The sequence below is a fragment of the Mesobacillus thioparans genome (genome assembly GCF_965138835.1).
GTDB lineage: Bacteria > Bacillota > Bacilli > Bacillales > Cytobacillaceae > Mesobacillus > Mesobacillus thioparans.
This window is the reverse complement of sequence record NZ_CBCSFH010000014.1, coordinates 1-57,671: the sequence shown is the minus strand read 5'-3', so window position 1 is coordinate 57,671 and position 57,671 is coordinate 1. Positions and strand designations below refer to the sequence as shown.

The 57,671-nt window shown below is 45.3% G+C and carries 53 protein-coding genes, 2 pseudogenes and 1 riboswitch (1 of these 56 running past the window's edge); of the genes and pseudogenes, 17 read left to right on the top strand and 38 right to left on the bottom strand.

Annotation, left to right across the window (positions count from 1 at the left end; translation table 11 throughout):
• The 4 genes from ACNAZ4_RS19295 to ACNAZ4_RS19280 all read right to left on the bottom strand — a co-directional run.
• Nucleotides 1–1,270, bottom strand: partial view of a sigma 54-interacting transcriptional regulator gene (locus ACNAZ4_RS19295; RefSeq protein WP_415817156.1) — the 5' portion only. 779 nt of this gene lie to the left of the window's left edge; 1,270 of the gene's 2,049 nt are visible here — the first part of the coding sequence; it begins with the start codon at nucleotides 1,268–1,270; its stop codon lies beyond the left edge, outside the window.
• Nucleotides 1,271–1,395: 125 nt separating this feature from the next.
• A complete protein-coding gene (locus ACNAZ4_RS19290; protein WP_415817155.1) occupies nucleotides 1,396–3,225 on the bottom strand; it encodes a LysM peptidoglycan-binding domain-containing protein in 1,830 nt (609 codons plus the stop codon).
• Between the two features lie 129 nt (nucleotides 3,226–3,354).
• The gene (locus ACNAZ4_RS19285) at nucleotides 3,355–4,122 is read right to left on the bottom strand and encodes a 3-hydroxyacyl-CoA dehydrogenase (RefSeq protein ID WP_415817154.1); all 768 of its coding nucleotides are present in this window, start codon (nucleotides 4,120–4,122) and stop codon (nucleotides 3,355–3,357) included.
• Between the two features lie 377 nt (nucleotides 4,123–4,499).
• Complete coding sequence (locus ACNAZ4_RS19280) at nucleotides 4,500–5,417, bottom strand: DMT family transporter (protein ID WP_415817152.1); 918 nt, start codon at nucleotides 5,415–5,417, stop codon at nucleotides 4,500–4,502.
• Between the two features lie 262 nt (nucleotides 5,418–5,679).
• Here ACNAZ4_RS19280 and ACNAZ4_RS19275 point away from each other — a divergent pair, with 262 nt between their 5' ends.
• Together ACNAZ4_RS19275 and ACNAZ4_RS19270 are read left to right on the top strand one after the other, a co-directional pair.
• Nucleotides 5,680–6,585 carry a hypothetical protein gene (locus ACNAZ4_RS19275; RefSeq protein WP_415817150.1) on the top strand — a complete coding sequence of 302 codons (906 nt, stop codon included), beginning with the start codon at nucleotides 5,680–5,682 and terminating at the stop codon, nucleotides 6,583–6,585.
• Between the two features lie 1,301 nt (nucleotides 6,586–7,886).
• On the top strand, nucleotides 7,887–8,174 hold a 288-nt coding region (locus tag ACNAZ4_RS19270; protein ID WP_415817148.1), incomplete at its 5' end, for a hypothetical protein.
• Between the two features lie 51 nt (nucleotides 8,175–8,225).
• Here the strand turns inward: ACNAZ4_RS19270 and ACNAZ4_RS19265 are convergent.
• The 6 genes from ACNAZ4_RS19265 to nirB all read right to left on the bottom strand — a co-directional run bounded on the left by ACNAZ4_RS19265 (nucleotide 8,226) and on the right by nirB (nucleotide 14,413).
• Complete coding sequence (locus tag ACNAZ4_RS19265) at nucleotides 8,226–8,546, bottom strand: YciI family protein (RefSeq protein ID WP_415817146.1); 321 nt, start codon at nucleotides 8,544–8,546, stop codon at nucleotides 8,226–8,228.
• Nucleotides 8,547–8,662: 116 nt separating this feature from the next.
• Nucleotides 8,663–9,289, bottom strand: coding sequence for a precorrin-2 dehydrogenase/sirohydrochlorin ferrochelatase family protein (locus ACNAZ4_RS19260; RefSeq protein ID WP_415817144.1), 627 nt, complete (start codon nucleotides 9,287–9,289; stop codon nucleotides 8,663–8,665).
• 15 nt (nucleotides 9,290–9,304) lie between these two features.
• On the bottom strand, nucleotides 9,305–10,042 hold the full coding sequence (locus ACNAZ4_RS19255) for a sirohydrochlorin chelatase (RefSeq protein WP_415817142.1): 738 nt from the start codon (nucleotides 10,040–10,042) through the stop codon (nucleotides 9,305–9,307).
• Nucleotides 10,043–10,068: 26 nt separating this feature from the next.
• On the bottom strand, nucleotides 10,069–11,523 hold the full coding sequence (gene cobA, locus ACNAZ4_RS19250) for a uroporphyrinogen-III C-methyltransferase (RefSeq protein ID WP_415817140.1): 1,455 nt from the start codon (nucleotides 11,521–11,523) through the stop codon (nucleotides 10,069–10,071).
• Nucleotides 11,524–11,652: 129 nt separating this feature from the next.
• Nucleotides 11,653–11,973 carry a nitrite reductase (NAD(P)H) small subunit gene (locus ACNAZ4_RS19245; protein WP_415817138.1) on the bottom strand — a complete coding sequence of 107 codons (321 nt, stop codon included), beginning with the start codon at nucleotides 11,971–11,973 and terminating at the stop codon, nucleotides 11,653–11,655.
• 16 nt (nucleotides 11,974–11,989) lie between these two features.
• Nucleotides 11,990–14,413 carry a nitrite reductase large subunit NirB gene (nirB, locus tag ACNAZ4_RS19240; RefSeq protein WP_415817136.1) on the bottom strand — a complete coding sequence of 808 codons (2,424 nt, stop codon included), beginning with the start codon at nucleotides 14,411–14,413 and terminating at the stop codon, nucleotides 11,990–11,992.
• A gap of 253 nt (nucleotides 14,414–14,666) precedes the next feature.
• Here nirB and ACNAZ4_RS19235 point away from each other — a divergent pair, with 253 nt between their 5' ends.
• Nucleotides 14,667–15,035 carry a DUF948 domain-containing protein gene (locus ACNAZ4_RS19235; protein WP_415817134.1) on the top strand — a complete coding sequence of 123 codons (369 nt, stop codon included), beginning with the start codon at nucleotides 14,667–14,669 and terminating at the stop codon, nucleotides 15,033–15,035.
• A 212-nt stretch (nucleotides 15,036–15,247) separates the two neighbouring features.
• Nucleotides 15,248–17,626: a M14 family zinc carboxypeptidase gene (locus ACNAZ4_RS19230; protein WP_415817132.1), complete on the top strand. Its 2,379-nt coding sequence runs from the start codon at nucleotides 15,248–15,250 to the stop codon at nucleotides 17,624–17,626.
• Nucleotides 17,627–17,658: 32 nt separating this feature from the next.
• Here the strand turns inward: ACNAZ4_RS19230 and ACNAZ4_RS19225 are convergent, their stop codons facing one another.
• From ACNAZ4_RS19225 to ACNAZ4_RS19195, 7 genes are all read right to left on the bottom strand, one after another.
• The gene (locus tag ACNAZ4_RS19225) at nucleotides 17,659–18,081 is read right to left on the bottom strand and encodes a hypothetical protein (protein ID WP_415817130.1); all 423 of its coding nucleotides are present in this window, start codon (nucleotides 18,079–18,081) and stop codon (nucleotides 17,659–17,661) included.
• Between the two features lie 88 nt (nucleotides 18,082–18,169).
• Nucleotides 18,170–19,360, bottom strand: a complete 1,191-nt coding sequence (locus ACNAZ4_RS19220; RefSeq protein ID WP_415817127.1) for a M14 family zinc carboxypeptidase — start codon at nucleotides 19,358–19,360, stop codon at nucleotides 18,170–18,172.
• Nucleotides 19,361–19,441: 81 nt separating this feature from the next.
• On the bottom strand, nucleotides 19,442–20,017 hold the full coding sequence (locus ACNAZ4_RS19215) for a TetR/AcrR family transcriptional regulator (RefSeq protein WP_415817125.1): 576 nt from the start codon (nucleotides 20,015–20,017) through the stop codon (nucleotides 19,442–19,444).
• Nucleotides 20,018–20,020: 3 nt separating this feature from the next.
• On the bottom strand, nucleotides 20,021–20,737 hold the full coding sequence (locus tag ACNAZ4_RS19210; protein WP_415817123.1) for an MBL fold metallo-hydrolase: 717 nt from the start codon (nucleotides 20,735–20,737) through the stop codon (nucleotides 20,021–20,023).
• Between the two features lie 633 nt (nucleotides 20,738–21,370).
• Nucleotides 21,371–22,093, bottom strand: coding sequence for an amino acid ABC transporter ATP-binding protein (locus ACNAZ4_RS19205; RefSeq protein ID WP_415817121.1), 723 nt, complete (start codon nucleotides 22,091–22,093; stop codon nucleotides 21,371–21,373).
• Nucleotides 22,090–22,746, bottom strand: coding sequence for an amino acid ABC transporter permease (locus ACNAZ4_RS19200; RefSeq protein WP_415817119.1), 657 nt, complete (start codon nucleotides 22,744–22,746; stop codon nucleotides 22,090–22,092). The genes ACNAZ4_RS19205 and ACNAZ4_RS19200 overlap by 4 nt, the downstream gene beginning before the upstream one ends.
• A gap of 125 nt (nucleotides 22,747–22,871) precedes the next feature.
• A complete protein-coding gene (locus ACNAZ4_RS19195; protein ID WP_415817117.1) occupies nucleotides 22,872–23,693 on the bottom strand; it encodes a basic amino acid ABC transporter substrate-binding protein in 822 nt (273 codons plus the stop codon).
• Between the two features lie 175 nt (nucleotides 23,694–23,868).
• Here ACNAZ4_RS19195 and ACNAZ4_RS19190 point away from each other — a divergent pair, with 175 nt between their 5' ends.
• From ACNAZ4_RS19190 to ACNAZ4_RS19180, 3 genes are all read left to right on the top strand, one after another.
• Complete coding sequence (locus ACNAZ4_RS19190) at nucleotides 23,869–24,240, top strand: VOC family protein (protein ID WP_415817115.1); 372 nt, start codon at nucleotides 23,869–23,871, stop codon at nucleotides 24,238–24,240.
• 107 nt (nucleotides 24,241–24,347) lie between these two features.
• Entirely contained in the window at nucleotides 24,348–25,562 is a 1,215-nt protein-coding gene (locus ACNAZ4_RS19185) for an MFS transporter (RefSeq protein ID WP_415817113.1), read from the top strand.
• A gap of 144 nt (nucleotides 25,563–25,706) precedes the next feature.
• Nucleotides 25,707–26,486 (top strand): formate/nitrite transporter family protein, encoded by a 780-nt coding sequence (locus ACNAZ4_RS19180; protein WP_415817111.1) that lies wholly within the window; start codon nucleotides 25,707–25,709, stop codon nucleotides 26,484–26,486.
• A 59-nt stretch (nucleotides 26,487–26,545) separates the two neighbouring features.
• Here the strand turns inward: ACNAZ4_RS19180 and ACNAZ4_RS19175 are convergent, their stop codons facing one another.
• The 5 genes and pseudogenes from ACNAZ4_RS19175 to ACNAZ4_RS19155 all read right to left on the bottom strand — a co-directional run bounded on the left by ACNAZ4_RS19175 (nucleotide 26,546) and on the right by ACNAZ4_RS19155 (nucleotide 33,531).
• Nucleotides 26,546–27,553 (bottom strand): ABC transporter permease, encoded by a 1,008-nt coding sequence (locus ACNAZ4_RS19175; RefSeq protein WP_415817109.1) that lies wholly within the window; start codon nucleotides 27,551–27,553, stop codon nucleotides 26,546–26,548.
• Between the two features lies 1 nt (nucleotide 27,554).
• Nucleotides 27,555–28,229, bottom strand: a pseudogene (locus ACNAZ4_RS19170) (ATP-binding cassette domain-containing protein); the annotation flags it as partial.
• A 321-nt stretch (nucleotides 28,230–28,550) separates the two neighbouring features.
• Nucleotides 28,551–29,042 (bottom strand): annotated as a pseudogene (locus tag ACNAZ4_RS19165) (ATP-binding cassette domain-containing protein); the annotation flags it as partial.
• A gap of 274 nt (nucleotides 29,043–29,316) precedes the next feature.
• Nucleotides 29,317–30,417: a sugar ABC transporter substrate-binding protein gene (locus tag ACNAZ4_RS19160; protein WP_415817107.1), complete on the bottom strand. Its 1,101-nt coding sequence runs from the start codon at nucleotides 30,415–30,417 to the stop codon at nucleotides 29,317–29,319.
• A gap of 102 nt (nucleotides 30,418–30,519) precedes the next feature.
• A riboswitch (SAM riboswitch) is annotated at nucleotides 30,520–30,624 on the bottom strand.
• 162 nt (nucleotides 30,625–30,786) lie between these two features.
• Nucleotides 30,787–33,531: a dynamin family protein gene (locus ACNAZ4_RS19155; protein ID WP_415817105.1), complete on the bottom strand. Its 2,745-nt coding sequence runs from the start codon at nucleotides 33,529–33,531 to the stop codon at nucleotides 30,787–30,789.
• Between the two features lie 566 nt (nucleotides 33,532–34,097).
• Between ACNAZ4_RS19155 and ACNAZ4_RS19150 the strand changes: the two genes are divergently transcribed.
• Nucleotides 34,098–34,607: a hypothetical protein gene (locus tag ACNAZ4_RS19150; RefSeq protein ID WP_415817103.1), complete on the top strand. Its 510-nt coding sequence runs from the start codon at nucleotides 34,098–34,100 to the stop codon at nucleotides 34,605–34,607.
• Between the two features lie 34 nt (nucleotides 34,608–34,641).
• Here the strand turns inward: ACNAZ4_RS19150 and ACNAZ4_RS19145 are convergent, their stop codons facing one another.
• The 7 genes from ACNAZ4_RS19145 to ACNAZ4_RS19115 form a co-directional block, all read right to left on the bottom strand.
• Nucleotides 34,642–34,857 (bottom strand): hypothetical protein, encoded by a 216-nt coding sequence (locus tag ACNAZ4_RS19145; RefSeq protein WP_415817101.1) that lies wholly within the window; start codon nucleotides 34,855–34,857, stop codon nucleotides 34,642–34,644.
• Nucleotides 34,858–34,911: 54 nt separating this feature from the next.
• Complete coding sequence (locus ACNAZ4_RS19140) at nucleotides 34,912–35,109, bottom strand: hypothetical protein (RefSeq protein ID WP_415817099.1); 198 nt, start codon at nucleotides 35,107–35,109, stop codon at nucleotides 34,912–34,914.
• Nucleotides 35,102–35,629, bottom strand: a complete 528-nt coding sequence (locus ACNAZ4_RS19135) for a Rieske 2Fe-2S domain-containing protein (RefSeq protein ID WP_415817097.1) — start codon at nucleotides 35,627–35,629, stop codon at nucleotides 35,102–35,104. Before ACNAZ4_RS19135 ends, ACNAZ4_RS19140 begins: the two co-directional genes overlap by 8 nt.
• 18 nt (nucleotides 35,630–35,647) lie before the next feature.
• Nucleotides 35,648–36,388: an Mrp/NBP35 family ATP-binding protein gene (locus ACNAZ4_RS19130; RefSeq protein WP_415817095.1), complete on the bottom strand. Its 741-nt coding sequence runs from the start codon at nucleotides 36,386–36,388 to the stop codon at nucleotides 35,648–35,650.
• Between the two features lie 260 nt (nucleotides 36,389–36,648).
• On the bottom strand, nucleotides 36,649–37,200 hold the full coding sequence (locus tag ACNAZ4_RS19125) for a 4Fe-4S dicluster domain-containing protein (protein WP_251487136.1): 552 nt from the start codon (nucleotides 37,198–37,200) through the stop codon (nucleotides 36,649–36,651).
• 14 nt (nucleotides 37,201–37,214) lie between these two features.
• On the bottom strand, nucleotides 37,215–39,344 hold the full coding sequence (gene fdhF, locus ACNAZ4_RS19120) for a formate dehydrogenase subunit alpha (RefSeq protein ID WP_415817093.1): 2,130 nt from the start codon (nucleotides 39,342–39,344) through the stop codon (nucleotides 37,215–37,217).
• Nucleotides 39,325–40,494 carry an MFS transporter gene (locus ACNAZ4_RS19115; RefSeq protein WP_415817091.1) on the bottom strand — a complete coding sequence of 390 codons (1,170 nt, stop codon included), beginning with the start codon at nucleotides 40,492–40,494 and terminating at the stop codon, nucleotides 39,325–39,327. Before ACNAZ4_RS19115 ends, fdhF begins: the two co-directional genes overlap by 20 nt.
• A 359-nt stretch (nucleotides 40,495–40,853) precedes the next feature.
• On the opposite strand from ACNAZ4_RS19115, the gene ACNAZ4_RS19110 reads away from it, so the two are divergent.
• A complete protein-coding gene (locus ACNAZ4_RS19110) occupies nucleotides 40,854–41,843 on the top strand; it encodes an NADPH:quinone oxidoreductase family protein (protein ID WP_415817089.1) in 990 nt (329 codons plus the stop codon).
• Between the two features lie 124 nt (nucleotides 41,844–41,967).
• Here ACNAZ4_RS19110 and ACNAZ4_RS19105 read toward each other — a convergent pair whose 3' ends face one another.
• The 5 genes from ACNAZ4_RS19105 to ACNAZ4_RS19085 form a co-directional block, all read right to left on the bottom strand.
• Nucleotides 41,968–42,603 carry a histidine phosphatase family protein gene (locus tag ACNAZ4_RS19105; protein ID WP_415817087.1) on the bottom strand — a complete coding sequence of 212 codons (636 nt, stop codon included), beginning with the start codon at nucleotides 42,601–42,603 and terminating at the stop codon, nucleotides 41,968–41,970.
• A gap of 110 nt (nucleotides 42,604–42,713) precedes the next feature.
• Nucleotides 42,714–43,157: a threonine/serine exporter family protein gene (locus ACNAZ4_RS19100; RefSeq protein WP_415817085.1), complete on the bottom strand. Its 444-nt coding sequence runs from the start codon at nucleotides 43,155–43,157 to the stop codon at nucleotides 42,714–42,716.
• Nucleotides 43,158–43,173: 16 nt separating this feature from the next.
• Nucleotides 43,174–43,932: a threonine/serine exporter family protein gene (locus tag ACNAZ4_RS19095; protein ID WP_415817083.1), complete on the bottom strand. Its 759-nt coding sequence runs from the start codon at nucleotides 43,930–43,932 to the stop codon at nucleotides 43,174–43,176.
• Nucleotides 43,933–44,045: 113 nt separating this feature from the next.
• Nucleotides 44,046–45,197 carry an MFS transporter gene (locus ACNAZ4_RS19090; protein ID WP_415817258.1) on the bottom strand — a complete coding sequence of 384 codons (1,152 nt, stop codon included), beginning with the start codon at nucleotides 45,195–45,197 and terminating at the stop codon, nucleotides 44,046–44,048.
• A gap of 228 nt (nucleotides 45,198–45,425) precedes the next feature.
• Entirely contained in the window at nucleotides 45,426–46,025 is a 600-nt protein-coding gene (locus ACNAZ4_RS19085) for a DUF421 domain-containing protein (RefSeq protein ID WP_415817081.1), read from the bottom strand.
• A gap of 223 nt (nucleotides 46,026–46,248) precedes the next feature.
• Between ACNAZ4_RS19085 and ACNAZ4_RS19080 the strand changes: the two genes are divergently transcribed.
• The 5 genes from ACNAZ4_RS19080 (at nucleotide 46,249) to ACNAZ4_RS19060 (ending at nucleotide 52,078) form a co-directional block, all read left to right on the top strand.
• Nucleotides 46,249–47,901, top strand: a complete 1,653-nt coding sequence (locus ACNAZ4_RS19080) for a M20/M25/M40 family metallo-hydrolase (RefSeq protein ID WP_415817079.1) — start codon at nucleotides 46,249–46,251, stop codon at nucleotides 47,899–47,901.
• A gap of 160 nt (nucleotides 47,902–48,061) precedes the next feature.
• Nucleotides 48,062–49,720, top strand: coding sequence for a glutamine--tRNA ligase/YqeY domain fusion protein (locus ACNAZ4_RS19075; RefSeq protein WP_415817077.1), 1,659 nt, complete (start codon nucleotides 48,062–48,064; stop codon nucleotides 49,718–49,720).
• Nucleotides 49,721–50,068: 348 nt separating this feature from the next.
• Nucleotides 50,069–50,566 (top strand): GNAT family N-acetyltransferase, encoded by a 498-nt coding sequence (locus ACNAZ4_RS19070; RefSeq protein ID WP_415817075.1) that lies wholly within the window; start codon nucleotides 50,069–50,071, stop codon nucleotides 50,564–50,566.
• Nucleotides 50,567–50,655: 89 nt separating this feature from the next.
• On the top strand, nucleotides 50,656–51,006 hold the full coding sequence (locus ACNAZ4_RS19065) for a hypothetical protein (protein WP_415817073.1): 351 nt from the start codon (nucleotides 50,656–50,658) through the stop codon (nucleotides 51,004–51,006).
• Between the two features lie 127 nt (nucleotides 51,007–51,133).
• Nucleotides 51,134–52,078 (top strand): Gfo/Idh/MocA family protein, encoded by a 945-nt coding sequence (locus ACNAZ4_RS19060; RefSeq protein WP_415817071.1) that lies wholly within the window; start codon nucleotides 51,134–51,136, stop codon nucleotides 52,076–52,078.
• A 24-nt stretch (nucleotides 52,079–52,102) separates the two neighbouring features.
• On the opposite strand, the gene ACNAZ4_RS19055 is transcribed toward ACNAZ4_RS19060, so the two are convergent.
• Nucleotides 52,103–52,909 (bottom strand): alpha/beta fold hydrolase, encoded by an 807-nt coding sequence (locus tag ACNAZ4_RS19055; RefSeq protein WP_415817069.1) that lies wholly within the window; start codon nucleotides 52,907–52,909, stop codon nucleotides 52,103–52,105.
• A gap of 4 nt (nucleotides 52,910–52,913) precedes the next feature.
• Nucleotides 52,914–53,423 carry an NUDIX hydrolase gene (locus ACNAZ4_RS19050; RefSeq protein WP_415817067.1) on the bottom strand — a complete coding sequence of 170 codons (510 nt, stop codon included), beginning with the start codon at nucleotides 53,421–53,423 and terminating at the stop codon, nucleotides 52,914–52,916.
• A gap of 136 nt (nucleotides 53,424–53,559) precedes the next feature.
• On the opposite strand from ACNAZ4_RS19050, the gene ACNAZ4_RS19045 reads away from it, so the two are divergent.
• Together ACNAZ4_RS19045 and ACNAZ4_RS19040 are read left to right on the top strand one after the other, a co-directional pair.
• Nucleotides 53,560–53,931, top strand: coding sequence for a hypothetical protein (locus tag ACNAZ4_RS19045; RefSeq protein WP_415817065.1), 372 nt, complete (start codon nucleotides 53,560–53,562; stop codon nucleotides 53,929–53,931).
• Between the two features lie 172 nt (nucleotides 53,932–54,103).
• Entirely contained in the window at nucleotides 54,104–55,765 is a 1,662-nt protein-coding gene (locus ACNAZ4_RS19040) for a PAS domain S-box protein (RefSeq protein ID WP_415817063.1), read from the top strand.
• A 32-nt stretch (nucleotides 55,766–55,797) separates the two neighbouring features.
• Here ACNAZ4_RS19040 and ACNAZ4_RS19035 read toward each other — a convergent pair whose 3' ends face one another.
• Nucleotides 55,798–56,028 (bottom strand): excisionase family DNA-binding protein, encoded by a 231-nt coding sequence (locus ACNAZ4_RS19035; protein WP_415817061.1) that lies wholly within the window; start codon nucleotides 56,026–56,028, stop codon nucleotides 55,798–55,800.
• Between the two features lie 5 nt (nucleotides 56,029–56,033).
• Nucleotides 56,034–56,618 carry a DUF1836 domain-containing protein gene (locus tag ACNAZ4_RS19030; RefSeq protein WP_415817059.1) on the bottom strand — a complete coding sequence of 195 codons (585 nt, stop codon included), beginning with the start codon at nucleotides 56,616–56,618 and terminating at the stop codon, nucleotides 56,034–56,036.
• Nucleotides 56,619–56,754: 136 nt separating this feature from the next.
• On the opposite strand from ACNAZ4_RS19030, the gene trhA reads away from it, so the two are divergent.
• The gene (gene trhA, locus ACNAZ4_RS19025) at nucleotides 56,755–57,402 is read left to right on the top strand and encodes a PAQR family membrane homeostasis protein TrhA (RefSeq protein ID WP_415817057.1); all 648 of its coding nucleotides are present in this window, start codon (nucleotides 56,755–56,757) and stop codon (nucleotides 57,400–57,402) included.
• The last annotated feature ends 269 nt before the right edge of the window (nucleotides 57,403–57,671 follow it).

Here is a 57,671-nt window from a genome sequence, read left to right as displayed (position 1 = left end):
GGGCACTGCTGTTATGGATGGCATGTGCGAACAATTCTTTGCCTGTACCGCTTTCACCCCTGATCAGTACAGTTGATCTGCCTTTTGCTGCTTTGGCTGCACTTTTCTTTAATTTTTCCATGTAAGGATCCTTGCTGAAAATATGGTCCCATGTAAACCTGGCTGACTCAGATTTCTGCAGCTGCTGATGGTAAAAGCTAGCCTTGTTCTCCGCTTTTTGAAGTCGTTTGAACAACTCGCTGACCTCATTCAACTGGCGGAACATCACTTTGCCAATTGCTCCAATCACCTTGCCATCCTTCTTGATTGGAATCCGGTGGACAATATATCGAATCCCGTTCATTTCGTTAAAATCGCTGACTTCCGCCATTTCGGATTTGAACACATTGCCAAGCTTCAGTTGCGGAAGGACTTGCTCGACTGGTTTGTACAGCACTTCATTTTTTTCCAGGCTGAACAGTTCGAGCATTGGCGGACTGACCATGGTGATCATGTTCTTTTCGTCTGTCATCAGGATTCCATCGTATGCATTCTCGAGTGTCGTTTCGATTGTCAGCTTAAGTTTTTTGACTGTCTCTAGTTCTTCTGCCATTTTTTCAAATTCAGAAATATCCTGGAATAACAGGATTTTCCCTTCTTCATGATTCACTGTTTCATAGGATGATACATGAAGGATCGATTTGAATTTTTCATAATGATGAGGCGTGTCATCTCCGTTCAGCAACCCCGGAAAAATGTCGCCGAGTTTCCTGGAGATAATCGACTCAATGGTCCGCCCGCTGATTTTCACAAAAGCTTCATTTGCATAAATCATCTGCATATTGCCGTCAGTCATGAGCACACCGATATTGGAGTGGTGAAGGATTGTTTCCAGTTGGTCCTTAAGGGTATTCGCAGATTTCAGCAGAGCGACCACCATTTCGGTTTTGGTCAGTAAACCGATGACCTTATCCTCTTCATCCAGCACTACGCCTGTACCAACCTTGCTTGTTTTTACAATCTGCTCGATCTCATAATAAGGAGTATCGATTCGGATGGATCTCGCTTCTTTCTTTATGTATGGACGTATTGCCGTTTCAAGTGGACTTCCTTCAAGGATCATTTGGTACAAGCCGCTGCGGGTAAAAACGCCAAGAAGATTCTTTTCATTATCAGTAACAGGCAGCAGATTCCATTTCTTTTCCCGGAAGATTTCTACTGCCTCCTGCAAAGTTGTTTTCTCCGTGACCAGACAGTCAACAGGGGTGACGATATCCCTGAATTCAAGCATTCACTTCCCCCCATCCGTTAAAAATTTCTGAATATTATAACTTCAATTATATAACAATGTGGGGGAAAGTACACTTATTAGCCATGAAAAAACCTGCCCCCCAGGCGAGGAGCAGGTGATGATTTTTAGCGTGGAATGTTGAGTTTCTGGCCAATATACAGGTATTTAGCCGGATCGAGATTATTTGCTTTTACAATCGCATCGATGGTTGTGCCATATTTAACACTGATTTTCCACAGTGTATCTCCACTTACCACTGTGTGGATGACAGGCTGGGCAACCGGCGGTTCAGGAGCAGTTGTCGTTGGAATCGTAAGTTTCTGTCCGATATACAAGTACTTGGCTGGATCCAGATTATTCGCTTTCACGATACTATCAATTGTTGTGCCATATTTTTGGGCAATCTTCCAGAGAGTGTCCCCTGATTGGACCGTATATACCACTGGCTGTGGTGTCGGTGTCGGTTCAGGTGAAGCCGGAGCTGGCACCTTCAGTTTTTGCCCGATAGATAAATACTGATTTGGATCAAGATTGTTCAGTTTGACGATTTCGGAAATGCTGCTGTTGAATTTTGCAGCGATTTTCCACAGTGTGTCGCCGCTGATCACGGTATAGTCGATCGTGTTAGGAACTGACGGCGGAGTGGATTCAGCCACAAGCTCCACATCACTTACATTGATTGTACCGGTTACACCTTCTTTGACCAGTACCTCGTACCGGCCATTTTCAACTGTTTCGGACATTAACGGGAAAGTATCTCCTTTTCCAGCCGTATAGCCCTGACTCATTGGATAGACCGAAAGTTTAGCAGTTTCAGAGGTTACTCTCACTCGCTTTTCAGGCTGCAGCGCCTTGAACTCATAGCCGCCTTCAAATCTGACTGAATCTGCAAAAGAGATATAGCCGGTGTTTGCGTCTTCAATCACCATGACCCTGATAAAATAGTTTCCATTCGCTGCTTTGCCGCCATTAAAGTCGGTTCCATCCCAGGTGAAAGAATGTGTTCCTGCCTGGAATGATTGTCCAGCAACCACATTTTTCATATGCGCGCCTGCTGCGTTCGCAATATAGACTGATACCTTTGCCGGCTCTGCCAATGTGAATTGACCTGTTACCGTGTCGTTCACGCCGTCACCGTCCGGGTTGATTACGTCAGAGGTGAAGACAGCGTCCGCAACCACTTCTTTCAGTCTCCATTGCGGGATCTCATAGTCGCCGTCCTTGATGGTAACCGTCCCGGCTTTCTGGGCTGACTGTTTCGTCGCCGGGTAATTAAATGCTGTCTCGATGTAGTTGAAGTAGACATCATAGGTTCCGTCCGCAACAACTCGTCCTGCATTATCCGTTCCGTTCCAGCTTAAGGAATGGCTGCCAGGCAAAAGCTTCATTTTGCTGCCAGCGTAGACTTCAGCACCATTTTGCCAGATCATCAGCTGTACTTCTGCCGGACGGTTCAGGTTGAAAGGAATTTGTACATTTTCCGATCCGCCGTATTTCGGAGAAAACACGGACGGATTGATCAAAACCTGATCGAATAATGGCTTCGGATTCGTTTCCGCCACAACAGTCAGTTTTCCAAGCGGATAACCTTGCATCTGGTTGTAGCCCTGGTCTGATAAATACGCCTTCAGCTGGTATTCACCCGGAGGCAATGGAGCTTTCTTCGTATCATCCCATGGCACCCAATCTATTTTATGGACTGTTTTAAAATCTGTACTTGAAAGGTTGATTTTAGTCTGGACACCGTTGCCTACCGCTAAAATATGACCGCGAGTCGGCTCACTCGTCTTCAGCTCAAACGAAACATAGCCAGGTACATTGTTTCCCTGGTACGCAACAGTCCCTGTAGACTGACTGAAGGATGTGACCTCCGCCATTGCAGAAGCGAATTGCGGAAAGGAAACTGCCGCTGTAAAAAATAAAAGCATGAAAATTCTAATAAATTTCGTTGTCACTCTAGTTGTCCCTGCTCTCTCTTAAAATGTTATATTGCAAAAATATCATATTCGTTTTCATCATTTTCTACAACGCGAAAATTTTACCATAAGAAAAAGCCCTCTCCTATGACAGGAAAGGGCTTTTCATCATTTCGGCTGCATCCTGATCGCTCCGTCAAGACGGATTGTTTCACCGTTTAGCATTGGATTGATAATAATACTTTCAGCAAGCTGTGCGTATTCCTCCGGATAACCAAGACGCTGCGGGAATGGCACCATTTTTCCAAGCGAGTCCCTTGCTTCTGCCGGTAGCGAATCGAACATTGGAGTATGGAATAGGCCTGGAGCTATCGTCATCACCCTGATGCCATATGCAGCAAGTTCTCTTGCGATTGGCAGCGTCATGCCGACCACTCCGCCCTTTGAAGCACTATATGCCGCCTGCCCGATCTGGCCGTCGAACGCGGCGACCGACGCCGTATTGATGATGACTCCCCTCTCACCAAATTCATTTGGGTCATTCTGGGACATCTGCTCGGAAGCAAGCCTGATCACATTGAAGGTGCCGATCAAGTTGATGGAAATGACCTTAGAAAACATGTCCAGCGAATGGACGCCTTTCCTTGATAGCAGCTTTCCCGCCACTCCAATCCCGGCACAGTTTACAACCGTGTTGATGAAACCAAATGACTCGCTTGCTTTATTGACAGCATTCCTTACTTCTTCTTCACTCGTTACATCTGTTTTTATGAAAACTGCCTGCTCCCCCAGTTCTTTAACAAGAGCCTCGCCGCGTTCCTCTGACAAATCCAGAATCGCAGCCTTTCCTCCCTGGCCGATGATTTTCCTGACAGTCGCTTCCCCTAACCCAGATGCTCCTCCGGTAACAATCGCTTTAGTCTCGCTCATTTTCATTTTGACTGACCTCCACTTATATAAAGTTATGCTTTTATAGAAAGCAAGAATCATGCCAATGCTTTTTTCAAGGAAATAAAGAGAATTTGAGGGTAAGCTGTCCAAAATCAGGACAGTTTTTTCTGGAGAATGGACACTTTTGAAAGCGGGAAACTGAATCCTGAAGCTATTTTTTATGTTTTACCGATGGAGATTCGGCTTTATTCCCTGTTGGTACGAATATAATCCCTGTTGATTCAATTTTAATCCCCGTTGGAACGAATATATTCCCGGTTGAAGCCGATATATTCCCTGTTGGTCTGCAAAACTCATTTTTTTACCAGTATGCTGGTTTCCATGCAAAAAAGGCAGAGCCAAAGCCCTGCCCCCCAACACTATTAAGCTGCATTTCGTTTCGCTCTGTTCCTGAGCAACAGTTCCTCAAGTGCTCCTGATCCGAAGATGACGCCTGAGACGATGAAAATCAGGCCGAGCAAATGGGAGGATGTGACCCTTTCCCCGAGGAAGATTGCAGCGAACAAGATCGATAGGAAAGTATTCAGGTTCAGAAAGATTGACGCCTCGGCCGGTCCCGCTTGGCCAATGGCATAATTATAAAGCATGTGTCCTACTGCCGTAGCAAAAATCGCTGATGCAAAGAATACTCCCCATATTCCTGCTGAAGCATTCCCAAGACTTGCCAAACCAGCTGGCTCTTTCCACAATCCGATCAAGAACAATAAGAAGGAGCCGAAAACAAGCATGTATCCAGTCAATAGACGAGGATCCAATGTCTTCGCAGCTTTAGAAATAATGATGAAGCTGATCGCCTGTGAAAGGATTGAAAGAAACACATAGAAATCACCGATCGACATGCCTGACAACCCTGTATTTCCTGCCAGCACAGTCAATGTGACGCCGATTCCCCCGAAAATGAACCCAAGTGTCCGGACAAATGTCAGCTTCTTTCCCAGGAAAATAATAGCCATCATTGCTGTCAGAAGCGGTCCAAGTCCAAGGATCAAGCCGCCATTAACTGCCGAGGTCACCTTTAATCCAATTCCCAGAAACAGATGGTGTCCTGTTACATTCAGGATGCCGCCGCCAACAATATAGGTCCACTCTTTCCTTGAAGGCAGCCGGACTTTTTTTAAGAAAAAGAGAATGATAAATACCGAGATTCCCGCGGTGAACACACGAAGCGAGGTAATCGTAATCGGCGGGAAATTTCCCACGATTACTTTAAGTGCCGTTACATTCAGTCCCCACAGGAACATGACACCCGTTAGAATCATATATATTTTTAAATTTTTCATGATGTATCCTTCTTTCATTTAAACGATTAAAGCATAATTTCCATTCTACTCCTTTTTAAAAAAAGGGCAAGAGAAAGCCAATTAATTTCCACCCAAAATAATAAGTACCAAAAAGAAAGGAAATTTGAATCATTCCTAATAAATAGACTGCTAGGTTAAAAGAACGGTTTCATCTAAAATGCAGCAAAAACCGACAAAAACAGATTTGAATTTCAGAATGCTATTCGTGAGACAGATTCTTGCATTGAAAGGAGGTGAAAGGATGCACTTCCAACAACTAATCATTATTGGCATCATTGCTAGTGTTGCTTTATTGGTGCCAGACATGGCTTTCGCCGAAAAAGATTCAAACGCCGGAAAAGGGCCACAACCTTTGGCTGCCCAACAGGCTCCTCTGCCAAATAAGACAGCGAATACCGAGGCTTCAGCAAAATCTACTGGACAAACTGCGGTTAAAAAACAGCCAATCCAGAAAGAAGTTGTCCAGAAACCTGTCCAGGCCAAGACACCGGATAAGCCTGTCGATGCATTGAAAGCAAATGGGAAGGCTTCTTCATCGAAGAAAAATGAGAAAGCAGCACAACCTCAAAAAACCAAGGCATCGAACCCTGGAAATCCAAATCAGGCGAAACATAACCAAAAACACAGCAATAACCAAAATAAAAAAGCTGCGGTCAATTCCATACATACGAAAGATCCAGAAACAAAGCGAAGATCTCCCGGTTTGGAGGAAAAGGTTAAGCGATCAGAGAGGTTAGCCCAGCCACCGTCCTCTGTCAAAAAGACAGCAAATGCTGAAGGCAGAAAAGGGCCTGCTGCAAAAAAGGTTGAAAGCGATTCATCACAGTTTGAAAACAATTCATCTCAAGATGAAAGGGATCCATCCAAAAATGATCGTTATCCTCAAGGAGACAATCTGCCTAACCCTCCTTCACGCACGAAGGCTTCAGGGGGGCCATCCAGCGACCGGTCAAGTTATGGAAACTCAAGCACTTTTTTAACCGACAAATGGTTTATTTGGGATGAAGCATTTCACTTAAATCTCATACAGCCGTTCATGTCGCGCGTCACTGTTTTTCAGAGCCAGTGGGTGAATGCCCCACCTTCCCCACCACCGCTTGGAGCTCCTGTTTTTTTACCGTATACCGATGCAATTGCCACGGAATGACGATAATTAAAAGGGAGCGAATAATCATAATGAATAATTATATGAATGGAACTAAAGTTGTTAAATCTTTTATGCTAGCTGGAGTATTGTCAATCGGGGTACTAACTGGAGGCCATTTCACTCAGGCTGCCGGTCCGGAAAAAGTGAAGGTTGAACAAAAACATAACGAGAAGCCTGCGAAAGTCCAGGCTGCCAATAAAGCTGCTGTAAAAGCAACTCCTGCTGTTCCGGCAAATCCTGCAGTGAAGGTTCAGCCAAAAGCTGCAGCAAAGGTTGAAGCTAAGGTTGAAGCTAAGGAAAAGGCATCAAAATCACAGGCTGGCATTCATGCAAGCGAAACTGCCAAACAGCACGCGGCACCAAATGCAGCTGTCCACACAACGAATCAGCAAGTGCCTGTCGAAGAGGCATCAGTTGAAGAAGTTCCAACAGAAGAAGCTGTTACCCAGGAACCTGTCGTTGAAGAAGCAGTAGAACTTGAGCCAATCGTGACTGATGAAACTGATGCTGACTCTGAAGAAGCTGAAGGTACTGAAGCCACTGACTCAGACTCTGATTTAGAGGATGCAGCAGACCCTAAAGCAACTAAAGACGAAGAGGAAACAAAGCCAAAAGCTGACACTGAAATGAAAAAGGAAGACGATGAGAATTCAGATGAAGATTCTGAAGAAGAATCCAAAGACATCGACCTTGATGCAAAAGCTACTGTAAAAACAGAAGATGATGAAGATGATGACTCTGATTCTGATTCTGAAAATCTGGATTTTGATAAAGATGCAACTGTAAAGACTGAAGATGAAGATGAACACGAAGATGAACATGAAGACGAAAATGACAACGAAGACGAAGATACGCAAGAGAAGGTATCTCCTTCTGTTGCCAACAAAATGAAGTCTAAGGCTTTCAATGCTAGCGATGTTGCTAAAGAGAAAGCTAATGAAAATTCAGCTGTCGCTTTATCTGTTGAAGTGACTGAAAATGAGGTTACTGAAGAAGTTGTTACTGACGAAGAAGCTGCTGATGAAGAAGTTACTGAAGATTCAGTGACTGAAGATGAAGTGACTGAAGACGAAGTGACTGAAGATGAAGTGACTGAAGACGAAGCTACTGAAGACGAAGCTATTGAAGACGAAGCTACAGAAGACGAAGCTACAGTATCTCCTTCTATTGCCAACAAAATGAAGTCTAAAGCTTTTAACGCTAGCGATGTTGCTAAAGAGAAAGCTAACGAAAATTCAGCTGTTGCTTTGTCTGTTGAAGTGAGTGAAGAAGAAGCTACTGAAGAAGTAACTGANGAAGTNGTAACTGACGAGACTGCTACTGAAGAAATTGCTGAGGAAGTTGTCACTGATGATACTGCTACTGAAGAGGTTACTGAGGAAGTGGCTACGGACGAGACTGTTGCTGATGAAGCAAGAGTAAACCCTTCTGTTGCCAATAAATCTGCGTCTAAGGCTGCACATGCAAGTGAAATCGCGAAGAAATTCGCTGCTTTGATCTCTGCTGTACTTGCTGTTTTTGAAAAGCCGGCTGAAGAGTCTGCAGAATCTGTGACTGAGGAAGTCATCGTTGAAGTAGAAACTAAATAATGGTCATGCCAAAAGAGGGACTTCCAGTTTAGCTGGATGTCCCTTTTTCTATTAGTGGATGAGATTTCCCTTTGTCTGAGGGCTGTCCATCAGCCACATATTTTCTTCGTTGGCGACGATTAGTTCGTTGATGTCATATGTATGGTAGTACTTTTCTTTGATGAACGGATCTTTTTCTGCCAGTGCGATTGCTTCATCAATATTATCGCAGTTCAGGATGATCATCGCGTGATCGTTATTTTTGAATGGGCCGGCAATCATCAGTTGTCCTGCCTGGTTTAACTGCCTGAGATGGTCAATATGGCTTGCGAGCAACTTTGAATCGAGTTCTCCATTTCGTTTATCTTTCAGGATCACAACAAATTTACTCATCTACTAAGTACTCCTTTTCATAAAATCTTCCAGTCAATTATACCACTTCCTGATGATCCCGGGAGTTGTAAAGTGGAAAAACAAAAAGGAGGGGAGTAATTGAGCGCATCTGCGCATTACCTTCCCTCCTCTCTTACTGCTTCTTCCAGCAGTCTGTGAAACCTTTCCTCTCTCTGGTCAGCAACCAGGAAACTCTCATTTGCTAATTCTCTCAGGAGCTTCCTTTTTGCTCCCTCATCCTTGACAGTCGCTTTAATTTCTTTTCGGCTGGATGCAAGGAAATCAAGATAACTTTCATATTGTTGATCAAACATTTGCTCCAGCTGAACGCAAATCTTTTTAGCGAGTATCGGACTGGCCCCGGAGGTCGAAACGGCAATGTTCAATTTGCCTCTTTTTACAACAGAAGGGACTTGGAAATCGGATTCTTCAGGATCATCGGCAATATTGACGAGCTGAGTCGCGGCAGCATACTTTTTAACGGACAGGTTCGTTCCTCGATCATTTGTAGCAGCAATGATGATCAAGGCTCCTTCAAGATCCTCGCCTGAAAAATGCTTTGGCTTCCATATGATTTGCCCGGTCTCTGCCAGGCCCAGCAATCCGTCGGTCAAATCAGGGCTGATAACGGTAACTCGGGCCTTTGCATACAGTAACCCCTGGACCTTTCGTTGAGCCACCCTGCCACCGCCGACGACCACAGCCTCCCTGCCAGAAATTTTAAGATTCATCGAATATAGCATTCCTAAGCCTCCTCGCTAGATTGTCTGCAGCTTCATGGCTTCTTCCGCTCTTTGAAGGAGCAGATCGCCGAGACGTTCATCAAAGCCAAAAGCATTGCATAGGATAAACTCGTTCGTCGGCTTTTTACTATGGACTTCCTTCAGCTTCTCCTCCATCTTGGCCGTGAATCCACCCGTATACAAAAGATATGGGACTAGGAAAACTTTTGCATAATCCCGACAACTCAACAGTTTATCTGCATAAAAAGGATTTGTAGTTATATAGCCTGTATCTACCTTGGACCTCATTTTCTCCTGAAACAAGGCGGACAATTTCTCAAATTCAGCCGCAGCCTGTGAATCCCTGCTACCGTGTCCGACGAGCAGTACCATCTCTGTTTCACTGTCAGTAAAACCCTGTTCTTTCAAACGGTCCAGGATAATTTCAAGAGCCGTTTCATTTTCGCCGAGCGGTTTACCATAAAAGATTTTTACTTTTGGATACTTTTGCTTGACCTTTTCCAGTTGTGCTGGAATGTCTTCATTTGCATGAATTCCAGGGAGCAGCAGCACGGGTACGACAGTCACTTCTTCAGCCCCTTGCTTGATGCTGCTCTCAACTGCCTCAAAAATTGACGGGCTGGCATTCTCCAAATAACCATAGGAGGCATTCTTATCCGAACCTTTTGCGATTACCTTCTCGATGAATGACACAAATAACTCATTTCCTTGCTCATTTCTACTGCCATGGCTGATGTATACTGTTGCTTCCATTTCTTCTCTCCTTAACAACAATTCTATTAAACGTACGCAGCCTCTTTCCTGCACAAACGATCGATCACAGTGGTTTTATCTGGTGATTCTAACACCATATCCGCTTTCATACCATATTGCCTGGCAGCTTCTGCGGTTTTCACTCCCATGCAAATAATCTCGGATGTTTTCAGGAGCTGCTGCGGAATGGTTTCCTTAAGGATTCCCTCTTCTATGAATGTTTTTACAGAAATGCTGCATGGCAGAACAATGGTATTAACAGAAGCTTCCTCAAGAACTCTTTTAAAAATTGGTGTGAATTGTTCGTCGATGACTTTCTGTGATGTCAAAAACCTATCTGCGTGATCGTAATTGAGGGGGATCTCACGGTCACCAACGATTAACAGCTTGCCATGCTGCGGCATTTCCCCTTCTAGTTCCGCAAAAAAACCCTTATCTTTTAATGCTTTAACTGATTTTGCTGAGCAGCCGTAAAAGTCTGCCTTCACCCTTCTGACATCAATTCCTTCGGCAATCAGGACCTGAATAAATTCCCTGACACTTTCAGGGGATGTAAAAAGGATTTGCTCGTATTCAGCGATTCGCTTGATCACTCGTTGATCAATAGGCACAGTTACCCTCTTCCATTTTGGAAATTCGATTACGTCTGCACCTTGTTCCATCAATTCCCTCGCAAGTTCACTTTCATCCGTTCCGGTTCGAGCCAGAACTATTTGCTTTCCAAACAGCGGTTTCTTTTCAAACCAGTTCAATTTTTCACGAAGCGATACGATGTCACCAACGAGGGTGATGGCAGGGTTGGTAAAATTCACTTCCTCCGCTTTTGCGGCAATATTGGACAGAGTTCCTTCCAGAGTCTGCTGCCGTGAAAAGGTTCCCCATTGAATGAGGATGACCGGTGTTTCCTGTGACTTTCCATTCCTGATTAAGTTTTCACTGATATAGGGTAGATTTGAAATACCCATGTAAAAAGCAATGGTGTCAATTCCTGTTGCTAGACCATTCCAGTCCAGTTTTGGCTGGCCATTTTCGGACTTGTCATGGGCTGTCACGACCGCGAAGGATTCACCAAATTCTCGGTGTGTAACAGGGATTCCTGCATAAAGTGGTGCAGCGATTCCCGAAGTGATTCCCGGAACAATTTCAAAAGAAAGTCCATTCTCTGCCAGAGCAGCTGCCTCTTCGCCTACCCGTCCAAAAACCCCAGGATCGCCGCCCTTAAGGCGGACGACGATCTTTCCTTCAAGTACTTTTGCAACCAGAAGGTCATTGATCATTTCCTGGCGAAGGACGTGTCGGTCTGGGAGCTTGCCGCAGTATATTAGTTCGCAATCCGAGGGAGCATAATCCAGCAATTTTGGGTTGGCGAGCCGGTCATATAAAATGACCTCTGCCTTTTTGATCGCCTCTAACCCTTTTACTGTAATCAACTGTACGTCTCCAGGTCCTGCTCCGACTAAAAATGCTTTTCCTTTTTCCATTTGAGTTCCCGTCCCTTCAATGCTGTATAAAGTATAAACTTTTAACAATTGGATTAGAGTCCAGCTCCAGCGCCTAGCCCCTCCCCCCAGTCGCTTCCGCCTTTCATTGAGGGAGGTCCCTCTCACATTTTATATCTGTAAAAACACTTCGTTCTCTATGATTTCAACTTCATACGTTTTCACTTCACCTGTATCCGGTGCCTGAACTTTGCCGTCCTCCAGTGAAATTTTCAGGTCATAGACTGGACAGTAGATAAACTTCCCGCTTACGAGCGCATCGGCAAGGGTTCCGCCTTTGCGGTGAGGACTGCGGTTTTCGACAGCCTTGACGTCTCCGGTGGATATCCGGAACAAGACAATCTTCTCACCATTTACTGTGACTGCCTGCCCTGCCCGTTCAGGCAGGGAATCATAATCAGCTACTTTGATTCTTACTTTCGTTGTTTGCATTTTCACCCATCCTCCCTTATTCAACACTCACGCTGCGGACTTGATAGTACTTTTCTTTTATGCCGTTATCTGAGATCGCTTGCTGCCATGGCTCGTTATATCTCTCCAATGTCTTATCAAGTCTTTCGTTCAATTGCATTCTCTTGTTCGCATCAGCCAGGACTTCTTTGACATGTTCTAGACCCATTCTTTCAAGCCATGGTGCAGTCCTTTCAAGATAGGCTGCAGTTTCTCGGTAATACTGGAGGTATGCACCGGTGATTTCCAATGCTTCATCTTTCGTCTTGACCGTATCAAGCAGGTCTGCAGCGCGCAAATCGGTTCCGCCATTCCCGCCGATATAGATTTCCCAGCCGCCATCGACTCCGACAAAGCCAATGTCCTTGATTCCGGATTCCGCACAGTTCCTTGGGCAAGCAGAAACACCCATCTTCACCTTATGCGGGGTATCGAGTCTCTCAAACTTTTTCTCTAGCTCGATCCCGAGTCCCATTGAATCCTGGGTGCCAAATCGGCAAAATTTTTCGCCGACGCAGGTTTTTACGGTGCGCAATGTTTTTCCATACGCATAGCCTGATGGCATCCCAAGATCTTCCCACATAGCAGGAAGGTCCTCTTTATTGACACCAAACAAGCCAATCCTTTGTCCGCCAGTCAGCTTTACCAAAGGCACGTCGTACTTCTCGGCAACTTCCGCGATTTTTTTCAAATCAGCTGCAGTCGTCACACCGCCATACATCCTTGGCACAACCGAATATGTTCCATCTTTCTGGATGTTGGCATGCACTTTCTCGTTAACCAGCCTTGAATCGCGTTCATCCTTATAGCCTTCATAATGGACCATTCCAAGGTAATAGTTGATTGCCGGACGGCATTTTGAGCACCCTTCCTCCTGGGACCACCCAAGCACATTCATGACTTCCCTGACATTGGTCAATCCTTTTCCCCTGATTTCTGCGACTACTTCATCCTTGCTCAAAGTCGTACAGCCGCAAATACCTGCCTTTTTCGCCGAAGTATCATACTGGTCGCCAAGCGTATACGCGAGAATGTCGGATATGAGCGATTTGCATCTTCCGCAAGAACGGCCTGCGTTTGTGCAGCCTCCCACTTCGTCAATAGTCGTCAGTTCATTTGTCCTGATCGCATCAACAATCGTTCCTTTTGTGACACCATTGCAGCCGCAGACAAGTTCGTCATCGGCCATCGCTGCTACATCGCCCGCTTCTCCTCCTCCACAGCATCCATTTGCTTCAAGAATCGAGACACTTGTCATGCCGCTGATGTCTTCCCTTTTCGTCAGCATCCTGAACAGGCGGTTGCTGTCCTTCGTATCACCATAAAGCACAATCCCGGCAATCCGGTTGTCACGAATGACAATCTTCTTGTAGATCCCATCAAACTCATTGTGGACCTTGATTGATTTCGTACCCTCGTCATCACCGATTTCACCTGCTGAAAACAAATCACACCCAGAAACCTTCAACTGCGTGCCGCATATTGTTCCTTCATAAGGGTTGGTTGGGGTACCCGCAAGTTTAGCTGCAAGTACTTTTCCCTGTTCATACAGCGGCGCTACCAGCCCATAAACGATTTCTCTATGTTCCGCACATTCACCGACAGCATAAATATTGTGCATATCCGTTTCCATATAGTCATTGACGACAATCCCTCTGTTGACATAAATGCCGCTGTCTTTTGCCAGTTGGACATTAGGCCGGATTCCGACCGCCATGACAACAAGGTCTGTCTGGATTTCAGTACCGTCTGAGAATCTCAGTCCTGTTACCCTTTCTTCTCCTAAAATTTCCGCGGTCTGCTTTTCAAGCAAAAAATTCATGCCCTGGGTTTCCAGCTCATTTTTCAGCATTCCAGAAGCCGTTTCATCAAGCTGCCTTTCCATCAGATGTGGCATCAAATGGACAATATCGACTTCCATGCCCAAATTCAGCAAGCCTCTTGCTGCTTCCAGACCTAACAGCCCTCCGCCAATGACCGCTGCTTTTTTATACCGTTTAGAATCTTTGATCATCATTTCACAATCATGGATATCACGGAACCCCACGACTCCCTTTTTATCAGATCCAGGTACAGGCAGGATAAACGAGCTAGAGCCGGTAGCTATTATCAATTCATCATAGTCCACTCTTCGTCCTTGATCAGAAATGACTTGCATCTTTTCCTTGTCAATTTCGACGACTTCTTCTCCTGCAAAGAGTTGTATATCGTTACTCTTATACCAATTCCAATCATTCATGATGATATCATCAATCGACTTATCTCCCTGAAGTACTGTAGATAACATAATTCTATTGTAATTAGGATGAGGTTCATTCCCAAAAATAGTGATTTCGTATCCCTCCGGCTGGAGTTTAAGCAGTTCTTCAATTGTTCTTACTCCGGCCATACCGTTTCCTATCATGACTAGTTTCTTTTTCATCTTGTTTGTCCTCCTATAGTGTCCAATGCGGAGTTTTCATTAATGATCTTTACTCTATGTATAAATTGTATTGTGATTTAAGTCTCCTGGTTGTGAAGTTCGTCACACTTTCACTAAACTTTGTGCATACATTCACAAATACTTCAAAATTAACAAATTTAGGCTTCCATCAAAAATCTGTTATTCTTTGGGCTAAATAGGGTAATCAATATGTAAGTGTTTTTCACCGTACTATGGAAAGGAGGCTTATTGTATGATCATTGTTTATTTAAGCATCGCTGTCATTGTGGCTGCACTCGCTTATCTTGGATTTGTTGCATTTAAGACATTCAAAGAAGCTAAGCCAACTATTGACGGCCTTCAAGAGACAGCAACACGCGTCCAGAATAAAACCAATGCGATCAAAGAAGAAACGGATTCACTAAAATTTAAACAGCAAAAGCTGATGACTGATTTTGAAAAGAAAAAGAAAGCTGTCAATTCGGTTGTATTTTCAGTAAAACAGACACCTGTTGAATTCAAGAACGCACTTGTTGCAAAACCTGTCGCTGAACTTGAACAGAAATATAAGGCAAGACAATGGAACCGCAAGCGCCGTAATCGTACAATGCAGCCACAATAAAACAGGGCACCCGCCCTGTTTTTTATTTGCCTTTGACCAGTGACTATCTTCCTATATTTTTACATCGAAATATTTCCCAATCACACTAAAATCCTGCAAAATCAAGCGTTATGCCACCGAGACCCATTTTTAGTAGTTTTGTACGATTGCCGAAATAATTTTTACTAATTATTATGTATAAATATACAAAATTATTTTGGAGGAATACATACATGAAGTACAAAAAGATTATTACGGGGGTTGTAGCTGCAAGTTTGCTGGCTTCCGCTCCATGGTCTCCGGCACTAGCTGAGTCTTCGAAGTGGAATTATGTTAATGCTTATGAAGAAAAGGACGGCAGCTTGTTCAACAGTGAAAACTATGACTTTATGAAGTTCTCGGAAATCGGCGATAAGCTGGCACAAATCGAAAAGCAATCCAATCGTGTGAAGGTTGAAGTAAAAGGCCATTCATCAACAGGACAGCCTCTTTATGTCGTTACGATCGCTGCACCAGATTCTCAGGGCAAGTTTGGCAAGATCCAGGCTTTAAGAAAACAAATGTTCAAAAACCCTGGCAAGGCTCAGGAGTGGATTGAAAACAATCCAGACTTCAAGGTACCAGTCATGATCAATGGTTCAATCCATGGAACAGAGTTTGTCGGCAGCGACGCCGTCATGCAGCTAATTGAACGATTTGCGCTTGAAAACGACGAGACCACGACCGAAATCCTCGAGAACAATATATTGATCTTCAATGTGGTGCAAAATCCTGATGGACGTGTCGATGCGACCCGTTTCAACGGAGAAGGAATCGATTTGAACCGTGACTTCATCACCCAGTCACAGCCGGAAACCCAGGAAACCGTTTCACTGATCAAAGAATGGAATCCAATGGTCTTCCTTGATACACATGGCTACGTAAAAGGTTACGCGCCAAATAAGCAGGGTCTCATTGAGCCTTGTACCGTTCCGCACAATCCGAATTACGAATATGACCTTTACCAAAAATGGGCAATGGATCAGGCAAAAGCGATGGAAAATGAAATCATGTCTGACAAGGAAAGCTTCACCGGCAGCCTGTATCAATCGATGGTGGGGACCTATATTCCCCAGCGTGATGACGCAGAAGGCTGGGATGATTATCCGCCGATCTTTACGCCAATGTATGCGATGTACCATGGTGCATACGGCCACACGCTTGAAGCGCCAACGAATGATACTGACGGCGTCCGCTGGATGTATGATGCCATCATGGGTGCACTGAAAAATGCCACGGATAACAAGCAGGAAATGATCAAGGACCAGATTGAAATGTTCAAGCGAGGCATCAATTTTGATCATCCGTTCCATGACGAAGGCTTCTTCCCTACTGCCTATGTACTGCCTGTTGATCAGGAAGATCCAACCGTAACACATAAGGCTGTTAAGCATCTGCAGAAAAACGACATCGAAGTCGTCCAGGCTTCGAAAGCTTTTACAGCAGACGGAAAATCTTATCCAAAAGGCACATACATTGTCAAAATGGACCAGGCAAAGGCCGGGCTTGCCAATACGATGTTATGGGATGGCGAGGATATCACTGAGGATGTCGACTCCATGTACGATATTTCAGCGTGGAGCCTTCCAGAGCTTTGGGGCTTTGAGGCAGTAGCTGTCCAGGATGAATTCAATGTAACTGCAACGAAAGTGAACCAGATCCAGGAACAAGGATCAGTTAGCGGCAAAGGGCCCTTCCTGATTCCAAACAGTTCTGTAAAAGCGGTTCAACTTGCCAATACGCTCATGCAGCAAGGCGTTTCCGTAAAACGCGATGAAGCAGGGAATTTTTACACAGAAGCTGCCGCGAATAACATTGGCTCAGCTGTAAAACAATCCGGACTGCATATCGAATCGGCAAAGATACCTGCTGAAGCAGTAGAAGTTAACAGCCTTAAAGTAGCGATCCTTAAGGACGGCGGCATGAATAAGGCACAGTCCCATTCAGGAACAAAACTTGCATTGAAACGCCTTGGTTTCGATGTTACAGAGGTCACCCCGGCCGAAGTTGCACAACAGGGACTGACGGGTTTTGACGTATTCGTTTACAGCGGTACCGAAGGGCTGATTGCCAAAACTCAATCACGTGCAGCCAATCAGGAATTTGGCTTCGAGAATCCTGGCCAGTTTGATATCTTTAAAATGAATGTTGAAGAATTTTTAAATAATGGCGGGAAGTATATCGCGGTCGGTGCGGGTGCTTCACTTGCGACAAAGACATTAGGCCTTACAGATAACACGATTGTCGTTGCAGGCTACAACAGCAACGGAATCGCGAAAGTTGATTACAGCGGCGAAGGTATGACTGGCGGTTACAGCGAGGACGATCTCGGCTTCGTCTATCGTCCTGTCTGGTATGAAAATACAGGGGATGATGAAGTTGCTGCAACATTTGACGACAACACTGAATTCTTTGTTGCCGGGCACTGGAAAAACAATCGGGCAGCTCAAGGAAAAGCAGTCATCGTTAAAGAACAGGATAAAGATGTAACGCTGATCGGACTTGAAGCGGGCTTCCGCGATCACACAGACTACCTGTTCCGTCTCCTTTCCAATAGCATTTTTGAAAAATAAGCATGCAAAAAGCATCGGGCGACCGATGCTTTTCAGCTGTTTGTATAGTGTTTTTCCAGAAGCAGATAATCACTCGTCTTCTGGACTTCGATATGATTCGCAAGTGCAAATTCTTCAAGTTCGTCAATAAGCTGCTCGCTGTAAAAATGGGCCACTCCGATATTGAACCCGCCGTACACCTTGATAACGGCATTTTTCGTCGACCAGCCGATCCTTCCGAATTTTATCGCCTTGATATCAAAGCGAGTTAAGGTCCTTCTGTAAATGGTTAATTTGAAAAGGTTAATATTATATTCAAGCTTATTTGAGGATATCCTCAACTCGAGTTGAAGCAGAATCATGATAATGGCGATAAATGTGATCATAAATTGGAGGAATATATTTTGATGGAAGAACAACACCGAAACGATCATGATATACATGGCATATTTCGGCAATCTGCCTGGATAAGTCATCTAACGCCTCCTTTTCTTGATTTTATTTTACCATATAAATCCAAATGAGGATACAGGAAAGGATCACCTTTTCAGGTGATCCACTTCATTAAAGGTAAAGACCTGCCAGGAAGATTCCCAGGGCTTCTTCATAAATCTCATCGAATTGGGACAGCGGCAGCGGGTTGATTCCAAATCCGAGCTCGACGGTGAAACCCGGCCGGCGCCAATCCTGGATGAACCAGTCCTTATATCCGGCATAGCTTTCGATCGTTTTTACCGGCTGATAGCCGCTTACCCGGCCAAATTCATTGACCATCGCCTCCGATTCCGGCGGTTCGAGATTTTCAAAGCCCCAGTAAATCACTTCTCCCTGGGTATGGAAGGCGAGAACCCTTGAGAAATCCCTTCTGCGTGTAAGTTCTGCCATGGCGATTGCTTCCGGCTCTGATAATGGCTTTTCGCCTCCATAATCCCTTGGGCCAGGCTGGCTTGGATTCCTTGCTTTTTCTTTTTCCCATTCTGCCGGGAATTGGTCATTCAGGTCCACTCCTCTTATATTCGCCTTCCAGCCGCTGAAGTCCATGCTTCCTCTATTCCATTCTACTACTCTTTCATTCCATGGCTCCTCTTCGGGTGGTCCATTGAGTACCAGGTCGACACCATCAGGGTTGACCATCGGGACAATCGACAAAGTCGTCAGTTTGTATAAGTTCAGCATTGACAGCCCTCGTATCGAGGATTGATTCGTCAGCGCAAGGAGATAGTCATTAAGGAAAGTCATGAGGACCGGCGTGGTGATCCATTCATTCGCATGGAATGAACCATTGTAATGGACCTTCTTATTTCCACTGCCGATCAATGCTTCAGGAATCCTTTTTCCTAAAACAGAGTTGCCGATCGACGGCACTTGCATAAATGGGTATACATTTTCCAATCGCCTTAAATCGCTCATCAGTGAGCCATAATCGTAATTTTTTTTACCCTGGACAATCCGCCAGGTTATCCTTGTTGGCACTTTGATCATCTGGCCAATGTACAATCCATTTGGATTGATATTCCGGTTGGCCAGCAGCAGAGCATCCACCTGGATATTTCGGCTCCGGGCAATTTGCCAGAGAGTATCCCCCGCACGGATCCGGTAATCCACAGCGGCATAACCGGGGATCTTCACAGTCCGGCCCACAGTCAGTGCGTTCGGATCCAAATCGCGGTTGGAATCTATGATTAACTGGAGCGGGATGTTGAAAAGGTTGCTGTAATACCAAAATGAATCTCCTCTTCTCACATATATATCCATAGTGCGCCTCCTGTTCTTTCAAAAGTTGCATCTATACATATGTATGTGAGTACCTATAGAAACTATTTCAGAAGATGAAAATTAACCTGATATTTTCATGCCCCGTAGGAAGGTGATCACTGCCAGCTTGTAGCTTTCATCCAAGTCAAGCGGCATACCGAAACCGCCTTTCTGCTCCAGAGAAGCGAAACCGTGCATGATGCTCCTTAAACCGCGTACAGCATGAATGGCTTCATCGTCCGACAAATTAAAAGGCTGAATTTTGGAAATGACCAGCCTGACAATCCTCTCACCGGCACGATTGACTTGTCCATCTGAAGGATCAGGCGCTGACAAAGCAAATTCATAAAGTCCGGGATTTTCCCTGGCAAAGGATAGATAGGCATCTGTTATCGCCAAGACTGATTCCTCACCTGGAGACTTTTCCAATGCTTCAGCCTCAAGTCCGTCGTACAGTTTTTCAAGAGAAAACAGAGCGAGCTCCCTCTTGATTCCGGGAAGGCCTTCAAAATGGTTATATAATGATGGTGGTTTTATGTTAAGCTTCTTTGCCAGCAATGCAAGCGTTACATGATCACTACCCTGCTCATTCGCAAGCTGGGCTGCTGCCAATACAATGGTCTGTTTATCGAGTGCGATTTTCGGTCTTGGTGACATTTTTTAAGCTCCTTTGTTTTGTAAAAATGCTTCTGCCTTTTGGATAGCTTTTTCAATTTGAGTCACAGGTCCCCGAAGCAATTCCCCATGACCTACAGCGAGAATAGTTGGTTTTAGCCCGCGAACTTTTTTCGCGCTTTGCAATGCCAGATTCTTGTTCCATGTAGCCATCGCCGGAAAAGGAAACCATGGCACTGTCACACCGGATACAGCTGTCCCGCCTCTAGTCTGGAATGCGTCACCAGCAATCAGGGAATTTGTTCTTTTATCCAGGAAAGACATCGATCCAGGTGTGTGACCTGGAGTTTCAAATGCGATTAACGAGCCGATTTCATCCCCTTCCCTAAGTAACACATCAGGTTTTATTTTGATGTTCTTCGGTACTCCCCCACGAATCGGTGTCTGAGGTTCAGTTGGGTCAAGTGATGTATCACCGGCAAGAAGGCGTGAATCACGGGCAGATATATAAATAGGGACATCCAGCTTTCCCTTCAATTCAACAAGTGCTCCAATATGGTCGCTGTGGGCATGTGTCAAAACGATTCTTTTGATTGGTTTCCCAATTTGTTCTGCTGCATGCAAAATAGGTTTTGCACTGTTCGGCAGCGCTGCATCAATTAAAGTCAGCCCCTCCTCTTCTTCTATAAAATAACAATTCACCGGAAAAACTTTTGGCATGAATGTTAACTGATATAAAAAACCTTCTTTGATCACCCTCATTTGAAACCCCTCCAAGGCAAAACTAATATCGTTAGTTTTACTTTAACTAATACCATTAGTTAAATCAACCTTTAATTGGAAAAAATTTAAATTAGTATCCTTATGTGGACAGATTGAAACTGTATAAGGGTATGCTCAATGGTACCCTTATGTGGATGGATTGGTCTTGATAAGGGTATCTTTCGACATGAATGGTACCCTTATGTGGATGGTTTTGCCTNCATAAGGGTATCTTTCAATCTGAATGGTACCCTTATGTGGATGGATTGGCTTGCATAAGGGTATCTTTCGACATGAATGGTACCCTTATGTGGATAGTTTTGCCTGCATAAGGGTATCTTTCAATCTGAATGGTACCCTTATGTGGATGGATTGGCTTACATAAGGGTATCTTTCGACATGAATGGTACCCTTATGTAGATGGTATTGCCTCCATAAGGGTATCTTTCGACATGAATGGTACCCTTATGTGGATGGTTTTGCCTGCATAAGGGTATCTTTCAACATGAATGGTACCCTTATGTGGATGGTTTTGCCTGCATAAGGAAATATTTCGAGCAGGAATTTACAGTTATAAGTTCTTTGATCACCGTCAAAAAAGAAGCCCAGCATCTAGCGGACTTCCCCTTCATCCTACAAAACCTTGCTCAAAAAAGCCTTCGTTCGTTCGTGCTGCGGGTTTTCGAAGATTTCCTGCGGCTGGTTTTCTTCTATGATCAGTCCGCCATCCATGAAGATGACTCTGTCACCTACTTCTCTGGCGAAGCCCATTTCATGAGTGACAACGACCATGGTCATTCCTTCCCTGGCCAGCTGTTTAATGACTTCGAGCACTTCGCCGACCATTTCCGGGTCGAGTGCGGATGTCGGTTCGTCGAACAGCATGATTTTCGGTTCCATTGCCAGGGCTCGGGCGATGGCCACTCGCTGCTTTTGGCCTCCCGACAGTGAGTCAGGATAGGCATCCGCTTTTTCACCAAGTCCGACTTTTTCCAGCAGCTTGATTCCTTTGGAACGTGCCTGCTCTTCCGAAATCCCACGTACTTTAATTGGCGCCAGCATGATATTCTCAAGCACTGTTTTATGCGGAAACAGGTTGAAGTGCTGGAACACCATCCCGACTTCCTCGCGCACTTTGTTGATATTGGTTCCTTTTGCGGTAATGTCTACTCCCTCGATTTTTACATGTCCTGCCGTGATCGTTTCGAGCAGGTTAATACACCGGAGGAAGGTTGATTTTCCCGACCCGGATGGCCCGATCACCACAACAACCTCCTGCGGCTTGACGACCACGTTTATTCCATTCAACACCTTGTGGCTTCCAAATGATTTTTCCAGATCTGTGATTGTGATCATTCCGTTTTCAGCCTTCTTTCGAGTAGATTTAATAAGAAGCTCAGGGACAGTGTCAGGATCAGGTAAATCACGGCAGCTGTCAGGTACGGCTCCCATACCCGATAATATTTTCCGGCCATCGCCCTTCCCCAATACATGATTTCCGGCGTCGCGACGATTGCAGCCAGTGAGGATTCTTTGATCAGCACGATGAATTCATTTCCAAGCGGCGGAATCATCCGTTTGAATGCCTGGGGAAGAATGACATATCTCATCGCCTGGACGTGGGTCATCCCAAGCGAACGGGCTGCTTCCATCTGGCCGCGGTCAATCGACTGGATGCCGGCACGGAAAATCTCTGCGATATAGGCCGCTGCATTCAGCGACAGAGCGATGATGGTCGCTGCAATTCCGTTTGTTTTCCCAAGAAGCATCGGGACTACCCCAAAATGGATCAGCAGGATCTGGACGAATAAAGGGGTCCCGCGGAAGAAAGTGATATACCAGACAAATGGCCATGCGAGCAGCTTCCGGCGCTGCATCTTGCCTAGTCCGATGAACAAGCCGAAGATTGTCCCAATTAAAATCCCGGCCAGTGATAGCCCGATGGTCAAGAGCGTACCTTTTACCAGATAAGGAGAGTATTCAACAATCATATCAAAACGGAAATCCATAGCTTGCCCTCCAACGCCCCCGGTTAAGGAGCGGATTTTTTCATAGGCAGTTTGCCTGGCTTACAAAAAAATGCGTAACGCCGTGTTAAGAGTTACGCATCTTTGCAGTTTCATAGATTTTGGGTTTACTTTGATGCCTTATCCTGTTCTGCCTTCAGCATTTCGATGTTCGGCTTCTGGCCGAACCATTCCTGATAAATTTTTTCATAGGTGCCGTTCTCGACGATTTTCTTGATGGCTTTATCGAAGTCGGCTTTTAGATCGGTTCCTTTTGGAAAAAGGATGCCGTAGTATTCTGCCTCGAAACTGCCATTGTCTTCGATGACCTTCAATTTTTCATCCGGATTGTTCTTGGCATAGACTTCAACCACCCCATTGTCTGCCACGACTGCATCTGCCCCGCCTGAGAGCATTTCCATGATTGCCAGGTTGTTGTTATCGAATTTCTTGATGTTCTCATTGTTCTTTCCAAGCAGTTTATCCATCGCTTCCTGCCCGGTAGTGGCGTTTTGGACCGCGACTACCTTGCCTTTCAGATCAGCAGCGTTTTTGATGGTGCTGTCTTCACGGACAAGGATTTTATTTGTGGACAGGAAATATGGTAATGAAAAATCATAGGTTTGCTTGCGCTCGTCATTAATGGAGATAGATGATACGGCGAGATCGGCGCGCTTGCTGCCAATCTCAACGAAAATGGGATCCCAGCCGACATTCTCGAACTTCAGCTCATAACCCGCTTCCTTCGCGGCCGCCTTCAGGAAATCAACGTCGAAGCCAACGATCTTATCGCCATCCATATATTCAAAAGGCGCATATGCAGCATCGGTTACGACCCTGAGTTCCTTTTTCCCGCTGCCATTGGTTTCGCTTGTTTCGCTTGAGCCGCATGCTGACACAACAAGCGCTGCAATTGCCATCATGATTATGACAAAGAATCTTTTTTTCATTCCTATTGCCCCCTCTTATAAAAAGCGTACAAAACTTTACTAATTTATATGAAGACAATGAGGCTTGTATTACTCTAAAAGAGAATAAGAAAAACTTATCTCTTTTTATTGATAACCTGTCATTTCCTTATGTTTCTAACAAGATTAATATAGGAATAGATAAGGAGGGATTCATATGACATTTAAATTTAAAGCGATTGACCATGTACAGCTTGCAGCCCCTAAAGGCAGTGAAGACGAGGCAAGGAAATTTTTCAGTGGGATATTAGGTTTTGAAGAGATCGAAAAACCTGCTGAATTGAAAAAGCGCGGCGGCGCCTGGTTCCAATTCGGATCCGTCCAGATCCATGTTGGGGTCGAGGAAGGTTTTGTTCCGGCAAAGAAGGCACACCCGGCGTTTGAAGTGGAGAATATTGAAGAGTTGAAGAAGCATCTGTCTGTTTCTGGAGTGGAATATCTCGAAGATGACAAGCTCCCGGGCACAAACAGGATGTACGTTTCTGACCCGTTTGGCAATAGAATTGAATTGCTTGAGCGGGTCCGCTAATCAGAGATACCCGTTTTTGCTTGCTGTATTGGTTTTCAATACAGCAAAATTTTGGTATAATATTTAGAAAAGCGAAATATTCGTACTGAGAAAGAAGTGTTGATGGTATGACCCAGCAGCAAAAGGCGAAACGTAACCTGATGATCATGTGGTTCGCCAATTTCTTCATCGCAGGCAGTATGACAATGGTAATGCCTTTCCTCTCCTTATACATTGAGTCGTTTGGGGATTTTTCGGAAAAATATGTCCAGAACTGGTCAGGCCTAACATTCAGCATCACATTTGTTACAGCTTTCCTATTCTCGCCTATCGTCGGAAGACTGGGAGACCGATTCGGCCGTAAAAGAATCCTGATTTTCATGGCCTTCGGGATGGGATTATCGGTCTTCCTGCTCGGTTTCGCCACTTCGGTTTGGCAGTTATTTTTACTGAGGATGTTCATGGGCTTGTTCTCAGGCTTTATCCCAGTGTCCCAGGCGCTTGTTTCAACACAAACGCCAAAGGAACATGCCGGAAAGGTACTTGGGACCCTCCAGACGGGCAGTATCACTGGCTCCTTGCTTGGTCCGATGATTGGAGGTGTCCTGGCTGACTCATTAGGCTATTCGACAACCTTTCACTCCACATCCATCTTTATCATCCTGTCCGGATTGCTCGTGTTCCTGGTCATGGAATATAGGATCGATATAAAAAAAGGCAGCAAAACAAATTACAGCCGCAAAGAAGTGCTTCAGCATATCTTCAGAAATCCAATCATGGTCAATGTCCTGCTCATGTCCATGCTCGTGCAAATTGCCCATTTCAGCATCCAGCCTATCCTCTCCCTTTATGTCGGAGAGCTGCATGGCCATGAAAACCTGGCGTTCTTTTCTGGAATCGCGTTTTCGGCAGCAGGGCTCGGCAATCTTCTGATGGCCCGGAAATGGGGACAGATTGCAGACAGAATTGGCTATATAAAAATCCTTGTCCTCCTCCTGTTTTTATCAGCCATCATTTATCTTCCAGGCGGGTTTGTCACAAATATCTGGCAGCTGGTCCTGATCCGGTTCCTATTGGGAATCACGATTGGAGGCATCATTCCTGTCAGGGTTGCCTATATCAGGCAGGAGGCTCCGGTCGCAATGCAGGGTGAGGTGCTTGGCTATAACACAAGCCTCCGTTTCTTCGGTAACATCATCGGACCTGTGCTCGGCGGATTCCTTTCAGGTTACCTTGGTTTCACGTCGGTATTCGTCCTGACAAGCGGTCTTCTGCTACTTAGCGGGATTGTCCTGTTCGCTTCGATGCAGCGGAATCCGCAATTTGTAAGGGATACTTTTTAATATGGAAGTAGACTGGATCCATCGGCAGATCCAGTCTTTTTTTGCCTTCTGTTTTTTACTCTATAACTCAGGGAAGTATTTACATAGGAGAGAAAGTTTGAGGCAGAATACTCTTATTACATACTCATGACGGGTGGTATTAATTTGGAGGTACAAGCGCTGCAAGAGGTTGAAAAACTAGCCCTGAAAAAGCATAAGATTTTCAGGCAGAGCAAAATTCGCTATCTGGCAAGGGCGGCTTTGGCATCGATGTTCATTGGCTTTGGGGTAATTGTTGCCTTCAAGACAGGGAATCCATTCTATATGGAACACTCGTCCTTTGCCTACCCTATTGCTGCCATAACCTTCGGTGCCGCGATCATCTTGATTGCGTATGGTGGTGGTGACTTGTTCACAGGGAATACCTTCTACTATACGTTTGCGGCACTGAGGAAGAAAATGGCCTGGCTGCAAGTGACCAGGATGTGGATTTACAGCTATATTGGCAATATCATCGGTGCCGCTGCATTTGCTTTTTTGATTTACACAACAGGATTGTTTGATGATCATTCTGTGAATGGATTCTTGTTGAGCGTCGCTGAAAAAAAGACTCTCGCACCAACTTCCGAGCTTTTTTTCCGGGGGATTCTCTGTAACTGGCTCGTCTGCCTGGCATTCTTCCTGCCGATGTCGATGAAGGGCGACGGCGCAAAAATGTTCGCTATGGTGTTTTTCGTGTACTGCTTCTTTATTTCCGGGTATGAGCACAGCATCGCCAATATGTGCACCTTTGCAATCAGCATGGTCCTCGACGCCCCCCAGTCAGTTACCTTTGCCGGTGTGATCCACAATCTCATCCCAGTGACGATCGGGAACCTGATTGGCGGCGGGATCATGATGGGCTGGATGTATTACTATGCGAACAAACCATTTTTTGAGGAATGAATGTATGACAAAAAGAAAGCCGGATTTGGATAGCTGCCAAATCCGGCTTTTTTACTTGCTCAACAATGTTTTTGCTTGTAATAGGTAATCCCCAGGGCAAATGCCAGCACGGTCCCTTTCACGATATCCATTGCATAATATGGGACGGACATCATCACAAGACCATTTTGCAAAATGCCGATGAGTACCGCCCCGATGAAGGTGCCAAATGCGTTCGGTTTGCCTGCCCCGAGGACGGAAAAGCCGATAAAGGCGGCGGCCACGGCATCCATTAAATACGGCGAACCTGCATTGATTTCTGCGGTCATGACGCGGGAAGCCAGAACGATTCCGCCAATTGCCGCGAATAGGGCCGAAAGCAGATAGGCAGCTGTTTTATAGCGGTTGACCGGGATGCCTGAAAGTCTTGCTGCTTCCTTGTTTCCTCCGATGACATACATATAGCGGCCATGCTTTGTATATGTCAGGAAAATATGGACGATGATCACTGCAACTGCCATGATCAGAATGATCCACGGAACCTGCCCTATTTTTGCAAAATACGGGCTGATCGTCCCTGTTGAAAAACTGCCGTCTGGAAGGATCATGTTTTCCGAAACTGTCGCGCCCTTTGTATACGTCAGCGCCGTTCCCTGGATGATGAACATCATCGCCAGTGTCATCAGCATATCGGGAATCTTCAGCTTGACGATCATCAGCGAATTGAGTGCGCCAACGATCAAAGCTGCCGCGATAGCGGATAAAACGGCAACCAGGGTGTTCTGCGAAAACCAGACGAACATCGAGATGACAACCGCATTGGATAATGAGGCTACAGAACCGACCGATAAATCGAAACCATCCACCGTCAGGGAGATGGTGATGCCGATTGCGATGATGGTCACGATGGAGATTGACCTTAAGATATTTATGACATTGTCGCCGTTGATAAAACTCGGATTCGCAGCCGCGAAGACAGCGATCAGCACAAAGATTGTCAAGATCGTCCCGTACTTGTAAAAGAACTGGAACAGCTCAAATGTCTTTTTCGGCGGCGTTTCCTGCTGCAATGGGAGTTTGGCTTCCATCCTATCTGCCTCCTGTTGAATAAAATAAAAGTTCTTCTTCTGTTGTTTCGGCGGTGGCGAGCTCCTTGACCGGTTCACCATCATAAAGCACGTAAACACGATCCGTGATGCCGACGATCTCTGAGAGTTCAGAGGAAGCATAGATGATTCCCTTACCCTGCGCTGCAAGTTTTGCAATCAGTTCGAAAATATCTCTTTTCGCGCCTACATCGACACCCTTGGTCGGCTCGTCAAAAATATACACATCGGCATCGGCAAGCAGCCATCTGCCAATCGCCACTTTCTGCTGGTTCCCGCCTGATAAGTTTTCAACTTTGGCCGATTCTGATGGTGTCTTTATGCCAAGAGCTTTTATGTATTCCTGCGCTATGTTTTTTTCAGAGCGCCGGTCGATAAAACCAAATAGCCTGGAGAATTTTTTCAAGCTGACGGCTGTCAGATTGGAGCTGACCGATTCTGCCACCAGGACACCTTCCTTACGGCGCTCTTCCGGAACCAGCGCCAGTCCATTTTTAACCGCAGCATGCGGGCTCGTCAGTTTGAGTTTCTTTCCATTAAGACTCGCTGTACCGCTAACGGTTGGTGATGCGCCAAAAAGTGCTTTGCAGAGCTCTGTCTTCCCGGCACCGACCAGGCCGGCAATTCCGACAATCTCCCCTGCTTTTACATGGAATGAAGTGTTTTTCACTTTGTCTCCATCCGATAATCCTGCCACTTCGAGAAGAGTATTATCTCCGAATGTATTGGATCTTGCCGGAAACTGATCTTCCATCCTCCGGCCAAGCATATATTCAATCACCTGTTGTGAATCCACGTCCCCAGTTTCCTTTTTCACAATGAACTCGCCGTTCCTCATGATGGTAAGCTCGTCGCATATCTCAAAGATTTCCGGCAGCCGGTGGGAAATGAAAATAATGCCTACATTCCTTTTAGCCAAATCGCGGACAATCCGGAAAAGTTCCGTTGTTTCAGTATGGCTCAGGGGAGCGGTTGGTTCGTCGAGGATTAGGAATGAGCAATGGCTTGAAATCGCCCGGGCAATCAAAACAAGCTGTTTTTCCGCGAGTGTCAGTTCCCCGGCAAGCTTTTTCACAGGAATCTTGAGGTTCATGCCCTCAATAATGTCTTCTGCCTGTTTGAACAACTGCTTCCAATTCATCCAGTGCCTGTTGTCCAGATTCTGAACTGTTTGATTGAGCATGATATTCTCGGCCACAGTCAGCGACGGGATGATGGCTGTATCGACCTCCTGGTAGACTGTCTGGATCCCGAGCTTTTGCGCATGAGCTGGAGTCCTGATTTCTACACTCTCACCATTGAGCTGAATTTCCCCGGTATAGTGATCATGCGCGCCGGAAAGCACCTTCATCAATGTCGACTTACCCGCGCCATTCGCTCCGATCAACGCATGGATCCTGCCAGTTTCCGTGTTGAAATCCACTGCGTTCAGCGCCCATACCCCAGGAAACTCAATACTGATGTTTTTCATTTGAAGTATCATCCCGGTTCCTCCTCCCTACCTTTCTGCAAAGCAGACACTCTCTTTTGTTTGAGAGTGCCTGCTTTGTTTGTGTCTGAACTGGAAAAAATCGCGTGGAATTTCCAATTCGCTATAAAAATTGAAAAGTCGCTATAAAACTGAAAAAGTCGCTATAAAATCGAGAAAGTCGCTATAAAAATAAAAAACTCGCTATAAAACCGAAAAAGTCGCTATATAATAATTTTTCCAGCTATAAAACCTTCTCAACAAACCCTCTCAATCGTTATTTCTTATAGTGATCTTTCAATTTCTTTATCCAATCTTCTAAAAATGCATCCGATTTGCCCCATCCGTCGATAATTTCAGCCAGATTTGCCATGTTGACTGGATTTTTCGACTGCTGAAGTTCTTCCTGTGAAATCAGTGAAGCTTCAAGGTCGTAAGTTGCCGGTGTTTCTTCACCAGCCAGCTTTTTCGCCAGCAATCTCATATTCACTTCACCGATCAGCTTCGGATCAACGGCTGCTGTGTATTTCCATGGGCTGCCTTCTGCCTGGATTTCCTGAAGGTCTGCATTAGAAACATCAATTCCGTAAATCTTGATTTCATCGCGGCCTGCTTCCTTGATGGCACGGGCTGCCCCAATCGCAAATGCATCCCATGTCGCGAAGATCGCGTCAATTTCTCCTTTTGGGTGTTTGTTCAACATCGCTGCCACTGCATTCTGCGTTTGTACGCTTGTATCGGCTGCGGCAACTCCGAATCTCTCAACCTCTTTGATTCCAGGGTTAGCCTTCAAGGTTTCCTGGTAAACTTTATTTCTTCTGACCATTGGCGGGAAGCCATCGACCCAGAGGTAGACTATATTCGCTTCACCGTTTTGGTCCTTCACAAGCTGGTCGAGCGCCTGGGTTGCGAGTGCTTCGTCATCCTGGGAAGTAAGTGTCACGCCTTCAACCTGTGCGAGATCAGGATTCGAATCGAACGTCACGACACTTTTGCCCTTCTCCGTCAATTTTTTCACATCGTCTATAGTTGCAGCGTCATCTCCATGTGAGATGATGAATCCGTCATAGTCCTGCTGCAGACCCTGGTTGATGGCATCATGGAATTTTGCTGTATCTCCGTTAGCAGTGAAGACGTCGACCTTGAAGCCAAGCGCTTCCCCTTCCGCCTTCGCTCCTGCTAAAAATTGCGCAGTATGATCATCTCCGCCAATCTTGCGGATGACTTTGATTTTGACTTCTTCACCCTTCGCAAAACGATCCGGAACTCCCTCAACAGGACCGCTTGCCGTCTTCGTTTCTCCTCCACCGCAGCCAGTCAGCAGCAATGCTGAAGCTACCGCCGTTAAAAATACCTTTTTGAATCCAACTCTTTTCATCTGCATTTCCCCCTTAATGTGTCTGCTCAGTTAACCCAAATAAAAAAACCTCTCCAGAAAAGAGAGGTTTCGAACACAAAATGGTGAAAAGGTCAGATTCCTCTCTTATCTTCCAAAACATATCGTTTTGCAGGATTTAGCACCAATTCCTGATGGAACGGTTGCTGGGCGTCATAGGGCCAGTCCCTCTGCCACTCTTGATAAGAGAATTTAGTTATTTAATTAATCTGGCAAATTGATAAACTTTACTTTAAACTCCTGTAATCATATTGTCAATATTATTATGAAAATTAAATTTTTAATCTTAAAAAAGTAGCTTGTAAAAAAAAAGAAGACTCCCAAATCCGGGAATCTTCCTTTCACTAACGATCAACCCCTTCCGGCTGCGGTCATCCATTCGTACTGGCGAAGTTTTACTTCATACAGTGTCAATGGATCGCGGTACAATTCCGGGTTGGTCCTCAATTTCTCCAATTCATTTTTGCCATGGTCGATTTCGCTCTTGGCTTCTTCTACAGATTCTTCAAGAACGTTGAACGGTTGTTTGAAGAACAGATTCACATCGCGTTCAATCGATTTTTCGAAGATCTCGAATTGCTGCAGGAACCTCTTGGCGATGGTTACTCCAATTTCATAATAATCCTCTGTCTCTAGATAGGATTTATACCTGTTATAAAGCATTGTATTATTTTGCGGAAGCACGCCAAGCAGCTTGCCGGCGCTTTTCAGGAAAAAGGCTTGAGGGGTCGAGCGGTTCATGATGTTGACCTTCTCATAGTGCACGCCATTCGTCATTCGATTAGCATCTCGGCGCCAGTCATCGAGCACCCTGAAATCACAGTCAAGGCTGATTCGTTCCTCTCCGTACATAGAGTTAAAGCCCTCCGCCATCTCGCCCAAATAATTCTGGCTCTGGTCAAACTCATCCTTTGAAAATTGGATCCAGTCATTCAAATCAGCATGGAACTTTGGCATTACCGTTTGTTCCAGATACTCTTCGATTCGCTTGTTCATTTCCTGGTCCATTTCCGAATGGATTTTGCCAAAATCACTGTCCTCTGTCACCAAGTCAGAACAGCTGCGCAGTAATTCCGGAATCTTTTCAATGATTTCCGCACGGGTTTCATCCTTGATTTTACGGAATGACTTCTGGATGGAGCGTGACTTCTCTTCTTCAATATCGCCCAACTGATTGATGGCACCATTCAGCTTGCTGACCATTTCCTCGTTCCAGCTGATGGATTCCATATGGTTATTTTCGATTTCAACCCGCTTATTGAGCAAATACGTGATCGCCCGTCTGACAAAGAACTGCAGTTTCGCGGTGCGTTCCTGTTCAAGATCAACTGCGTTTCTGGTTGTATTAATAAAATTCGAGAAATCCTTCAGCTGCTGGGCATTATCATAATTGGATGAGAAAGCGAACATTTTTGCATCCGGATAGTACTGGCTGACCTCTGCCCATGTCTGGTCGAAAACTTCCGCTGCTTCCTGCTGTCCGTATATTACATCGATTTTATTCAACAGGAAGTGAATATTCAGATCCGGGAAGAATTCTGATATTTTCTCGAGGATATCCCTTTCTTTTTCCGTAAAAGGATCACTCGCATTGAGGACGAACAGCAAACTGTCCGCAAATCTCAAGTAATTGTAGAGCGGATGCTTTTCATAGTTATTCCTGTTGACCCCTGGGGTATCAATCAGTGCCAGGTCATGTTCGCGCAGGAATGGGAAGTCTGCCTTGAAATCAATGATGGTTTCATTCTTATGATTCTTGCGGCTGACACCCGCTGCCTCCTTGAAGTCCTCAACATCCATGATCTGACGGATTTCTGTATCGGTGATTTCATAGGCTGCCGGATTTTCCTGATCCATGAACCGGATGACCGCTGCAGTCGGGGCAGTAAGCAATTCTTCGCCCACGATTGTGTTGACGAAGGAAGACTTGCCATTGCCCGAAACGCCGGCGACCAGCATATTATGGACATTGGACTCGTGTAGCTCCTGGACCATCCACTTAATCTTGTTGCCAACCTCGATTTCATGATCCTCTGCCCATTTGATGATCGACTGGAACAACATCATGCTATCCTTATAGCCATCATGGTACTCATTTGAGTTCAGGACTAATGTCTCGGCATCATGTATCGCTGAAGCTGTAATCGATCCAGGAAACACCTCATTCCAGGCAATGATGGATGACGCTGCGACCAGGCTGTTCATCGGGCTTGTTATCTTCAGCCAGTTTGTCAGCATTTCCGGGATCAGCGGCGAAATTTCCTTGATCAGCATGTCGCCGCTGATCAATTCGAAATAGCTTTCCTGATAGACCGCTGACAGCTGTGTCCAGCCATCTCTTCTGTTGCCATCCATCCCGCTGAATAATTGATTGAATTCCCTTAACCATGCCATGTAGGTGCTTTCATTCCGGTAGCTTTGCCATAGAGATACAGCGAGCTGCTCGAACCGGCTTCTGTCCACCTGGAATAACACAGATAATGCCTCGTTGAAATATTCAGGTGCAAATCCCGCAGTATGTCCTTGTTCAACATACTGGTTCAAGACATCGAACCATTTTGGCGATCCTGTCCGGATTCCTTCATTGACTGCAAGCTCGACACCATTTCCCCAATCATTCTGCTCCTCGAAGAAAGAACGGGCGATTTCAGTCACGCCAGGATAATCCGGATCAAGTGCCACTGCTTTTTTGATGACAGCAACTGCTTTATCGAGCTTACCCTGCTCTATGTAAAGTGATAACAGCTGCAGGCCGCTTTCGATTTTCAGTACATCGCTTTCTGTCTCAATCGAAAGGTACAGCTCTTCCGCCGATGTCAGCAGGCCCAGCTCCAGGAACGCATCCCCCATGTTCTTTTTTGCCCATGGCTCAAGCTCATTCGTGATGTTTTCCCATTTAAAAATTGCCGCTTCATAGTCTTTATGGTGAAAATAAACCTCACCCTGCGCAAAACGGATGTTTGCCAAGTCAGGCATATCATTTTTCTGTTCGGCAAGGTAGAGCTCTCCAAGTACCTGGACTGGGTGTGTCCTGTTACCTGAGTCCATATAGGTTTCAAAATACGACTTATTGATTAATTGCTCTTCAAATGTCATGACTTTCCTCCGACCTCTCGATAATATCAATCCAAAAAAAGAGCCCTCAGACTCCTTTAGGCATGAAAAAATTGTTTTAGATAATGGCTCTTTTCTCAAACTTTGTTGCTATTGGTTACAAAATAGGATTGAATTACCTAAGATTTTTCACACAATTAACGACTATTATAAGAAAAGAGCTTGCAAACTTAGTACCGAAATACAAAATGGCTATTATCACGTTAAAATCGGCTTTAGGATTTTAACAACAATCTTTACGAAAACAGCCTTAATAACTCTTCTTTTTCCCTGTTACGGCTTACCCTCAAACCTTATCATTGTATTCTATCAGACTATTTTTCATTCAAGATTTCAGGAAGCTTTCAGTTGTGCTACAAGCACTGAAAAATATGTAATGATTTTAATAATCCATCCAGTAATTTGCCAGTTCCTGTCGAATATTAAATGACTTCTATATCTTTCGTACTAGCTTTCAACTTTCTGGGTATAAAATGAAGTTTGTCACACCGCTCATAGGGCAAAATCATTATAATGAAAGGTACAAGATGACCGAAAAGGAGATTGTTATGCTGACTTTAAAAATAATGGACACTCCCATCGACGATATTGCATCAGAACATATAAAAAACCAAACTGTGATCATGAACAATAAAACGCTTGCCACCATAAAGGGGACAGGAAATGAAGTTGAATTCCACATCGATCCCTATCTGGACCTAAATGAATTCCAATTTTTGCGGGATATCGTCATGGAGTTAAGCTATGGGAATGCAGATGCCATTGATGAAAGAGGCTGCCAGCTCGGCTACCTGGAGAATGGAGAAAAGGCCTTCTTAATCAAAAATTGGGAAGAGTGGAAAGCGTTCCTGATGAAAGCGAAACTTAGAACATTAGAAGGCCAAAACGTGCAGGCACTGAATGCAGCTGGCGAGGAGCTCGGATCAGGGATTCTGGCTGAGTACGAAGTCGAAGTCAGCCCATTCCGGATTTTGAGCTGCACCTTGATCACCTTGTTTGGTGAAAGGAAATTTGAAGGTGACAATATCAAAATTGTCCCGACAAACCAGTTCGGTTAAACAGAAAGAGCAGCGGGATGATCCGCTGCTCTTCTTATTTTTCCTTTTGCAGCTCATCAATCAGCTGCTTCGTCCGTTTCGCATTGCCTTCGGCGAAGTTCTCCAAACGGTCCTTCAGTTCTGGATCATCATGGATGCGCTCGGCTGTAATCAAGTAGGTCCTCATCAAATCTTCTTCCATTTGGACCGAGTTTTCCAATACATCCTCAATGGTTTCTTTTTTGCTGTCTTGATGAAAAGGATTCTTCATCTCAATCCTCCCTTTTAGATTGAAAGAAACTCTCCTTTTATCTTCGCCGGCAGATTACTTTTTATACTCTGCTTTCCTCCAGATGAAGAATGTTGTTGTCGCGAGAATCGTCGAAATCAAAGCGACGATCACCGCACCATAAACAAGCTCATCTTCCTGGCCATAATAGCCCTCGATTGCATTCGAGAGGGCGACCACATTGACCGCAAGGAACAGGAAAATCGAGATGAACGCTGCTCTTTTTTTATCCATGCCTTACTTCCCTCCCAACTGCAAACACCTTTCCATCCTTGATTTCAAGGAGGATTTTCGGAAGCTCACGCTGCGGAGGTCCCGCCATTGGCTGGCCGCTGTCTACATTGAAATAGCCTTTGTGGCATGGGCAGAGAAGGACGTTTTCCTTGTGCTCGTAAAAAACAGGGCATTGCAGGTGTGTACACTTATTGTTGTAAGCGACAAATTTGTCGTCCGGTGTCCTGACCAGAATTGCCGGTTCATTTTTCGTCGGGTAGTTGAAGTTCCTGGATTCGCCGATTGCCAGGTCATTGATATCGGTGACTTCCACTCTCTTCACTTCGCCGTTTTCATCGCGCAGGAAGGTGAAGATCCCAAATGGTGTCGTTGCCAGTCCAATCGCGACAGTTGCGCCAAAGGAAGCCTTCAGGAACGCCCTTCTGTTCAAATGGACGTCGTCCTTCCTGTTCAGGTTATCGATTAGCTTGATCATATCTTTATCATCTTCATGATGGTTCTGTTTTTTATCATCACTCATCGCCAAATCCTCCTGTTCCTAGAGCTGAAACTTTGCATCGATTTTTTCGGCCAGGTTCAAGTATTCCTTGAACAGCACAGTGTTATCTGCAGCGATCGCAGGCGTCTCACTGTTCTCATCCGCTTCCTGGATCGGCAGCTGACCCAATAGTTCCGTACCCAGCTGTGCTGCCAGCTCCTCGCCGCCGCCTTTTCCGAAAATGTAGTACTTCAGGTCGCTGTCTTCAGGCTTGAAGTACGACATATTCTCGACCACCCCGATCACCTCATGCTTGCTCTTGATCGCCATCGCTCCCGCGCGTTCCGCAACGAATGATGCTGCTTTATGAGGTGTCGTCACGACGATTTCCTTGCTCTGTGGAATCATCAGGTGCATATCAAGCGCGACATCACCGGTACCAGGAGGCATATCAAGAATGAAATAATCCATTTCACCCCACAGCACATCCTCGGTAAAATGTTGAATCATTTTTCCAAGCATCGGGCCGCGCCAGACGATCGGTTCATTGTCCTTCACCAGGAAGCCCATTGACATTACCTTGATGCCATTCGCTTCAACCGGGATGATTTTTCCGTTGAACGTCTTTGGTTTTGAATCTATGTTAAGGATTTTCGGTACACTGAATCCATATATATCAAGGTCGATGATCGCCACTGACTTGCCAAGCTTTTGCAGCGCCAGCGCAAGGTTCACTGATAATGAAGACTTGCCGACTCCGCCTTTACCGCTAGTCACCGCCAGCACATTTCCTTTTAACATTTGAAAGCACCTCTTTTTTTGGATGGGTTATTATTCCCTACCTTATCTAAAATTGGTTGAAACCTTAACTGGAAAAAATCGTTGGAAATTTCCAGTTCGACATTAAACATGTGGTTTTCGCCAATAAACATGTCGTTTTCGCCAATAAACTTGTGAAAAGCGCCAATAAATTCAGATTATCGCCAATATCGCTCTAACCGGTTCAAAAACAGAGCCGGCCCTAATGAACTTAGCGCTCTTTTCCGGCCGGCTGCATTAAATTAAGATTGTGAATCAGTATAAACTCCAAAAAACTCAGGCACGTAATCCCATTTATTGCCCTCTTGCGGCTTTTTGCCTTCAACAAGGTTCATCTGGGTACGTTTTCTGCGCAATTGCTGCATTTCATCGAAGTCGATGAAGCGGATTGCGTCACTCGGGCAAACAGATGCACACATTGGCGCGATATCATGACGGGTTCTGTCATAGCACATATCGCATTTGTACATTTTGTTTGTTTCGAAATCGAATTTCGGGATACCGAATGGGCAGCCGAACGTACAGTTGCGGCATCCGATACATTTTTCTTCCATCGCTGACAGAACGACGCCTTCTTCCGTGATCTGGATGGCGTTGGCCGGGCAGACGCGGGCACATGCCGGGTCTTTACATTGCATGCACAGCATCGGGAAGGTCTGGCGTGATTCGGTAAAATCAACATATTCTACATAGTTCCGTTCTTTTGCATCATGGTCTCCGCACTCACGGCAGGCTGCCTGGCAGGCACGGCATCCGATACAGCGTTCAAATTCAAGGTACATTATTTTATTCATAATGGCCGTTCCTCCTATTTAGTCAGTTTTTCAAGTTTTACAGCACAGACTTTAAATTCAGGCATCCGTGAGATTGGGTCCAATGCCGGGCTGGTCAATTGGTTGACCGCAAGCTTCTTGCCCCAGTGATAAGGGACGAACATTGTATCTTTGCGGATTGCTTTCGTTATTTTTACTGGAGCGATCATATCGCCTCGCGGAGTGGTAAGCTTCACTCTTTCACCGTTCTCGATCTGGTACTGGCTGGCCAGTTCAGGATGCATTTCCACGAATGGCTCAGGGCATTGCTCCTTCAGGAAGTCGACACGTCTTGTCTGGTTTCCTGAAAGGTAATGGAATACGACACGGCCGGTAGTAAGCCAGAGTGGATATTGTTTTGACTGGACTTCTGCAGGTCCTCTGTAATCACAAACGGCAAGATTCGCTTTGCCGTCTGGTGTTTCGAATTTCTCTTTGAACATCGAAGGAGTTCCCTGATGGTCAAGTGCAGGGGCCGGCCAGAAAACACCGTCCTGTTCATCGATCTTTTCGTATGTGACACCATAGTAATCGGCTTTGCCGCCTTTTGATGCAAGGCGAAGTTCATCGAAGATTTCTCTTGGCTCGTTATATTGGAAGTGCTGGCCTTTACCAAGACGTTCAGCAATCAGGCTCATGATCTCCCAGTCTGGTTTTGATTCACCGATCGGATCCACTACTTTGCGGATGTGGATGATCCGGCCTTCGGTATTTGTAGTCGTTCCTTCATCTTCTGCCCATGTTGTTGCAGGAAGGACTACATCCGCCAACTCTGCAGTCTCAGAAAGAAAGAAATCATTGACGACTAAGAAATCAAGGTTTTCAAGCTGTTCTTGCACATAGTTGATATTTGGTGATGATACAACCGGGTTTGAGCAAATGACATGAAGTCCGCGAATCGTCTTCGCTTCCATCAGGTGGAACATCTCATAAGCGGATACACCTGGCTGCGGCATTTCTTCCGGCTTGATGCCCCATACTCCTGATACGTATTCAACTTCTTTAGGATCAGTAAGCTTACGGTACCCTGGAAGCAGGTCAGCTTTCTGGCCATGTTCACGGCCGCCCTGGCCATTTCCTTGACCTGTAAAAGTGGCAACACCGGAAGCAAATTTGCCGATTTGGCCGCGTAATAAAGCCATGGACGTATAAAGACTTACGTTGTCGACACCCGCAGTCTGCTGTTCCGCTCCGCGAGCGAACATCACGACTGAACGAGGTGACTTTCCAAAGATATGAGCAGCCTTGATGATTTTTTCTGCTGTGACACCAGTAATTTCCGATGTATATTCTGGCGTGAATTTAGCGGTCATTTCTTTTAATTCTTCGAAATTATTGCAGCGCTCCTGGACATACTCGTGATCCACATAATCGTGTTTGATCAAGAGGTGCATGATGCCGTTAGCCAATGCTGAATCTGTTCCCGGAAGCAGGTCAAGGTGTACATCGGCAACTCTTGCAGTTGCTGTTTCACGCGGGTCGGCAACAATAAGCTTCGCGCCTTTATCCTTGGCTTTCCAGAACCACTGGATACTAGTAGGGTGACATTCTGCCGTGTTAGAGCCTGCCATGAAGAAGCAGTCGCTATGCTCGAGTTCCGTCCATGGAAGCGATGATCCACGGTCAATTCCAAGTGTCTTATTGAATCCGCCGGCAGCAGAACTCATGCAGTAGCGGCCATTATAATCGATATAACGAGTGCCCAGTCCGACACGTGCGTACTTTCCTACCAGGTAGCATTTTTCATTTGTCATCGACACACCGCCATACACAGCTAGCGCATCCTTGCCGTATGTTCCCTGGATCTCTTTATACTTTCTTTCAATCAGGTCAAGGGCTTCTTCCCAGGTTGCAGCAACGAACTTTCCATTCTTTTTGATCAAAGGTGTCTTGATGCGGTCTGGATGGTCGATTGTCTGGTATGCAGTAACCCCTTTAGGGCACATTTTCCCTCTGGTCAACACCCAGTCATAACGCGGCTCCACACCCATGACCTTATTCGTTTTTTCGTCAACGCGGATGTGCATCCCACACTGCATCCCACAGTAGCAGCAGTGAGTTGTGACTAGCTTTTCACCTTTGCGGATCTGGTTTTTTACGCCTTCTTTAACGAGAAACTGGCTCATCGATTTTTTCCTCCTTCAAATCCTGGTCAAGTCCGTAAAACTCTTCCGAACGCTTCTTGCTGAAACCTGATATGTGAATTCCATTATTTGTGCTTACTGGTCCGTATGGGTTGCCCTGTGGTGCTTCTAGATTCATTTGTTTCATTGCCCTCATCCTGCGGCGGCAGCCTGTGCAGTAATCTGAAAGATATGATCCGTCCGCTAACTGCAGGTCGAAATTCTGGCTTTTTAAAATGGCCTGGACATCGGCGATCTGATCGTCATTGCTGTATGGCTGTCCGCAGCTCTTACATGATTTCGTATCCACTTTAATCACCTCTTGATAACTCATTGGTACTGCCGTAGCCAGCGGCCTGATCGGCACGTGGAACAGTTTTCCGAATGGGAAGTACATCAGCATGATGATGACTGTAACCTGGTGGATCAGCGACATATAATGGTGCATCCAGCCATCAAGGAATGTGTACATGATAGTCAGAATCAAACCTGTAACTGTTACCGACAATAAAATGATCAATGGCAGGATATCGAACTCGAATCGTTGGGTAACTTTTACATCATAGTTAGTAATGCGTCGGTAGAGTGCCATTCCGGCTCCAATCAATACCATGATTGCGCCGATATTCAATCCGTTATAGACGATTTCAGCGAATAGTCCGTGTGCCGCCATTGTGATGGTTGGCATATCGAACACGATGATCTGGTACGTCTCTGAGTCGATCAAGTCGAATCGCATCCAGCCGAATGTAAGCCCGAAGGTGATCCCGAAGGAAATGATGCAGCCCCATGAAATCATCAAGTGCTGAATGCCGCGGTATAAACCGCGCTTGAAAATGAATTTCTGCAAGATGATGTTGTCGATCAAGGTTTTGATCAATGCTTTTGAATTGCGTTTCATTCTTTCTTTATTAAAAAGGTTGTCAACACTTCGCTTAGCCACTTTGTTCGTCGCTTTACGCCACATCCAGAAGCTCATCCTGATTGAAAGCCCGATGGCAAATACTGCCGACGAAATTGCATATCCCAAAAGCGCCATGTCAATATGGACAAACCTCGAGGTCGAATACCACATTGAGAAAAATAATATCATCACAGCGACAAAGGAATACATGCTTGTTTTGGAGTAAAAGGATTTCTCGAATTTGTACAACTTTGCTACCTCCCTGTAAATCGTTTCCGATTTCAAAAATCATCTTATCATGGAAAAACAGTCAAAAAAGGCTTAAATTGTAAACACTTTGTGAATAGTGAAAAATTGATTTAATAATGTTTTACAGCCCTAATCATCACTGTATAACCGTTCATACTTAAATCTTAAGGGAGCAAGATTAAAAGATATGTGAAGTCCGTCACACCATCATAAGTGGACACAAAATCGTAATAAATTTGTGCGGTAGTTAACAATCTGGCCCTCCTGTTGAAAGTTGATGACCAGGTAAGTTGAGTTGTTTGTTGCTTGGCATGTCTTTGCCTATACTTAAACTATCAAGCCAAGAAAGGTTGGGAGTAATGGACAAATTCAAAGCTTTTATGGTGAACAAAATGGAAGAAGATTTTTCTGCTGAAGTGAAGACAATCTCATTGGAGGATCTGCCTGAAGGAGAGGTGCTGATCAAGGTCGCCTACTCCAGTGTCAATTATAAGGACGGGCTTGCGAGCATCCCGAATGGCAAGATTGTCAGATCTTATCCTTTCATTCCTGGAATCGACCTTGCTGGGACGGTTGTCTCTTCTGACGACAGCCACTTCAAAGCAGGAGATGAAGTGATCGCTACCAGCTATGAGATAGGGGTTTCCCACTATGGCGGATACAGCGAGTATGCGAGGATCCCTGCGGACTGGATTGTCTCATTGCCTGAAGGTCTTTCTTTAAAAGAAGCAATGGTTTATGGAACCGCCGGATTTACGGCAGCTTTGTCCGTCCACCGACTGGAGGAAAATGGTCTCACTCCGGAAAAAGGAAAAGTCCTCGTGACAGGAGCAACCGGCGGTGTCGGCAGCGTGGCTGTTGCGATGCTCGCCAAGCGGGGATATCACGTCGTAGCGAGCACAGGGAAAGAATCAGAGCATGACTACCTTCGAAAAATCGGCGCCTCAGAAATCATCAGCCGTGAAGAGTTAGCCGGGGAAAAGGTGAAGCCTCTCGATAAGCAGCTATGGGCAGCGGCCGTCGACCCCGTTGGCGGCAAGACATTGTCGGCAATCCTGAGCAAACTTGAATACAACGGTTCAGTCGCAGTCAGCGGCTTGACTGGCGGCACAGATGTCCCAACAACGGTGTTCCCGTTCATCCTCAGGGGCATCAATCTCCTCGGGATTGATTCAGTATACTGCCCGATGGAAACGAGAAAGCTTCTTTGGCAGCGGATGGCCACCGACTTGAAGCCTGAAGAACTCCTGGAAGCCATCAAAAGTGAAGTGTCATTAGAAGAATTGCCAGGCGTCCTTACCAGCATCTTAAAAGGTGAGAACCGCGGACGGACGATTGTGAAAATCTAAAAAAAGCCCGAATCCAGTCAATAACTGGGTTCGGGCTTTTTGGTATCGCATTTTATTTTGTGCTGCAAGCTCTTCTGATTCTACTTTTTTAATTTTGTGCTGCAAGCTCTTTTGATTCTACTTTTTAACTTTGTGCTGCAAGCTCCTCTGATTCTACTTTTGCCAGATGACCGCAGTCATTCAGGAACAGCACTGCTTTTTTCCCGTTTTCATTCACCTTCAGCAAATGAATTCCTGTGTCTCCTGTTGGGAAATAGATATCACCGGATACAGGCATGTTCAAAAATGCCCTGAGGAGATTGGAGATCATACCGCCATGCGAGACAATCGCGATTCGCTTTTTGCCTTCGCTCTCAGCAAGAATCCTGGAAAATACTGTCTCAGCCCTGAAACGGAATTGCAGTTTAGACTCTCCTTCCTCGATCGGAACATGCGGCTTTCTTCCACCCTCTGGTTCGGGGTAGCGCAGCTTGGCCTCGGCAAAGGGCAGCCCTGCCAAAACCCCATTATTGAACTCTCTTAATCCATCATCTTCAATCACCCTAACACTAGTTTCGGTGCTGAGGATTTCTGCAGTCTCCCTTGCTCGCTTCAATGTGCTCGACCAGATCACTTCCGGCATATATTTTTCCTTCACGACTTTAGCCATTTCCTTCGCCTGCCTGCGGCCATGATCCGTCAGCAGCAAATCGGCCCGGCCTTCATGCACCTGCAGAATATCCCCTTCCGACTCGCCATGCCTGATCAATAGAATTTCCATATACTCACCCTTTGTTAATCTTTTTACCTATCAATTCTCCGTAAGCCGCTGAATTCCTTTTTAGGTGAAAAATAAAAAAGACCCACATCAGATGCGAGTCTCATCAATCACTATTTTACCGGCCCAAGGCTTGACCTTCTGATCACCTGGTTGATCACTTCAGAGAACACAAGGCCAACTGCGATTGCTCCGGATATCATCGATGCTTTCGCAGCTAACGAAAGGGCTACAGCATAATCATTCTCCACAAAATTCCTCATCGCGTCATACGCCAGTCCGCCAGGGACAAGCGGAATAATCCCGGCAACACTAAAAATGATGATTGGTGTCCGGTAAGCCTTTGCGAAAAACTGGCTGACGACCGCTATTAAAAATGAGGCCAACAATGTTGCAAATACTGTCCCGATGCCATTTTTATCGAGGGAAAAATAAACAATCCAGCCGACCATTCCGGAAATTCCGCACTTGACCAGGGACTCCCTCGGTGCGTTAAAAATGATCCCGAACGCGGCGGAAGCAATAAAACTCGTAATAAGCTGTTCTACATAAACCATCGCTCTTTTCTCCAGTCTAAAAGAAAGATAAAATTGCCGCTATGCCTGAGCCAATCGCAAAAGCCGTCAACAGCGCTTCTGCTCCTTTTGACAATCCTGAAACCAAATGGCCGGCCATCAGGTCCCTGACCGCATTCGTGATCAGCAAGCCTGGCACAAGGGGCATCACTGATCCGATGATGATTTTATCAAGCTCCTGGCCGAGCCCGAATTTCACAAAGAATAAGGCAATCATCCCGATAATGAAAGACGACAGGAATTCAGCAAAGAATTTCACCGGTACAATCCTGTGGAAATAAACGACCAGGAAGAAACCGATCCCTCCTGCTGCCATTGAAGGCAGGAAATCGAGCCAGCTGCCAAGAAACATGATCGTGAAACAGCCGCTCGCAATCGCAGCCGCAATGATCTGAATCATGAACGAGTAGGTTAAATTGGCTTCCTCGATCTCACCTAGAAGCCTGCACGCTTCAGTGAGCCCTACCTCGCCGCTGCTGATTTTTCGGGAAACGGCGTTGACCATGGCCACTTTCCTGAGGTCCGTCGTCCTGTCTGAAATCCTTACAAGCTTCGTCCGCTCGGGACCGACACCTTCCACGGAAAAAATGATCCCTGTCGGCGTCACATAACTATGTGTCTTGTCGATGCCAAATGCAGACGCCATCCTCGACATTGTATCTTCAACGCGATACGTTTCCGCGCCGCTTCGGAGCATGATTTTCCCTGCCAGCAAACATGCCCGCATCACTTCAAATGTTTGATCCTGATTATCCATAATGATCCTCACATACCAATCCGTACGATGTAAATTTCTTTATCAGTTTAAATCAAAAGAGTACATGTTAGCAACCATAGAAAAAGCCAGCCATGATACGGCTGGCAAATGCATCAGGAAACAGCTTCCTTCGGCAGGCAAACTTCCTTTTTCGGTTTGCCTTTCACAATCGTAAGAATCAGGGCGAATACGATGAAACTACTTGAAATCTGGAACAAGGTTCCGAGATCAACATATTGCGCCAGAACCCCGAAAAACAATCCGCTCAAACCAATCCCAAGGTCAATGGATGAGAAGAACATCCCATTTGCCACTCCTCGACGGTTTGGCGGTGTCATCGATAACGTCCACGACTGCAGGGTTGGAATCAATGATCCGAATCCGATTCCAAACAGGACGCCGGCAATAGCGATCATCATATTCGAATGAGCAAATGAAAGCACCCACATGCCCGCAAACGTAATGCTGATCGTTAAAATAACAAGCCCGACAGGACCTTTTTGGTCAAACCATTTTCCGGCAACAGGACGTGACAGTGAAGCAAGAATCGCATTGCACAGATAGAATAAGAAGATTTGATCGATTCCGCGTTCCTCACCGAATATAACGATGAAGGTAACGATCGTCCCGTATCCGAGATTGATCAGCAAAGTCAGCATAGCCGGGAACCAGCCTGACTTTTCAATAAGCGAACCAAGATACGAGAATTTCAAATCTTCCTTGTTCGTCTTCATAACAAGTTCAGGTGTTTGATAATGAACGGTCCCGAGCAGCACAAGGGCAATGACACCAAGCGCACCAGAAACGTATACCAGGTTTTCAAATGACGTGACCTGAAATAAGAATATTCCCAGGCTCGGCGCAATGATCATCCCGATCGTAATGGACAGGCCGTAATACCCCATCCCTTCCCCAAGCCGGGAGTTCGGGATCACGTCAACCGCTGCCGTACCGTTGACAGTCGTCGACCATCCCCAGGCAAGCCCATGCAGCAGCCGGAAGGCCAGGAAAATGATTACCACCTGTGACAGCGGATATAGGAATGTGATGAGCAGCAGCATGACAGCACCAATCAAAACGAGCGGCCTTCTGTGTTTATATTCAAGCATGAATCCGATGAATGGCCTACTCAGTACGGCCCCAATTGAAAATAAGGCGGTAACCAGGCCGATCTCCGTCCCATTCGCTCCAATTGATTTTATATAAGGCGGCAATGTTGGTATGAGCATCTGGAAGGACATGAATACAAACAGGTTTCCGACCATCAGCTTTATGAATGAAGAGGTCCATAATGGCTCTTTTGCTTGTGACAAATTGTTTTCTCCCCTTTACTTGTATCTTCGAATGCAGGCAGGTTGACGGTTGAAATGAATCTGCCTTACAAAAAAATGCCTTAAACAAACAAAAAATCTTCTGCAAGAGAAGATTTTCAATGTATTTCGCATTTCTAAATAATAGCACATTGCACAGGATTAATAAAAGGGAATTTTTATCTACTGGAGATATTTCGGATTGTGTTTGCTATTCGGATGATTCAACTCTTGGAATATATCCGGCTGTGCTGGTTCCTGTTCGTTTTCCATCTTCATTACTATTGCCGGAAGATAATCATTCAGGATTTTCCTGAACTCACCGACCGTCAAGGGCTTCGCGTCATCTGTTAGCTCATACCCAAGCTGGCCATTCGGTTCAATGGTTGCATATTTCACATCTTCCATTTTTGTAATCCCTTTATTCCTCAATCTCATCTCCAGCTGATCGACAGTCAGCCGCATCTTCTTCATCGTTTTGATATTAAACTGGCCATTTTGGATAATGATTTTCGATTTTCCGGTTATGAATTTCTCAAAGGAATTGGACTTCATCTCTAGATATTCGATAATGATAATTGCCGCAACAAAGATGGCTGCACCAGCTATTGCCTTCCACATACTTTTCTCTGCAATCGGCTGAACGATGATGGTCCCAAGTGAGATCATCACGACCGTCTGTGCCAGTGTCATTTGCGAGATCGACTTTCTTCCCGCTATCCTCAACAATAAAATTCCCGAAAGGATCAAAAAAGCCGTTTTCCAAATAAATGTAAAGTCCATAAGCGCCTCCTAAAAATTTGCTAGCCTTATTTTTCACCATAATCGGTTATATTATGAGCAAAAATCAGCCCTGCAAAAATCATCGCGAATAAAAAAACAAAATGTTCTTAACGTGGAGTTTTACAAAACGATTCTCTTTAACCCACTTTTTTCTATTGTAATTATCCTTGACATACGTTAGCTTGATAATAAAACCTGAATTTTCTGAAAGGGGATGCTTTGGATGCTTGATTGCCATGATGAGGTTTTATTTTATACAAAACAGCTTGTGAACATCGGGAGCATTGTCAATACAAATGGAGAGAACGAAATTGCCCAGGCACTGTATACGATGATTTCATCGTTTCCTTATTTTATAGAGAACACAACCCACGTCATCAAACCGCAAACTCAAAATGATGTGCTTGAACGGTACAATGTTTTGGCTTTTGTAAAAGGAACAAAAGGCAACAGCAATCGGACCGTCATTCTGATGGGACATATGGATACAGTTGGGATTGATGATTTCACACAGCTTGCCGGCCTTGCGTTCAATCCTGATGAACTTCTTGTAGAGCTTAAAAAGGAAAAACTGCCTCCTCATGTGAAGGAGCAGGCTGAATCAGGGGACTGGATGTTTGGCCGCGGGGTGCTGGACATGAAAAGCGGAGTTGCCTCCAATCTTTATCTGCTGAAGTATTATTCCGAGCACCCGCATGAACTGGAGGGAAATCTCGTCTTTTTGGCAGAATGCGATGAAGAGGACAGCTCGTATGGCATCCTCTCCGGAGTCAAGGGTCTGAACGCCTGGAAGGAAGAGCATGGCTTTGAGTATATCGCCCTGATTAACAGTGATTTTGTCTCACCACGGTTCCCGGGTGACCGGAATCGCTATATTTATAAGGGAACTGTCGGGAAGCTGTTGCCTTCATTTTTTATAACGGGTGCCGAAACCCATGTTGGATCCGCGTTTGAAGGTCTGGATCCAAATCTGATTGCGGCTGAATTGACCAGGCAGATTGACTACAATCCTGACCTTTGCAACGAAGCTCTCGGCGAAACGACCATGCCCCCGGTCTCCCTGAAGCAGATGGATCTCAAGCCGAACTATACCGTTCAGACGGCGCTGGCCGCTTATGTATATTACAATTTCTTCATACACTCCTGGACACCAAAGGATGTTCTCGAAAAATTGAAGAAGCATGCCAGCATTGCTTTTGCCAATGGACTGAGGCTGTACGAGGAACGCTACAGGCAATTCTGTAAAATCAGCGGCGAGCCTTGCCGGGATCTTCAATGGCAGCCGAGGGTAATGACTTATGAAGAAATGGAAGCTGAACTGATCAAGGAGCACGGTTCGGATTACACGGCCCATATGGTCGACTTCAAGGAAAACCTGCTTTTGGATGCCACACTTGACCTGAGGATGTACGCTGCAAGAGTTGTTGAGGAAGCATGGAAGTGGATGCAAGATCAGAGTCCGGCGATCATCGTCTTCTACTCCTCTCTTTATTCGCCAAGAATCGAAGTGAATGGTGAGACCGAGGATGAACGGAATTTGATTGAAGCTCTCGAAGCGGCTGTTAAAAAAGTTCAGCCTGAATATGACGAATCCATTGTTGTCCGCAATTTCTTTCCTTATATATCCGATATGAGTTTTGTCGCCTTGAGCGATGATGATGAGGCCTTGGATTCTGCATCCCGAAATAACCCAAGCTGGGGAGCGAAGTTTTTTGTCGACTATCAGGAAATCCGGGAACTGAATGTCCCAGTTGTCAACATCGGTCCATACGGTCTGGATGCCCACAAACGCTATGAAAGGATGGAAATAGACTATACTGTCCGAATTGTACCGAATATCACTAACGAGGTCATCAAGAATCTATTAGCAAGATAATGACAGGTGCCTTGTCCTAAGGCACCTTTTTTGCGTGATCATTGCGGTACACCCCTTGTATTTCCGCCTTTTTCTTATTACTATATAGTTCAGTGGAAATATATTATAGTAATCATTAAAATAAACATAAGAGACTGATCAAAGGAAAGGCTGATTTCAATTGGAAGAAAACTCGAATTTTATAAAAACGATCATTAAGGAAGATTTGGAGAGTGGCAAGCGCGATAAAGTCGTGACCCGATTCCCTCCAGAACCGAACGGATACCTACATATCGGTCACGCAAAATCAATAGTCATCAACTTTGGGCTTGCTGATGAGTTCGGCGGCAAGACCAACCTTCGATTCGATGACACGAACCCGCTGAAGGAAGACCAGGAGTACGTCGATGCCATCAAGGAAGACGTCGAATGGCTTGGTTATGAATGGGAAGGTTTATTTTTCGCCTCAGATTATTTTGATGAAATGTATGACCGTGCTGTCCTGTTGATTAAAAAAGGCCTTGCGTATGTAGATGATTTGTCTGCAGATGAAATCCGGGAGTACCGCGGAACCTTGTCTGAGCCAGGTAAGGAAAGCCCATATCGCACTCGTTCCGTTGAAGAGAACCTTGAATTGTTCGAACGCATGAAAAATGGCGATTTTGCCAATGGCGAAAAGGTATTGCGCGCGAAGATTAATATGTCTTCACCTAACATCAATCTGCGTGACCCGGTCATCTACCGAATTTCGCATGCGACACACCATAATACTGGGGATAAGTGGTGCATCTATCCTATGTACGCTTTTGCCCATCCGATTGAGGATGCAATCGAAGGCGTTACCCACAGCTTGTGCACAACCGAGTTCGAAGACCAGCGTCCTCTTTATGACTGGGTTGTACGCGAAACCGAAATGGAAGCAACACCACAGCAAATCGAGTTTGGCCGCCTGAACCTGACAAACACAGTCATGAGCAAGCGCAAACTGAAGCAGCTTGTTGAAGAAAAGTATGTTGATGGCTGGGATGATCCTCGCCTGCCGACAATTTCTGGTTTGAGAAGACGAGGGTTCACTCCTGAAGCAATCCGTGAATTCGTAAAAGCTGCTGGTGTTTCAAAAGGTTACTCAACCGTTGATGCACAGATGCTTGAGCATTTTGTTCGTGAAGACCTTAAGTTGAAGGCTCCGCGTACGATGGGCGTGCTGCGTCCCTTGAAAGTTGTCATCACGAATTATCCTGAAGGCGAAGTTGAATGGCTCGATGCCGACATCAACCCAGAAAATCCGGAAATGGGCACGCGCAAGATTCCATTCTCGCGCGAGATTTATGTCGAGCAGGATGATTTCATGGAAAACCCACCGGCGAAGTACTTCCGTCTGTTCCCTGGCAATGAAGTCCGCTTGAAGCATGCTTATTTCATCAAATGCAATGACGTGATCAAGGATGAAAATGGCGAAGTCGTCGAGCTTCACTGCACATACGATCCTGAGACCAAGAGCGGATCAGGCTTCACCGGCCGGAAAGTAAAAGGAACACTGCACTGGGTAGACGCAACACACGCACTGCCTGCAGAATTCCGCCTGTATGAGCCGCTGATTCTTGATGATGAAGAAGAAAGTGAAGCTGAAGCCGAGAACAAATCCTTCCTGGATCAGGTGAATGAAAAATCCCTGGAAATCCTGAACGGATTTATCGAGCCAAACATGAAGGACACCCAGCCGCAGGACAAATTCCAGTTCTTCCGCCACGGCTACTTCAATGTCGATCCAAAGCACACAACAGAAGACAAGAAAGTCTTCAACCGGATCGTATCGCTTAAGAGCTCGTTTAAGCTTTAATATGTAGATGATTAGCCTCCCCGGGTGTGTGTTCGATTCAGGGGAGGTTTTTTTGAGGTTATATTTGGTGCAGGATGGCAGCGAGCTGGTATAGCGGTGGATTTTGCTCCGAGGATGTTAATGTAACTGTTTGATTTTGACAGCTTTCTCCTGTTTCCCTTTCAACCTGTCAAACTAACGGCGGTTTCTTGACAGCTTTCTCCTGCTTCCCTTCAAACCTGTCAGAATAACCGTTTTCCACTTCAGCCTTCAGATCTGATAGAAATGACAAGTTCTCTTTTTTAAAGGAAATCAGCTTTTTATCTAGAATTTAATTAAATTAACAAATTTTGCAGAGGTGTGGGAATTATGGAAATCCGAAGATTAAATGGCGAGGATGCGGAGAGTTATCGAGCCCTTCGTCATGAGGCATTGCTTATGAATCCTGAGGCGTTCAGCTCCAGTTATGAAGATGAGGAGGGTTACGAAGCGTCCCGTTACAGGGAAAGGCTTGATAATAAGTCCGTTTATACATTTGGCGCTTTTGACAAAGAGCAGCTGGTTGGGGTTGTCACGCTTGTTCCAGATGGAAAAGTCAAACTGAAGCACCGGGCGAGTATTTTTGCCATGTATGTTACCTCTTCACATCGCGGCAGAGGCATTGGCAGGGCGCTTGTAAAAGCAGCCATCCAAAAGGGTGCAGAATTAACCATCGTTGAACAAATTCACCTCACAGTGACCTCAAGCAACGAGCCGGCTAAGAAACTATATGCTTCTCTAGGTTTCAAAGTATATGGAGTCGAAAAGAACTCCATGAAGATTGATGGTATTTATTATGACGAAGATTTAATGATGCTATTTTTGTAAAGGGCCAATATTGGCCTTTTTTTATGTTTATTTTTTGCTGAAAAAGGAAGTAGGTAAAGGATGAGTTCTTTATTGAAAGGAGAATGCTCATGTTTTTAGATACTTACGTTAACCAGAAGGTTCAGGTCAAGCTGAAAAATTTCCCCGACAGCATGATTGGCGATATTACCGGAATCTATCAGCCAGATGAATGGTATCTCGTAAAACTGGTCCATACCGAAAATATGGGGATTTGGATCGAGAACCCATGCTATAAACGGACGCCAGTCCAAAAGGAAGATGGCACCGCTATTCCTGCCGAAGATCAGGTAGAAGAGACTTGCACCACCAACCTGTTCCTCCGCTGGGATTATATCGCTTCTGTCATCACTTTCCCTGACGCCAATCCGCAGGCTGATAAGAAAGCGAAGTTGATTGGATTTCAGCCGGATATTGATTAACAACGACTGCCCTCCCATTTGCGGGAGGGTTTTTATTTTACTTAATATAGATTTTTAAATATTTCGTATTCCTAAACTATTAGATTTATTTGTATAATAAAAATAAAAGATTCTTGGAGGTCTCCCTATGATAAAAGTTGGAATCATTGGCCTTGGTGCAATTGGCCAGCGTTTGATAAAGGGTTTTCAGGGCCACGCTGAAACTGAAATTGCAGCGGTGTGCGACACAATGGAAGAAAGGGCAAATGAGATGGCGGCGGAGTTGGGAGGGATTCCGGCATTCACGAACCATAAAGAGATGCTTGAAACTGCTAAACTGGATCTTGTGTACGTTGCGGTGCCGCCGAAGTTCCACCATGCTGTGGCGTCTGATGTCATCCAAAAAGGGATACATATTTTGTGTGAAAAACCGCTGGCCAATTCGGTTGAGGAAGCTGAGAGTCTATTAAAACAGGCGCAGGATGCGGGTATCGTCCATGCAATGAATTTTCCGCTGAATTATAGTGCCGGCAGCAGGAGTTTTGCAAAGTTAATCACGGAAAACTATGTTGGAAAACTGAGAAGGGTCCAACTGAAAATGCACTTCCCTGAATGGCCGCGTCCTTGGCAGCAGAATGCCTGGGTTGCAAGCAAGGATCAGGGGGGCTATGTGCTTGAGGTCGGCGTCCATTTTATCCAGCAAGTGCAGAAGATTTTTGGCAGAGTCACAGTGAAGAATGTGCAATTGCAATTTCCAGAAGACCCGCAGGCTAGCGAGATTGGTATTCTAGCTATGCTGGAATTAGCAGATGGAACTCCAGTATGGATTGACGGCATGAGCCAAATCGCCGGCAAGGAGGAAATTGCCTTTACCGCTTACGGCAGCGAAGGAACTTTATCATTGCTGAACTGGGGGCAGCTGCAAGGCGGCAAGCTTGGCGAAGAAATTCTGCCTTTGCAAGCTGATGATTTCCTGACAGATTCATTGATTGATCATCTTGTAAAAGCGGTAAAAGGCGATGAGGCAATAATCATTGATTTTGCTGCTGGATATGATGCCCAAGTCGTTTTGGAGCGGCTACGGAAAGGCTGAGAGCGCGATATATGCGCTCTCTTTTTATTTGCTTGTCAGCCAATCCTTAACCAATGCCTGGACAGCTTCGCGTTTTTCAATTTGCAGCATATGGCCTGCATGATTCAAAACTGCAAAAGTGGAATTCGGGAATTTCTCTAATAAAATCATATGATCTTTGTAACCGCAAATATAATCCTGCCTGCCCAAAATGAACAGGGCTGAATGGGCAAGAGTCTGCACATCATGAAAAGGTTCCTCGGTCAGGTAATAGCGTTTTGCTTTCCAATCTGAAGCAAGAAATTCACGATTTGCCAAAAGCCTGCCCGGCTGGATTTCCTTTAGGAAGGCTGTGAATGTCGCTTGATTCTGGTAAATGAACAGGGTTTCAAATGCTGTCCGGATGTCTGGATCAAGGTTCGCAAGCAGTTCTTCATCTTGCTCTAGAACTTGTCGCTGTGGAACGATCCTCTCTTTCATGTGCAATGCTGATGCCAATAGGCAAATTCCTTTCACCTGCACTCTTCTCTGATGGAAAATCCCTTGTGCCAAATATCCGCCGAAGGAAGCTCCAATCAAAGAAAATTCTTCTTGTCCGATAACTTCATCAATAAAGTCTAGCAAATTACCAAGCAGGTCATCTGTTGATTCAACACTCTCATCAACCATACTAAGCCCATGGGCTGGCAAATCAATATACACTCTTTGAAACCCTTCCACTCTATCGAATACAGGTTCCAGCCAGCCTTTCATAGAACGATGATCTGTCCCCATTGCATGAAGGATTAACAACGGGAACCCTTCCCCTAACACTTCAAAATGAATACTGCCCTTGCTTACTTTACATTCCACAGTCTTAACTCCTTTGATTTGCCAGCTTCACCCATTCCTTATCCCACTGAAACTCCGTCTTCCCACTGCCTGTTTCAGTAAAAATGCTCTCTGGATAAGGCAATGCCAATTCCGGCCTATTTTCCGGGCTGATGTAACGAAGTTCTGCTGTTTCACTGTCGGTTGGATTGAGGTCACCGCCTCTTACCTTGCAATCAAACACAAATACTACATACTCGACCTTGTGGCCATTGGGATATTGATAGCGAAATTCTTTTCCGCCAAAGACACCCAATAATTTTCCAGGGACAACATGGAGGCCTGTTTCTTCCCACACTTCACGGACAACGGCTTCAGCAGGTGCTTCGCCAGGTTCGATCGCTCCTGCCGGCAGGCTCCACTTTTCGCCATTGCCTTTATTCTGGAACAGAATCTCGCCAGACTCATTCCTGATGATCCCTGCTACGCTGGGCATGAAGATCAGCTCGCTTCCCACTTTCCTTCTAAGCTCCTGATAATACTTTGACATTCCCATTCATATCACCACCTGTATATCCATTCGCTGCTGCTCCAATTTTTTCCTTCTTTAGATATTAGCCTTGCACCCATGACTTTCACCTACATACTTTATAGAGAATTTACCATGAGTTTATAATAAGGAGTGTGCCCATATGAACCCTTATCAGTACTACAACCCCCAGTATTACGATCCGTATACACACTATGATTTTAATTATCAAGCACAGAATCAGAATGCCCATGACTTTGAACGGCAACCATTGCTTGAACGCCGAGTGAACCAGCTTGAACGTCAGCTTCAGGTTCAGAAGACAGAGCTTGACAGGCAAAATAAAGAAATTGGCCGCCAAAACAGGGAGATTGCCAGGCTCAATAAGGAAGTCACACGTATTAACAGCGAGATTGCCCGCTTGAATCAAAATGATGAACGCCATACCCGCCGTTTAAATCGCTTGAACCAGCGGCTTCGGGTGGTCGAAAACCGGTTGAATATACCCTTCCAGGCTTCTGATGGCGATTTTTAACAACAGGCAGCAAAGGACTGAAGCGAATTCGGTCCTTTGTATCTTTCTTCCATTTAATAGAAATGCTACTATGGAAATAATGTTCATTTAATTTGACAAAATTGTGCTACTATAGACAAGTAATCCTTTTTGAAATTACGTAAGTTTCTTCACTTACTTTAGGAGTCAGGATATGAAAAAAAAGCAATATTTACTTATCTTTTTCATTCTGAGCATTGTCTGGATTTTTGGGACGAACTATCTGCTGAGTTTATACGCACCTTCGCCCTTTGTCGAGGTGATCGAACATTCGAAGGAAGTCCTTTATGTTTTGCTGGCAGGGTGGCTTTTCTATTATTTCATCACGAAAATGGAAGAGCTGAATGTTGCAAAAGAAGAAGAGAAACGGCTTACCACACTGATCAATTCAATGGTCGATTTCGTCAACTTCAAGGATGGAGAAGGACGATGGATCCAGGCCAATGACTTTGGTTTGAAACTATTTGACATTGAGAACGTTGACTATAAAGGCAAAAAGGACTCGGAGCTCGCGGAGTATAGCAACTATTTCAGCGATGCCCTGAGATATTGCGAGATTTCCGATGAAGAAGCATGGAAAGCCGGCGGGATCATTCGTGTTGAAGAAGCCCTGGCGCAGCCAGATGGATCCGTCAAGACATTTGATACGATAAAGGTTCCCCTCTTCAATGAAGATGGCAGCCGTCAGGGACTCGTCATCATCGGCCGGGATATTACCGAACGGAAAAATGTCGAAACCCTTCTTGAAGAAAGCCGGCAGCAATACCGTTCCCTGTTTGAATACAGTCCGGATATTGTTTCGATGCTCGACTTAAATGGGACCATCACCAACCTGAATCCACAGTTTGAAAAAATAACTGGATTCAGCCGGGATGAATATATCGGAAAAAACCTTGCTGACTTGATTCCAGAAACCCATAGGCAGAAAGTTTTGGAAAAAGTGGCAAGCGTGGTGGAGAACCGCTGTCCGCAAATGTTCGAAGTGGAGTTGGTGAATACAAACGGCAAAGCGCTTATTTTCCAGAGCACCTCCCTTCCGATTATCGTGAACGAAAAAATTGCAGGCATCATCTGCAATTCCCGGGATGTGACAGAGCTCCGCGAGACAGAGGAGCGTCTGCGCCGGACGGATAAGCTGTCTGTCGTCGGCGAGTTATCCGCAAGCGTCGCACATGAAATCCGCAACCCGCTTACTTCGTTAAAAGGACTCGTCCAATTGCTTCAAATGGAGGATGAAAAGCACCAGCTTTACTATCGGATCATGATCGATGAGCTCAACCGGATCAATCATATTGTCAGTGAGCTGCTCCTTTTGGCCAAGCCACAGCAGATCAAATTCACGGAAGCAGACTTGCAGATGATTTTGCACGATGTGATTTCGCTGTTAAAAACTGAGGCAAGCCTCCATAATATCCAAATCGAGTTCCAGGTCAAAGACCATTCCGTCTTAATCGAATGTGAACCGAACCAGCTCAAGCAACTGTTCATCAATATTGTCAAAAATGCGATTGAGGCTTCTTCTTCAGGCGATTCAGTCCTTATCACAATGGAGAGTTTTGATAATAACGTCTCAATCAGGGTCAAGGACGAGGGTGTCGGAATCTCGAAAGAATTGCTGGAAAGAATCGGTGAGCCTTTTTATTCTTCCAAGGAAAAAGGAACTGGACTTGGAATGACTGTCAGCTTCAAAATCGTCCAATCCCATAATGGCACCATCAAGTTCAACAGCGAGCCTGAAAAAGGGACAGAGGTCATCGTCCAATTGCCAATCAAGCATGAAGACAAAATGAAGAACATTGAGAAAACAACCAAGTAAAAACGCGAAAGGACTTGTCCTCTCGCGTTTTTTTAATCTTCATCCTTAATGTCGATGTCATCAGGCACTGGTTCATTCATGATTTCCTCGACCAGCTTTTTGTATTTCTCAACTTGTTTCAAATGTGTATTGAATTGGTCTTTATAAATCAAATATTGCTCTCCATCATGGATGGCCCTGATTTTCCGCTGAAAGACCAGGTTCTCCACCTGTGCCTCTGGCATCGATAAATATTCTGCTGTTTCTTTTACTGTCAAGTACACCTATTTCAGTCCTTTTTTTCTTTTTTTACCGCGAGCTGATCGACAAGCTTCTCGGCTGTCTTCCTATAAAAATTGCTGATATTGATCAGCGAGGCTATCAATAATACCGTTTCGAGCTCCTCAGGTCCTTCTGCCTCTAGCGTTTTCACTTCTTGTTTTACGTCCTGTGCCGTTTTAAGGACATCCTCATTAAAAATCTCGATATTCTTTTCATGGAGCCTCAGGTAGCTTTGATAAAATTTGTTCAATTCAAATGGTCCGGACTCTGTCCTTTGATTGATGCCTTCGAGTGTCTGCTTGATATCCTGGATGGACAGGCCGCCTTTCAACTGGTATATCAAGCTGATCAGGATAAGATGCTCTTTTGAATATTTTTTATTTTTGACAGGAAAGAACAATTTCCCCTTGGCATAATTGTTGATCATCGTTTTCGTCAGGACTTTTTCATCTTCATTCCTTGTTGAGCTGCCGAAACTTTTTTCGAACAACTGGATGACTTGATCCATGTATAAATCGATTTCAGGGATCTCCTCAAGCGTGATATTATTTTCAAGATTAAGCTCCGCAAGCAGGCCGGCTAAATTATTCAATATGGATCCCTCATGTTTTTTTATTTTCATTATAATGCAAAAAAAGAAGACAGTAAACATTGACTACTTCACGTTATCATAATATTATATAAAGTAGTTATTAAAACTATATGAAGATATATGGAGGTTATAAGTTATGAATAGCTATATCCGAGAACCCATTAACGGCCTTACCCATCTGGCCGGTGCCTTACTTTCCTTCGCAGGACTGCTGGCGCTTGTCATCAAGGCTTCAATTACAAATGGTTCACCCCTTGCGATTACATCCGTGACGATTTTTGGACTCAGCATGATCCTGCTTTACACAGCATCGGCCACCTACCATATGGTCATCAGCAGGGATAGCATTATCGCTTTCCTTCGAAAAATTGACCATTCGATGATTTTTGTCCTGATCGCCGGAACTTATGCTCCTTTTTGCCTGATCAGTCTCAATGGCGCAGCAGGCTGGACGCTTTTCGGCATCATCTCTTTGGCAGCTGTATGCGGAATTCTTTTTAAAATGATCTGGTTCAGGAGTCCAAGATGGCTGTCGACCTCCATCTATATCATCATGGGCTGGATGGTGATATTCGTGGTGTCTCCTCTCTCCTCTATATTAAATCCCGGAGGAATTTTCTGGCTTGTTGCCGGTGGTATCCTCTACACAATCGGAGGCGTCATTTACGCATTAAAACCTGATTTTCTCCGCTCAAAGCATCTCGGCTTCCATGAAATATTCCATATCTTCATCATGCTCGGTAGCCTTGCCCATTTTTTCAGTGTCTATTTTTACGTCTTATAGAACAAAAAGCGCAAGAGCCTTGTTCAGCCCCGACAAGCGCTGGAGGGCCTGGCAGTGAAGTCGTTCTTTGACTTCATTGGCAGGACCGAAAACGAAAAGTATAGCCGACTGCCCAGAAACGCAGAAACTGGAGACTCCGACAAAGAAGCTCTATTTGCTTCTGCGGGCGGAGTTGAAGTTTCGGAGTTTCTAGGAGGCGACACTAGACAATTCGAAAAGCGGAGGCGACTGCCCAACTGCGACAAGCGCTGGAGGGCCTGGCAGTGAAG

Coding starts and splice junctions, on each gene's coding strand:
- ACNAZ4_RS19095 (WP_415817083.1), bottom strand. CDS start 43,932: ATGGATAATCAGGATCAAACATTTGAAGTGATGCGGGCATGTTTGCTG.
- ACNAZ4_RS19200 (WP_415817119.1), bottom strand. CDS start 22,746: ATGGATTTCCGTTTTGATATGATTGTTGAATACTCTCCTTATCTGGTA.
- ACNAZ4_RS19070 (WP_415817075.1), top strand. CDS start 50,069: ATGGAAATCCGAAGATTAAATGGCGAGGATGCGGAGAGTTATCGAGCC.
- ACNAZ4_RS19065 (WP_415817073.1), top strand. CDS start 50,656: ATGTTTTTAGATACTTACGTTAACCAGAAGGTTCAGGTCAAGCTGAAA.
- ACNAZ4_RS19265 (WP_415817146.1), bottom strand. CDS start 8,546: ATGAGTAAATTTGTTGTGATCCTGAAAGATAAACGAAATGGAGAACTC.
- ACNAZ4_RS19080 (WP_415817079.1), top strand. CDS start 46,249: ATGCTTGATTGCCATGATGAGGTTTTATTTTATACAAAACAGCTTGTG.
- ACNAZ4_RS19040 (WP_415817063.1), top strand. CDS start 54,104: ATGAAAAAAAAGCAATATTTACTTATCTTTTTCATTCTGAGCATTGTC.
- ACNAZ4_RS19090 (WP_415817258.1), bottom strand. CDS start 45,197: ATGGTCGGAAACCTGTTTGTATTCATGTCCTTCCAGATGCTCATACCA.
- ACNAZ4_RS19110 (WP_415817089.1), top strand. CDS start 40,854: ATGGACAAATTCAAAGCTTTTATGGTGAACAAAATGGAAGAAGATTTT.
- ACNAZ4_RS19085 (WP_415817081.1), bottom strand. CDS start 46,025: ATGGACTTTACATTTATTTGGAAAACGGCTTTTTTGATCCTTTCGGGA.
- ACNAZ4_RS19245 (WP_415817138.1), bottom strand. CDS start 11,973: ATGCAAACAACGAAAGTAAGAATCAAAGTAGCTGATTATGATTCCCTG.
- ACNAZ4_RS19135 (WP_415817097.1), bottom strand. CDS start 35,629: ATGAGTGATGATAAAAAACAGAACCATCATGAAGATGATAAAGATATG.
- ACNAZ4_RS19190 (WP_415817115.1), top strand. CDS start 23,869: ATGACATTTAAATTTAAAGCGATTGACCATGTACAGCTTGCAGCCCCT.
- ACNAZ4_RS19155 (WP_415817105.1), bottom strand. CDS start 33,531: ATGACATTTGAAGAGCAATTAATCAATAAGTCGTATTTTGAAACCTAT.
- ACNAZ4_RS19105 (WP_415817087.1), bottom strand. CDS start 42,603: ATGGAAATTCTATTGATCAGGCATGGCGAGTCGGAAGGGGATATTCTG.
- ACNAZ4_RS19285 (WP_415817154.1), bottom strand. CDS start 4,122: ATGAAAATGAGCGAGACTAAAGCGATTGTTACCGGAGGAGCATCTGGG.
- ACNAZ4_RS19125 (WP_251487136.1), bottom strand. CDS start 37,200: ATGAATAAAATAATGTACCTTGAATTTGAACGCTGTATCGGATGCCGT.
- ACNAZ4_RS19210 (WP_415817123.1), bottom strand. CDS start 20,737: ATGAGGGTGATCAAAGAAGGTTTTTTATATCAGTTAACATTCATGCCA.
- ACNAZ4_RS19230 (WP_415817132.1), top strand. CDS start 15,248: ATGAAGTACAAAAAGATTATTACGGGGGTTGTAGCTGCAAGTTTGCTG.
- ACNAZ4_RS19255 (WP_415817142.1), bottom strand. CDS start 10,042: ATGGAAGCAACAGTATACATCAGCCATGGCAGTAGAAATGAGCAAGGA.
- ACNAZ4_RS19220 (WP_415817127.1), bottom strand. CDS start 19,360: ATGGATATATATGTGAGAAGAGGAGATTCATTTTGGTATTACAGCAAC.
- trhA (WP_415817057.1), top strand. CDS start 56,755: ATGAATAGCTATATCCGAGAACCCATTAACGGCCTTACCCATCTGGCC.
- cobA (WP_415817140.1), bottom strand. CDS start 11,523: ATGGAAAAAGGAAAAGCATTTTTAGTCGGAGCAGGACCTGGAGACGTA.
- ACNAZ4_RS19215 (WP_415817125.1), bottom strand. CDS start 20,017: ATGTCACCAAGACCGAAAATCGCACTCGATAAACAGACCATTGTATTG.
- ACNAZ4_RS19260 (WP_415817144.1), bottom strand. CDS start 9,289: ATGCTATATTCGATGAATCTTAAAATTTCTGGCAGGGAGGCTGTGGTC.
- ACNAZ4_RS19175 (WP_415817109.1), bottom strand. CDS start 27,553: ATGGAAGCCAAACTCCCATTGCAGCAGGAAACGCCGCCGAAAAAGACA.
- ACNAZ4_RS19130 (WP_415817095.1), bottom strand. CDS start 36,388: ATGTTAAAAGGAAATGTGCTGGCGGTGACTAGCGGTAAAGGCGGAGTC.
- fdhF (WP_415817093.1), bottom strand. CDS start 39,344: ATGAGCCAGTTTCTCGTTAAAGAAGGCGTAAAAAACCAGATCCGCAAA.
- ACNAZ4_RS19060 (WP_415817071.1), top strand. CDS start 51,134: ATGATAAAAGTTGGAATCATTGGCCTTGGTGCAATTGGCCAGCGTTTG.
- ACNAZ4_RS19100 (WP_415817085.1), bottom strand. CDS start 43,157: ATGGTTTATGTAGAACAGCTTATTACGAGTTTTATTGCTTCCGCCGCG.
- ACNAZ4_RS19160 (WP_415817107.1), bottom strand. CDS start 30,417: ATGAAAAGAGTTGGATTCAAAAAGGTATTTTTAACGGCGGTAGCTTCA.
- ACNAZ4_RS19275 (WP_415817150.1), top strand. CDS start 5,680: ATGCACTTCCAACAACTAATCATTATTGGCATCATTGCTAGTGTTGCT.
- nirB (WP_415817136.1), bottom strand. CDS start 14,413: ATGAAAAAGAAACTAGTCATGATAGGAAACGGTATGGCCGGAGTAAGA.
- ACNAZ4_RS19205 (WP_415817121.1), bottom strand. CDS start 22,093: ATGATCACAATCACAGATCTGGAAAAATCATTTGGAAGCCACAAGGTG.
- ACNAZ4_RS19235 (WP_415817134.1), top strand. CDS start 14,667: ATGATCATTGTTTATTTAAGCATCGCTGTCATTGTGGCTGCACTCGCT.
- ACNAZ4_RS19185 (WP_415817113.1), top strand. CDS start 24,348: ATGACCCAGCAGCAAAAGGCGAAACGTAACCTGATGATCATGTGGTTC.
- ACNAZ4_RS19225 (WP_415817130.1), bottom strand. CDS start 18,081: ATGACTTATCCAGGCAGATTGCCGAAATATGCCATGTATATCATGATC.
- ACNAZ4_RS19050 (WP_415817067.1), bottom strand. CDS start 53,423: ATGGGAATGTCAAAGTATTATCAGGAGCTTAGAAGGAAAGTGGGAAGC.
- ACNAZ4_RS19150 (WP_415817103.1), top strand. CDS start 34,098: ATGCTGACTTTAAAAATAATGGACACTCCCATCGACGATATTGCATCA.
- ACNAZ4_RS19140 (WP_415817099.1), bottom strand. CDS start 35,109: ATGGATAAAAAAAGAGCAGCGTTCATCTCGATTTTCCTGTTCCTTGCG.
- ACNAZ4_RS19045 (WP_415817065.1), top strand. CDS start 53,560: ATGAACCCTTATCAGTACTACAACCCCCAGTATTACGATCCGTATACA.
- ACNAZ4_RS19145 (WP_415817101.1), bottom strand. CDS start 34,857: ATGAAGAATCCTTTTCATCAAGACAGCAAAAAAGAAACCATTGAGGAT.
- ACNAZ4_RS19195 (WP_415817117.1), bottom strand. CDS start 23,693: ATGAAAAAAAGATTCTTTGTCATAATCATGATGGCAATTGCAGCGCTT.
- ACNAZ4_RS19280 (WP_415817152.1), bottom strand. CDS start 5,417: ATGAAAAATTTAAAAATATATATGATTCTAACGGGTGTCATGTTCCTG.